Origin of the sequence: Mesorhizobium sp. M0136 (genome assembly GCF_040322515.1) — a bacterium.
GTDB lineage: Bacteria > Pseudomonadota > Alphaproteobacteria > Rhizobiales > Rhizobiaceae > Mesorhizobium.
Genome location: NZ_JAMYTP010000010.1, coordinates 166,049 through 220,644, shown reverse-complemented (window position 1 = coordinate 220,644; position 54,596 = coordinate 166,049). Strand labels below are relative to the sequence as shown.

Annotated in this window: 53 protein-coding genes and 2 pseudogenes (1 of these 55 cut by a window edge); 20 read left to right on the top strand and 35 right to left on the bottom strand. The window is 62.3% G+C overall.

The genetic code is table 11. The features are described 5' to 3' along the window. Positions 1-298 precede the first annotated feature (298 nt). The 4 genes from NKJ35_RS15030 to NKJ35_RS15015 are packed head-to-tail and all read left to right on the top strand — an operon-like array spanning position 299 to position 4,142. A complete protein-coding gene (locus NKJ35_RS15030) occupies positions 299-1,222 on the top strand; it encodes a carbohydrate ABC transporter permease (RefSeq protein ID WP_352647999.1) in 924 nt (307 codons plus the stop codon). 8 nt (positions 1,223-1,230) lie between these two features. Further along, on the top strand, positions 1,231-2,070 hold the full coding sequence (locus NKJ35_RS15025) for a carbohydrate ABC transporter permease (protein ID WP_254815738.1): 840 nt from the start codon (positions 1,231-1,233) through the stop codon (positions 2,068-2,070). Further along, positions 2,067-3,128 (top strand): Gfo/Idh/MocA family protein, encoded by a 1,062-nt coding sequence (locus NKJ35_RS15020; protein ID WP_352647997.1) that lies wholly within the window; start codon positions 2,067-2,069, stop codon positions 3,126-3,128. The genes NKJ35_RS15025 and NKJ35_RS15020 overlap by 4 nt, the downstream gene beginning before the upstream one ends. A 15-nt stretch (positions 3,129-3,143) precedes the next feature. Then, entirely contained in the window at positions 3,144-4,142 is a 999-nt protein-coding gene (locus tag NKJ35_RS15015) for an ABC transporter ATP-binding protein (protein WP_352647995.1), read from the top strand. Positions 4,143-4,183: 41 nt separating this feature from the next. On the opposite strand, the gene NKJ35_RS15010 is transcribed toward NKJ35_RS15015, so the two are convergent. From NKJ35_RS15010 to NKJ35_RS14990, 5 genes are all read right to left on the bottom strand, one after another. Beyond that, positions 4,184-5,029, bottom strand: a complete 846-nt coding sequence (locus tag NKJ35_RS15010) for a fumarylacetoacetate hydrolase family protein (RefSeq protein ID WP_352647993.1) — start codon at positions 5,027-5,029, stop codon at positions 4,184-4,186. 165 nt (positions 5,030-5,194) lie between these two features. After that, entirely contained in the window at positions 5,195-5,926 is a 732-nt protein-coding gene (locus NKJ35_RS15005) for an SDR family oxidoreductase (protein WP_352647991.1), read from the bottom strand. Between the two features lie 178 nt (positions 5,927-6,104). Continuing rightward, complete coding sequence (locus NKJ35_RS15000) at positions 6,105-8,477, bottom strand: aldehyde dehydrogenase family protein (protein ID WP_352647989.1); 2,373 nt, start codon at positions 8,475-8,477, stop codon at positions 6,105-6,107. 13 nt (positions 8,478-8,490) lie between these two features. Next, positions 8,491-9,540 (bottom strand): deoxyribose-phosphate aldolase, encoded by a 1,050-nt coding sequence (gene deoC, locus NKJ35_RS14995; RefSeq protein ID WP_352647987.1) that lies wholly within the window; start codon positions 9,538-9,540, stop codon positions 8,491-8,493. Between the two features lie 163 nt (positions 9,541-9,703). Further along, on the bottom strand, positions 9,704-10,531 hold the full coding sequence (locus NKJ35_RS14990) for a ferredoxin--NADP reductase (RefSeq protein ID WP_352647986.1): 828 nt from the start codon (positions 10,529-10,531) through the stop codon (positions 9,704-9,706). Between the two features lie 218 nt (positions 10,532-10,749). On the opposite strand from NKJ35_RS14990, the gene NKJ35_RS14985 reads away from it, so the two are divergent. Next, positions 10,750-12,834, top strand: coding sequence for a hydantoinase/oxoprolinase family protein (locus NKJ35_RS14985; RefSeq protein ID WP_352647985.1), 2,085 nt, complete (start codon positions 10,750-10,752; stop codon positions 12,832-12,834). Position 12,835: 1 nt separating this feature from the next. After that, entirely contained in the window at positions 12,836-14,578 is a 1,743-nt protein-coding gene (locus NKJ35_RS14980) for a hydantoinase B/oxoprolinase family protein (protein WP_352647984.1), read from the top strand. Between the two features lie 38 nt (positions 14,579-14,616). On the opposite strand, the gene NKJ35_RS14975 is transcribed toward NKJ35_RS14980, so the two are convergent. From NKJ35_RS14975 to NKJ35_RS14960, 4 genes and pseudogenes are all read right to left on the bottom strand, one after another. After that, on the bottom strand, positions 14,617-15,273 hold the full coding sequence (locus tag NKJ35_RS14975; protein ID WP_352647983.1) for a methionine ABC transporter permease: 657 nt from the start codon (positions 15,271-15,273) through the stop codon (positions 14,617-14,619). Beyond that, a pseudogene (locus NKJ35_RS14970) lies at positions 15,254-16,350 on the bottom strand (methionine ABC transporter ATP-binding protein). The gene NKJ35_RS14975 and the pseudogene NKJ35_RS14970 overlap by 20 nt, the downstream one beginning before the upstream one ends. Before the next feature lie 100 nt (positions 16,351-16,450). Beyond that, complete coding sequence (locus NKJ35_RS14965) at positions 16,451-17,299, bottom strand: MetQ/NlpA family lipoprotein (RefSeq protein WP_352647982.1); 849 nt, start codon at positions 17,297-17,299, stop codon at positions 16,451-16,453. Between the two features lie 308 nt (positions 17,300-17,607). Next, a complete protein-coding gene (locus tag NKJ35_RS14960; protein ID WP_352647980.1) occupies positions 17,608-17,907 on the bottom strand; it encodes a DUF1236 domain-containing protein in 300 nt (99 codons plus the stop codon). Between the two features lie 202 nt (positions 17,908-18,109). Here NKJ35_RS14960 and NKJ35_RS14955 point away from each other — a divergent pair, with 202 nt between their 5' ends. Then, the gene (locus NKJ35_RS14955) at positions 18,110-18,898 is read left to right on the top strand and encodes a DUF1236 domain-containing protein (RefSeq protein WP_352647978.1); all 789 of its coding nucleotides are present in this window, start codon (positions 18,110-18,112) and stop codon (positions 18,896-18,898) included. 118 nt (positions 18,899-19,016) lie between these two features. Here the strand turns inward: NKJ35_RS14955 and NKJ35_RS14950 are convergent, their stop codons facing one another. Continuing rightward, a complete protein-coding gene (locus tag NKJ35_RS14950) occupies positions 19,017-19,259 on the bottom strand; it encodes a polymerase (RefSeq protein WP_352647976.1) in 243 nt (80 codons plus the stop codon). A gap of 233 nt (positions 19,260-19,492) precedes the next feature. After that, positions 19,493-20,014 (bottom strand): DUF4142 domain-containing protein, encoded by a 522-nt coding sequence (locus tag NKJ35_RS14945; protein ID WP_352647974.1) that lies wholly within the window; start codon positions 20,012-20,014, stop codon positions 19,493-19,495. Positions 20,015-20,290: 276 nt separating this feature from the next. Here NKJ35_RS14945 and NKJ35_RS14940 point away from each other — a divergent pair, with 276 nt between their 5' ends. Beyond that, a complete protein-coding gene (locus NKJ35_RS14940; RefSeq protein WP_352647972.1) occupies positions 20,291-20,521 on the top strand; it encodes a hypothetical protein in 231 nt (76 codons plus the stop codon). Between the two features lie 77 nt (positions 20,522-20,598). Here NKJ35_RS14940 and NKJ35_RS14935 read toward each other — a convergent pair whose 3' ends face one another. Beyond that, positions 20,599-20,910, bottom strand: coding sequence for a hypothetical protein (locus NKJ35_RS14935; RefSeq protein ID WP_352647970.1), 312 nt, complete (start codon positions 20,908-20,910; stop codon positions 20,599-20,601). A gap of 308 nt (positions 20,911-21,218) precedes the next feature. Here NKJ35_RS14935 and NKJ35_RS14930 point away from each other — a divergent pair, with 308 nt between their 5' ends. Further along, the gene (locus tag NKJ35_RS14930) at positions 21,219-21,383 is read left to right on the top strand and encodes a DUF3309 family protein (RefSeq protein WP_023677107.1); all 165 of its coding nucleotides are present in this window, start codon (positions 21,219-21,221) and stop codon (positions 21,381-21,383) included. A 291-nt stretch (positions 21,384-21,674) separates the two neighbouring features. On the opposite strand, the gene NKJ35_RS14925 is transcribed toward NKJ35_RS14930, so the two are convergent. Then, a complete protein-coding gene (locus NKJ35_RS14925; protein ID WP_254815757.1) occupies positions 21,675-21,872 on the bottom strand; it encodes a hypothetical protein in 198 nt (65 codons plus the stop codon). A 498-nt stretch (positions 21,873-22,370) separates the two neighbouring features. Here NKJ35_RS14925 and NKJ35_RS14920 point away from each other — a divergent pair, with 498 nt between their 5' ends. Both NKJ35_RS14920 and NKJ35_RS14915 read left to right on the top strand, forming a co-directional pair. After that, on the top strand, positions 22,371-23,120 hold the full coding sequence (locus NKJ35_RS14920; RefSeq protein WP_502904640.1) for a Crp/Fnr family transcriptional regulator: 750 nt from the start codon (positions 22,371-22,373) through the stop codon (positions 23,118-23,120). A gap of 167 nt (positions 23,121-23,287) precedes the next feature. Next, on the top strand, positions 23,288-23,815 hold the full coding sequence (locus NKJ35_RS14915) for a YciE/YciF ferroxidase family protein (protein ID WP_254815759.1): 528 nt from the start codon (positions 23,288-23,290) through the stop codon (positions 23,813-23,815). Positions 23,816-23,960: 145 nt separating this feature from the next. On the opposite strand, the gene NKJ35_RS14910 is transcribed toward NKJ35_RS14915, so the two are convergent. After that, on the bottom strand, positions 23,961-24,959 hold the full coding sequence (locus NKJ35_RS14910) for an ATP-dependent DNA ligase (RefSeq protein WP_352647967.1): 999 nt from the start codon (positions 24,957-24,959) through the stop codon (positions 23,961-23,963). Between the two features lie 27 nt (positions 24,960-24,986). Then, the gene (locus NKJ35_RS14905; protein ID WP_352647965.1) at positions 24,987-25,154 is read right to left on the bottom strand and encodes a hypothetical protein; all 168 of its coding nucleotides are present in this window, start codon (positions 25,152-25,154) and stop codon (positions 24,987-24,989) included. Between the two features lie 226 nt (positions 25,155-25,380). Between NKJ35_RS14905 and NKJ35_RS14900 the strand changes: the two genes are divergently transcribed. Both NKJ35_RS14900 and NKJ35_RS14895 read left to right on the top strand, forming a co-directional pair. Next, a complete protein-coding gene (locus NKJ35_RS14900) occupies positions 25,381-26,085 on the top strand; it encodes an MgtC/SapB family protein (RefSeq protein WP_352647963.1) in 705 nt (234 codons plus the stop codon). Between the two features lie 103 nt (positions 26,086-26,188). After that, entirely contained in the window at positions 26,189-27,451 is a 1,263-nt protein-coding gene (locus tag NKJ35_RS14895; protein ID WP_352647961.1) for a DUF763 domain-containing protein, read from the top strand. Positions 27,452-27,461: 10 nt separating this feature from the next. Here NKJ35_RS14895 and NKJ35_RS14890 read toward each other — a convergent pair. From NKJ35_RS14890 to NKJ35_RS14860, 7 genes and pseudogenes are all read right to left on the bottom strand, one after another. Beyond that, positions 27,462-27,904: pseudogene (locus NKJ35_RS14890) on the bottom strand (PPC domain-containing DNA-binding protein). A 24-nt stretch (positions 27,905-27,928) separates the two neighbouring features. After that, on the bottom strand, positions 27,929-28,081 hold the full coding sequence (locus NKJ35_RS14885) for a peptide ABC transporter permease (protein ID WP_352647959.1): 153 nt from the start codon (positions 28,079-28,081) through the stop codon (positions 27,929-27,931). Positions 28,082-28,188: 107 nt separating this feature from the next. Beyond that, entirely contained in the window at positions 28,189-29,904 is a 1,716-nt protein-coding gene (locus NKJ35_RS14880) for an HAD family hydrolase (RefSeq protein WP_352647957.1), read from the bottom strand. Between the two features lie 4 nt (positions 29,905-29,908). Further along, complete coding sequence (locus tag NKJ35_RS14875; protein WP_352647956.1) at positions 29,909-30,880, bottom strand: SDR family oxidoreductase; 972 nt, start codon at positions 30,878-30,880, stop codon at positions 29,909-29,911. A 187-nt stretch (positions 30,881-31,067) separates the two neighbouring features. Continuing rightward, positions 31,068-31,370 carry a hypothetical protein gene (locus NKJ35_RS14870; RefSeq protein ID WP_352647955.1) on the bottom strand — a complete coding sequence of 101 codons (303 nt, stop codon included), beginning with the start codon at positions 31,368-31,370 and terminating at the stop codon, positions 31,068-31,070. A 469-nt stretch (positions 31,371-31,839) separates the two neighbouring features. Next, positions 31,840-33,240, bottom strand: a complete 1,401-nt coding sequence (locus tag NKJ35_RS14865; protein ID WP_352647953.1) for a phospholipase D family protein — start codon at positions 33,238-33,240, stop codon at positions 31,840-31,842. Positions 33,241-33,303: 63 nt separating this feature from the next. Continuing rightward, positions 33,304-34,119 (bottom strand): endonuclease/exonuclease/phosphatase family protein, encoded by an 816-nt coding sequence (locus NKJ35_RS14860; protein WP_302893445.1) that lies wholly within the window; start codon positions 34,117-34,119, stop codon positions 33,304-33,306. A 181-nt stretch (positions 34,120-34,300) separates the two neighbouring features. Between NKJ35_RS14860 and NKJ35_RS14855 the strand changes: the two genes are divergently transcribed. Further along, positions 34,301-34,711: a DUF427 domain-containing protein gene (locus NKJ35_RS14855; RefSeq protein ID WP_352507047.1), complete on the top strand. Its 411-nt coding sequence runs from the start codon at positions 34,301-34,303 to the stop codon at positions 34,709-34,711. Between the two features lie 31 nt (positions 34,712-34,742). Here the strand turns inward: NKJ35_RS14855 and NKJ35_RS14850 are convergent, their stop codons facing one another. The 4 genes from NKJ35_RS14850 to ku form a co-directional block, all read right to left on the bottom strand. Beyond that, positions 34,743-35,159: an HD domain-containing protein gene (locus tag NKJ35_RS14850; RefSeq protein ID WP_352647951.1), complete on the bottom strand. Its 417-nt coding sequence runs from the start codon at positions 35,157-35,159 to the stop codon at positions 34,743-34,745. Between the two features lie 130 nt (positions 35,160-35,289). Then, the gene (locus tag NKJ35_RS14845; RefSeq protein ID WP_352647950.1) at positions 35,290-35,661 is read right to left on the bottom strand and encodes an avidin/streptavidin family protein; all 372 of its coding nucleotides are present in this window, start codon (positions 35,659-35,661) and stop codon (positions 35,290-35,292) included. 75 nt (positions 35,662-35,736) lie between these two features. Then, positions 35,737-37,137 carry a PAS domain-containing HWE histidine kinase family protein gene (locus tag NKJ35_RS14840; RefSeq protein WP_352647949.1) on the bottom strand — a complete coding sequence of 467 codons (1,401 nt, stop codon included), beginning with the start codon at positions 37,135-37,137 and terminating at the stop codon, positions 35,737-35,739. A gap of 93 nt (positions 37,138-37,230) precedes the next feature. Continuing rightward, entirely contained in the window at positions 37,231-38,064 is an 834-nt protein-coding gene (gene ku, locus NKJ35_RS14835) for a non-homologous end joining protein Ku (protein ID WP_352647948.1), read from the bottom strand. A gap of 125 nt (positions 38,065-38,189) precedes the next feature. Between ku and NKJ35_RS14830 the strand changes: the two genes are divergently transcribed. After that, positions 38,190-38,654, top strand: coding sequence for an NUDIX hydrolase (locus NKJ35_RS14830; RefSeq protein WP_352647946.1), 465 nt, complete (start codon positions 38,190-38,192; stop codon positions 38,652-38,654). 42 nt (positions 38,655-38,696) lie between these two features. Here NKJ35_RS14830 and NKJ35_RS14825 read toward each other — a convergent pair whose 3' ends face one another. Continuing rightward, on the bottom strand, positions 38,697-39,314 hold the full coding sequence (locus tag NKJ35_RS14825; protein ID WP_352647944.1) for an alpha-ketoglutarate-dependent dioxygenase AlkB: 618 nt from the start codon (positions 39,312-39,314) through the stop codon (positions 38,697-38,699). 128 nt (positions 39,315-39,442) lie between these two features. Here NKJ35_RS14825 and NKJ35_RS14820 point away from each other — a divergent pair, with 128 nt between their 5' ends. Together NKJ35_RS14820 and NKJ35_RS14815 are read left to right on the top strand one after the other, a co-directional pair. Further along, complete coding sequence (locus NKJ35_RS14820) at positions 39,443-39,658, top strand: KTSC domain-containing protein (protein ID WP_352476940.1); 216 nt, start codon at positions 39,443-39,445, stop codon at positions 39,656-39,658. Between the two features lie 130 nt (positions 39,659-39,788). Beyond that, the gene (locus NKJ35_RS14815; RefSeq protein ID WP_352647943.1) at positions 39,789-40,871 is read left to right on the top strand and encodes a sensor histidine kinase; all 1,083 of its coding nucleotides are present in this window, start codon (positions 39,789-39,791) and stop codon (positions 40,869-40,871) included. 34 nt (positions 40,872-40,905) lie between these two features. Here NKJ35_RS14815 and NKJ35_RS14810 read toward each other — a convergent pair whose 3' ends face one another. Together NKJ35_RS14810 and NKJ35_RS14805 are read right to left on the bottom strand one after the other, a co-directional pair. Continuing rightward, positions 40,906-42,087, bottom strand: a complete 1,182-nt coding sequence (locus NKJ35_RS14810) for an acetate/propionate family kinase (RefSeq protein ID WP_352477097.1) — start codon at positions 42,085-42,087, stop codon at positions 40,906-40,908. After that, entirely contained in the window at positions 42,087-44,498 is a 2,412-nt protein-coding gene (locus tag NKJ35_RS14805; RefSeq protein ID WP_352647941.1) for a phosphoketolase family protein, read from the bottom strand. Before NKJ35_RS14805 ends, NKJ35_RS14810 begins: the two co-directional genes overlap by 1 nt. A gap of 303 nt (positions 44,499-44,801) precedes the next feature. Between NKJ35_RS14805 and NKJ35_RS14800 the strand changes: the two genes are divergently transcribed. Both NKJ35_RS14800 and NKJ35_RS14795 read left to right on the top strand, forming a co-directional pair. Further along, positions 44,802-46,802 (top strand): protein-L-isoaspartate(D-aspartate) O-methyltransferase, encoded by a 2,001-nt coding sequence (locus NKJ35_RS14800; RefSeq protein ID WP_352647938.1) that lies wholly within the window; start codon positions 44,802-44,804, stop codon positions 46,800-46,802. A gap of 49 nt (positions 46,803-46,851) precedes the next feature. Next, positions 46,852-47,097, top strand: a complete 246-nt coding sequence (locus tag NKJ35_RS14795; RefSeq protein ID WP_352647936.1) for a hypothetical protein — start codon at positions 46,852-46,854, stop codon at positions 47,095-47,097. Positions 47,098-47,214: 117 nt separating this feature from the next. Here NKJ35_RS14795 and NKJ35_RS14790 read toward each other — a convergent pair whose 3' ends face one another. Genes NKJ35_RS14790 through NKJ35_RS14775 form a run of 4 tightly spaced genes read right to left on the bottom strand, consistent with a single transcriptional unit; the run spans position 47,215 to position 52,341 of the window. Next, entirely contained in the window at positions 47,215-47,469 is a 255-nt protein-coding gene (locus NKJ35_RS14790; protein ID WP_352647934.1) for a hypothetical protein, read from the bottom strand. A gap of 42 nt (positions 47,470-47,511) precedes the next feature. After that, positions 47,512-49,050 carry a SpoVR family protein gene (locus tag NKJ35_RS14785; protein WP_352647933.1) on the bottom strand — a complete coding sequence of 513 codons (1,539 nt, stop codon included), beginning with the start codon at positions 49,048-49,050 and terminating at the stop codon, positions 47,512-47,514. Beyond that, positions 49,050-50,372, bottom strand: coding sequence for a YeaH/YhbH family protein (locus NKJ35_RS14780; RefSeq protein ID WP_352647931.1), 1,323 nt, complete (start codon positions 50,370-50,372; stop codon positions 49,050-49,052). The genes NKJ35_RS14785 and NKJ35_RS14780 overlap by 1 nt, the downstream gene beginning before the upstream one ends. Before the next feature lie 19 nt (positions 50,373-50,391). Continuing rightward, positions 50,392-52,341 carry a PrkA family serine protein kinase gene (locus NKJ35_RS14775; RefSeq protein ID WP_254815786.1) on the bottom strand — a complete coding sequence of 650 codons (1,950 nt, stop codon included), beginning with the start codon at positions 52,339-52,341 and terminating at the stop codon, positions 50,392-50,394. A gap of 270 nt (positions 52,342-52,611) precedes the next feature. On the opposite strand from NKJ35_RS14775, the gene NKJ35_RS14770 reads away from it, so the two are divergent. Further along, on the top strand, positions 52,612-52,773 hold the full coding sequence (locus NKJ35_RS14770) for a hypothetical protein (RefSeq protein WP_254815787.1): 162 nt from the start codon (positions 52,612-52,614) through the stop codon (positions 52,771-52,773). 16 nt (positions 52,774-52,789) lie between these two features. Here NKJ35_RS14770 and ocd read toward each other — a convergent pair whose 3' ends face one another. Together ocd and rocF are read right to left on the bottom strand one after the other, a co-directional pair. Further along, positions 52,790-53,857 carry an ornithine cyclodeaminase gene (ocd, locus tag NKJ35_RS14765; RefSeq protein WP_352647929.1) on the bottom strand — a complete coding sequence of 356 codons (1,068 nt, stop codon included), beginning with the start codon at positions 53,855-53,857 and terminating at the stop codon, positions 52,790-52,792. A 3-nt stretch (positions 53,858-53,860) separates the two neighbouring features. Continuing rightward, positions 53,861-54,596, bottom strand: the 3' portion of a protein-coding gene (rocF, locus tag NKJ35_RS14760; protein WP_352647927.1) for an arginase. It continues 185 nt past the right edge of the window; the window shows 736 of its 921 coding nt (coding positions 186-921); the start codon falls outside the window, past its right edge; it ends in the stop codon at positions 53,861-53,863.

Here is a 54,596-nt window from a genome sequence, read left to right as displayed (position 1 = left end):
AGTCCCCATCAGCCATCGCATCAAGAAATGCGCCTGGAACGACGACTATCTCATCAATGCCATCACTCATATGCGATAGCCCTGCCCTCGAGGGGGAGATTCGCCGAAGGCGACGGAGAGGGTCGGTCGAGGCAGGCTGCGGTTGATCGTTGCTGAAAAGCGCGATCGAACGACGGTGGCGCGCTGCCTCGGCCGACCCCACCCGCCTCGCTGTGCGAGGCACCCTCCCCTCGAGGGGGAGGGAGGCGCCGCGCCCTTTGACGGCAATTGCAAGACCTGATCCGCGGGGACCGAACGCATGGCCGCAGCACCGAAAAGACCGTTCCGTTGGCATATCGGCGTTTTCCTGGCGCCGGCGTTGCTGGTCTATACGGCGATCATGATCCTGCCTCTGGCCGGCACGCTGCAGCTTTCCTTGTTCCGCAACATCAATCAGTCGCAGGTCTTCGTCGGACTGGAAAATTTCCGCATGCTGTTCGGTGACCCCAACTGGTCGGTCAACTTCTGGAACGCGCTCAGGAACAATGTCTGGTTCTTCATCATCCATATGCTGGTGCAGAACCCGATCGGCGTCCTTTTGGCCGCACTTCTGTCCAGCCCCAGGCTGCGGTTTTCCGCCTTCTACCGCACGGCGATCTTCGTGCCGACGATCCTGTCCTTCGTCATTGTCGGCTTCGCCTGGAAGCTGATCCTGTCGCCGCTATGGGGCGTGGCGCCGCATATGATGGACCTTGTCGGCCTGAAAAGCCTGTTCACGCCCTGGCTCGGCAAGGCGCAATATGCGCTGACCGCGCTCAGCCTGATCTCGGTGTGGCAATTCGTCGGCATCCCGATGATGCTGATCTATGCGGCACTGCTGTCCATTCCCGAAGAGGTGATCGAAGCGGCCGAATGCGACGGCATCACCGGGATGGCGCAGTTCTGGAAGATCAAGCTGCCGCTCATCCTGCCGTCGATCGGCATCATCTCGATCCTGACCTTCGTCGGCAATTTCAACGCTTTCGACCTGGTCTACACCGCGCAAGGCGCGCTGGCCGGGCCGAACTATTCTACGGATATTCTCGGCACCTTCCTCTACCGCGCCTTCTTCGGTTTCCAGCTGCAGGTCGGCGATCCCAACATGGGCGCGGCGATCGCCACGATGATGTTCCTGATCATCCTCGGCGGCGTCTGCGTCTACCTGTTCCTCGTGCAGACGCGCCTGCGTCGCTACCAGTTCTGAGGCGCGACATGAGCACGGCAACCCGCTCGCTGCCCCGCACCATTGGCGCCCACGCGATCCTGTTGACCTACACCGCCATCGCGCTGTTTCCGGTCATCCTCGTCATCATGAATTCGTTCAAGTCGCGCGCAGGGATTTTCGGCGCGCCGCTGACGCCGCCGACGCCAGGGACCTTCGACCTGATCGGCTACGCCACGGTGATCGGCCAGGGCGACTTCATCCACTATTTCCAGAACAGCCTTGTCGTCACCGTCGCCTCGCTGTTCTTCGTGCTTCTGTTCGGCGCCATGGCTGCGTTCGCGCTGTCGGAATACCGCTTCCGCGGCAATTCGCTGATGGGGCTCTATCTGGCGCTCGGCATCATGATCCCGATCCGCCTCGGCACCGTCGCCATCCTGCAGCTGATGGTGGCGAGCGGGCTGGTCAACACGCTGACGGCGCTGATCCTGGTCTACACGGCGCAGGGCCTGCCGCTTGCCGTCTTCATCCTGTCGGAATTCATGAAGCAGGTCTCGGACGATCTGAAGAATGCGGGCAGGATCGACGGCCTGTCCGAATACACCATCTTTTTCCGGCTGGTGCTGCCGCTGGTGCGCCCATCGATGGCGACGGTCGCGGTCTTCACCATGATCCCGATCTGGAACGATCTGTGGTTCCCGCTGATCCTGGCGCCGTCGGAGGAGACCAAGACAGTGACGCTCGGCGCCCAGCTGTTCCTCGGCCAGTTCGTCACCAACTGGAACGCCATTCTGGCGGCACTGTCGCTGGCGATCATGCCGGTGCTGATTCTCTACGTCATCTTCTCGCGGCAGCTGATCCGCGGCATCACTTCGGGAGCGGTCAAGTGAGTTCGCAACAACCTCTTCGCGTCGTCGTCGCTGGTCTCGGCAATATGGGCCGCAGCCATGCGCTGGCCTATCACACCAATCCGGGCTTCGAGATCGCGGCACTGGTCAACCGTTCGGATGTGCCGCTGCCCGAAGGACTTTCGACCTACGGCATCCGGCGTTCCTTCGATCAGGCGCTGCTCGACGAAAGACCCGATGTCGCCTGCATCGCCACCTATTCCGACAGCCATGCCGACTATGCGGTGAGGGCGTTCGAGGCCGGCTGCCATGTCTTCGTCGAAAAGCCGTTGGCAACCACTGTCGCCGATGCAGAGCGCGTGGTCGCGGCAGCCAAGGCCAACGGCAAAAAACTGGTGATCGGCTACATCCTGCGCCACCATCCGTCCTGGATCCGGCTGATCACCGAGGCGCGTAAGCTCGGCGGCCCTTACGTGTTCCGAATGAACCTCAACCAGCAATCCTCCGGCCATAGCTGGGAGACGCACAAGCAGTTGATGCAGACGACGTCGCCGATCGTCGACTGCGGCGTGCATTATCTCGACGTGATGCTGCAGATCACCGACGCCAGGCCGGTCGAGGTGCGCGGTATGGGGCTGAGGCTGACCGACGAGATTGCGCCCACGATGTATAATTACGGCCACCTGCAGGTGCTGTTCGACGATGGTTCGGTCGGCTGGTATGAGGCCGGCTGGGGGCCGATGATCTCGGAGACGGCCTTCTTCGTGAAGGACGTGATCTCGCCCAATGGCTGCGTGTCGATCGTCATGAAGGAGGGCGTCAGGTCCGACGACATCGACACCCACACCAAGACCTCGACCATCCGCCTGCACAGTGCGGCGACCGGCGCGGACGGCAAGTTCGCCAAACCGGACGAGATGCTGTCGATGGAGGGCGAGCCTGGCCATCAGGATCTTTGCGACCTGGAACAGGCGTTTGTGCTGAAGGCGGTTCGCGAGGATCTCGACTTGACCCGTCACATGGACGACGCGGTGAAGTCGCTCGCCGTCTGCCTTGCCGCCGACGAGAGCGTGCGCAGCGGCCTCGCCGTGAAACTCTAGAACAGGGACGAAGCCGTGGGCTCGCTGAACATCGAGAATGTCAAAAAGGCCTTCGGGCCGGTAGAGGTGCTGAAGGGCATCAACCTCGAGGTGACGGATGGCGAGTTCGTCGTCTTCGTCGGTCCATCCGGCTGTGGAAAGTCGACGCTGCTCAGGGTCATTGCCGGGCTGGAGGACTCGACCTCGGGCCGCGTGGTGATCGACGGGGCGGACGTCTCCGCCACGCCGCCCGCCAAACGCGGCATCGCCATGGTGTTCCAAACCTATGCGCTCTATCCGCATCTGACGGTGAAGAACAACATGGGCCTCGGCCTCAAGCAGGCGGGCACACCGGCGGCCGAGATCGACCGCCGCATCGGCATCGCCTCGTCGATGCTGTCGCTGGAGCCCTACCTCGAGAGGCGGCCGGCCGAGCTTTCCGGTGGTCAGCGCCAGCGCGTCGCCATCGGCCGCGCCGTGGTGCGCGAGCCCAAGCTTTTTCTGTTCGACGAGCCGCTGTCCAACCTCGATGCCGCGCTGCGCGTCAACACCAGGCTGGAGATTGCGCAATTGCATCGCCGGCTGAAGGCCACGATGATCTATGTCACCCACGACCAGGTCGAGGCGATGACACTGGCCGACAAGATCGTCGTGCTGAACGCGGGAAAGATCGAGCAGATCGGCGGACCGATGGAGCTTTACAATTCGCCGGCAAATGAATTCGTCGCCGGCTTCATCGGCTCACCGAAGATGAACTTCGTCGACGGGGCCAGGCTTGGCGAGACGGCCAAGACCATCGGTGTCCGTCCCGAGCACCTGACCGTCGATGCGAAATCCGGTGCCTGGAAAGGCACGGTTGTCCATGCCGAGCATCTTGGCGCCGACACCAATCTCTATCTCGACTGCGAGAAGGCTGGCCTGATCACCGTGCGCATTTTTGGCGTCTATAACGCCGAGCCTGGCGCCACGCTGTACGCGACGCCGGATCCGGCGAAGACGTACCGGTTTGGGACCGATGGGAGGGTGCTGAAGTAGCCCTCTTTTCCTTCTCCCACAAGGAGAGAAGGGAGGGTGCGCTACACGTCAGCCCTGAACGTCTGCTTCTGGATGCCCAGCCCTTCGATGCCGAGCTCGACGACGTCGCCGGGCTTCAGGAACACCGGCGGCTTCATGCCGAGGCCGACGCCGGGCGGCGTGCCGGTCGAGATGATGTCGCCGGGGTGCAGCGACATGAACTGGCTGAGATAGGACACGAGATAAGCGACGCCGAAGACCATGGTCTTGGTCGAGCCGTTTTGCATCGTCTTGCCGTTGACCGTCAGCCACATCGGAATGTTCTGCGGGTCCTTGACCTCGTCCTTGGTCACCAGCCACGGACCGATCGGCCCGAACGTGTCGCAGCTCTTGCCCTTGGTCCACTGGCCCTGGCGCTCAGCCTGGAAGGCGCGCTCGGAGACGTCATGCGCGACGCAATAGCCGGCGACATAATCCAGCGCCTCGGCCTCGGTGACATACTTCGCTTTTCTGCCGATGACCACGCCGAGCTCGACCTCCCAGTCGGTCTTGACCGAGCCGCGCGGGATCAGCACGTCGTCATTCGGCCCGACAATAGCCGAGCTTGCCTTCATGAAGATGATCGGTTCCGGCGGCACGGTAGCGCCGGTTTCGGCGGCGTGGTCGGAATAGTTGAGACCGATGCAGATGAATTTGCCGGTGCCGGCGACGCAGGCGCCGATCCGCGGCTTGCCGGAAACCGCCGGCAGCGATTTCGGATCGAGCTTCGACAATGTCTCGAGCGATGCCGGGTCAAGCGCCTTGCCGGCAATGTCGGTGACATAGGCGGAGAGGTCGCGGATCGTTCCATCGGCATCGAGCAGGCCGGGGCGTTCGTTCCCCGCCTCGCCATAGCGCAGCAGTTTCATGCAGTTTTCTCCCAGTTGCGACCAGAGGCCGTTTGCAAACTCGCTCCGCTGCGGCGAATGGCGTGGGTTTCGAGAACCGGAGCGGAGCGTACTTAAGTACGTGAGCACCGGAAGCGCAGAAAGCCGCGTCAGGCGCCCGGCGGAGTAGGGTTTTCAAATGGCCTCTTAGATCGACCAGCCACCGTCGATATTATAAGCCTGCCCCGACGTATAGGTAGCGCCGGCCAGATAGACGGCGAGATCGGCGATTTCCTCGGGCGTGCCGAGGCGGCCCATCGGCTGGCGGGCGATGAAGGCGGCGCGAGCTGCTTCGTAGTCGCCCTGCGCATGCATGCGATCCTGCAGTGACGGGCTTTCGACCGTGCCCGGACAGATCGCATTGCAGCGTATGCCCTTGCCGACATAGTCGGCGGCGACCGATTTGGTCAGGCCGATGACGGCTGCCTTGGTCAGCCCGTAAACGAAGCGGTTCGGCACGCCCTTGGTCGAACTGGCCAGCGACGCCATGTTGATGATCGAGCCGTCGCCGCGCTCCAGCATGCCGGGCAGCACGGCGCGGATGGTGCGGATCATCGAGCGGACATTGAGATCATAGGCGAAGTCGAGATCGCCGTCCTTCATCTCGAGGATCGAGCCGGAATGGACGAAGCCGGCGCAATTGAACAGCACGTCGACGGCGCCGATCTCGGCAAAAGCGGCATTCACCGCCTCGTCGTTCAGCACGTCGAGCTTGCGGGTCTTGATACCGGGCGTCTTGCCGAGATCGGCGAGCACCACCTCGTTGATGTCGGTGGCATGGACGACGGCGCCGGCCTTGGCGAACGCCAGCGCACTTGCCCGGCCGATGCCTTGCGCCGCCGCCGTGACGACAACGACCTTGCCAGTCAGATCCGCCATGCTTTTCTCCTCGCCCGTCTGTGATCGTTCGGCTTTTTACCGGCACAAGGCCGGGGCGCAATGTGCCAGGCGGGCACTACCATCCCGCCTGTTTCGATATTCGCCTGCCGGCCAAATGTTTTTTCTCGGTAAAGAACATCTGTTGGCCCGTCAAGCCCGGACGTCCCCTCCGGGACACTCAGTCGCCGTAGGGCACCCAGACGTTCTTGACCTCGATCGCACGGCGCAGCAAGGCATCGCCGGCTGCTTCGCTCGATGCCCAGTCGAGGCTGTGGCCGTTGCCGGTCCAGACACGCTTGAGATTGCCGATGGACTCGGCCTCCGCCTTGGCACAGGTCTCGGCATCGGCGAACATCCAGAGCCCGTCGACATCGTCGTGCTTGGCCAGCACGCCGGCCAGCTCGGCGCTACGGCCGGTGACGATGTTGATGGCGCCCGCCGGAACGTCGGAATATCCGATGACCTGGTAGAGGTCGGTGGCAAGCAGCGGGTATTTTTCGGACGGCACGGCGACCACGGTGTTTCCCATGGCGAGCGCCGGTGCCATCAGCGAGATCAGGCCAAGCAGAGGCGCATTGTCCGGTGCGATGATGCCGACGACGCCGACTGGCTCGTGCAGCGCCAGCGTGACGGCGCGGGCCGGCGGCTGGTGGACGCGGGCCTCGAATTTGTCGGCCAGGCCGGCGTAGAGGAACAGGCGCTCGATCGACAGCTCGACCTCTTCGCGCGCCGCCTTGGCGGTCGCGCCGGTGAGCTGGGTCAAACGGGCGGCAAACTCGTCGGCGCGGCCGGAAAGATTTTCGGCCACGTAGTAGAGTACCTGGCTGCGGTTGTAGGCGGTCGCCTCCGGCCAGGCCTTGCAGGCGCGCGCGGCCGCGACGGCGTCGCGGATATCCTTGCGGTTGCCGAGACCGACCTCGCCGGCAAGCTTGCCCTTGGCGCTGGCGATGGCCAAGGAATAATTGCCGTCCGGCCGGACCTGCTTGCCGCCGATGAACAGCTTTGCCGTGCGGTCGATGGCGCCACCTTCCGCCTGCTCGACAGGTTGGGCAGAAGACGTTGCCGGTTTGATGATCGGGCCAAGCGGCAGTTTTGCCGAGAGATATTCGAACATGCCCTCGCGCCCGCCTTCGCGGCCAAAGCCGCTCTCGCGATAGCCGCCGAAACCGCAGGAGGCGTCGAACATATTGGTGCCGTTGACCCAGACGACGCCGGCCTTCAATTGCGGCGCGACGTGCAGGGCAAGATTGATGTTCTCGCTCCACACCGAAGCGGCCAGGCCATAGCGTGTGTTGTTGGCGAGCTCGATCGCTTCCTCGGTGTTGCGGAAGGTCATAGTGGCGAGCACCGGCCCGAACACCTCTTCCTGGGCCAGAATGTTAGCCGGCGAAACACCGGTCGCCAGAGTTGGCAGATGATAATAGCCCGCGGCGGGCAGTGCCGAGTCCGGCTGCCAGCAGATCGCACCCTGCTTGGCGCCCTCGGTGATCAGGCCCTTGACGCGATCGAGCTGAGTCAAATCGACCAGCGGGCCGATATCGGTGTTCTTGTCGAGCGGACTGCCGACGCGCAGCCGGCTCATCCGCGTCTTGACCTTGGCGATGAAGGCGTCGGCGATGCCTTCCTGCACCAGAAGACGCGAGCCGGCACAGCACACCTGGCCCTGGTTGAACCAGATACCGTCGACCAGACCCTCGACGGCGCTGTCGAGGTCGGCATCCTCGAAAACGACGAATGCCGACTTGCCGCCAAGCTCCAGCGAAAGTTTCTTGCCCGAGCCGGCAGTGGCCTTGCGGATGATCTTGCCGACCTCGGACGAACCGGTGAAGGCAATTTTCTGGACGCCGGGATGGTTGACGATGGCCGCGCCCGCCTCCGGGCCGCCCTGGACGATGTTGACGACGCCCTTCGGCACGCCGGCGCGTGCGCAGATCTCGGCAAAGAGGATCGCGGTGAGCGGCGTGAATTCCGCGGGTTTGAGCACCACGGTGCAGCCCGCGGCGAGCGCCGGCGCGATCTTCCAGGCGAGCATCAAGAGCGGGAAGTTCCACGGGATGATCTGGCCGACGACGCCGACGCCCTTGTGGCCGGGAAAATCCCGGTCCAGCGCCTGCGCCCAGCCGGCATGATGGATAAAATGGCGGATCGCCAGCGGCACGTCGATGTCGCGGCTTTCGCGGATCGGCTTGCCATTGTCGATCGATTCCAGCACCGCGAACAGCCGTTGGTGGCGCTGCATGGCGCGGCCGATGGCATAGAGCACTTTGGCTCGGCTGTAGCCGGTGCTGGCGCTCCATTTCGGGAGCGCTTTTGTGGCGGCCGACACCGCCGCGTCGATATCGGCGGCACCAGCGTTCGACACCTTGGCCAGCAGCTTTCCCGAGGACGGATCGCTGGTGTCGAAGGTTTTGCCTCCGCTGGCTCCCTTCCAGTCGCCGCCGATGAACAGCGCCTTGCCGAAATCCCGCGCGGCCAGCCAGGCATCGGCCTCGTTGCGGGCTTCCGGCGCCAGCCCGTAATCCATGGCGTGATAGCGTTCGAGAATATTCATGAAGCGCTCCGAATCACGCCATCGCGTGGCGATGATTGGCCGAGTAGTGGCCGGTCAGATGATGCTCGAGCTGGCGCTCGATATCGGTCAAAAGGCTCGATGCACCGAAGCGGAACAGCTCCGGCTCCAGCCACGGCCGGCCCAGTTCTTCCTTCATCAGCACCAGCCAATCGAGCGAGGCTTTTGCCGTGGAAATGCCACCGGCCGGCTTGAAGCCGATGAGATAGCCGGTTTCCTCGAAATAGGCGCGGATCGCGCGCACCATGGCAAGGCCGACCGGCAGCGTCGCGTTGACACTTTCCTTGCCGGTCGAGGTTTTGATGAAATCTGCACCCGCCATCATCGCCACCATCGAGGCGAGCATGACGTTGCGCAGCGTGGCGAGGTCGCCGGTACCGAGGATCACCTTCAGATGCGCCTCGCCGCAAGCGGCGCGCATCGAGACGATCTCGTTATAGAGCTCCTGCCATTTCGCCCCGAATACCAAACCGCGCGGGATGACGACGTCGATCTCGTCGGCGCCGTCGCGGACCGATGCTTCGATCTCTTGCAGGCGCGTCGAAAGCGGTGCAAGTCCATGCGGGAAGGCGGTCGAAACGGCGGCGACATGGACGCCGCTGCCGCGCAGCGCTTCGACGGCGGTGGCGACGAAGGGTTGATAGACGCAGACCGCCGCCGGGCGGATCTTTTCACCAGTAATGCCGAGCCCTTCGACGATGTCGCGACGGAACGGGTTGACCGCCTTGGCACAGAGCCGGCGCACGCGCTCTTCCGTGTCATTCGAGTTCAGCGTCGTCAGGTCCATGCAGGCGACGGCGCGCAGCAGCCAGGCCGCCTGGTTATCGGCCTTGATCGAGCGTCTTTTGGTCAGGCTGGCGACGCGGCGTTCCAGCGCCGAGCGGTTGACGCTGCGCATCGATTCCATGAAGCCGAGATCGAGCCTCATGCCGGGATTGCGGGCAATGCCATGGGCTTGCGGCATCGGCGCATTGGCGGCGGCGCGCGCCGGCAGCGGCGTGATCTTGGACGTGCCGAGATCGGTTTCGCGGATTGTGCTGCTCATCTCCTGCCCCTTGTTCAGCGAGTTATGCCGAAGATAGACCGTGAAGCAGCGCTTCACGAGTCCTTCAAGCGGTCATAGCGGAAAAAGACGGTCGAGGCAGCCGACTTTTGACCGTATGGTCAAAATCAGGGTCGCAAACCAGTAAACTCTGAACTGCCGCGTCTCAGCCGACGAAGGCGCGCTCGACGACGAAGCTTGCCGGATGATGCAGCGAGCCTTCCTGGAAGCCGTGGCTTTCAGCCAGCTCCTTGACGTCCTTGAGCATATGCATCGAGCCGCAGATCATGATGCGGTCGGTCTCGGGATTGAGCCTGTCGATGCCGAGATCGGTGTAGAATTTGCCCGAGCCGATCAGCGCGGTGATACGGCCCATGCGCTCGGAGGTCTCGCGCGTCGTCGAATTATACAGCGTGACGCGGCCGCCGGTCAGCTCGCCGATCAGCGGATCGTTCTCCAGTGCGGCCACCAGTTCCTGGCCGTAGGTCAGCTCGGCATTGTCGCGGCAGGTATGGGTCAGGATAACCTGCTCGAACTTCTCATAGGTATCGGGATCGCGCAGCAGGCTGGCGAAGGGAGCAATGCCGGTGCCGGTCGAGATCATGAACAGGCGCTTGGCCGGGGTCAGCGCGTCGACCACCAGCGTACCCGTCGACTTCTGCCGCATGATGACGGTATCGCCGATCTGGATCTTCTGCAGCTCCGAGGTAAGCGGCCCGTCCGGCACCTTGATCGAGAAGAATTCCAGCTCGTCGTCCCAGGACGGGCTGGCGATCGAATAGGCGCGGAACACTGGCTTCTCGGCATTGGGCAGGCCGATCATGACGAACTCGCCGGAGCGGAAGCGCAGCGACTGCGGCCGGGTGATGCGGAACGAAAACAGCCGGTCGGTATAGTGCTTCACCGAGACCACGGTTTCGGCATAGACATTGGCCGGTATCGGAAACTGCAGCGGCCGCGCGCCGGCGGTGTTGAACGCGGATGTGGTGTTCATCAAACCTAACCTTCTGGGCCAGCTCAGCGCCCGCGCCAAATCTTCACCTGCGCGCCCGAACCTGTCAGGTTCCAGCGTGCCGTTTGCACACTCCTAAGCGGTAAGCTCTTGTGTCCGGAATTTATTAGTATACAAACGATATTTGCGTCAAGACGCCGCCGTAAAACAGCTTTCCAAACTGAGGCATGTAAGCAGTTCGGGCATTTCGGGTTTCGACAATGGAACAGAATTTTTCGACGCAAGCGCTGGATTCGACTGGCAGCGTCGTCGCCGGCATCGATGTCGGCGGAACTTTTACCGACCTCCTTCTGATCGATGGCCGTGACGGTGGCCGGGTGCACATCGCCAAGACCCCGACGACAGTCGACAACCAGGCGTTCGGCGTCGTTTCGGCACTTGGCGCCACCGGATTTCCGGTCGACGGCATCGACCTCATCGTGCACGGCACGACGACGACCACCAACGCGGTCCTGGAGCGCCGGCTGGCCAAGACCGGCATGATCACCACGCGCGGCTTTCGCGACGTCATCGAGCTTGGCCGGCGGACACGGCCGCAGGCCTATGGCATGACGGGCACCTTCGTCCCGATCATTCCGCGCAATCTGCGGCTCGAAGTGTCGGAGCGGGTCGAGGCCTCGGGCGCGGTGCGCATCCCGCTCGACGAGGCCGAAATGCGGACAGCGGTTTCACAACTGATCGCAGCCGGCTGCGAATCCCTGGTCATCCATTTCCTGCATTCCTATGCCAACCCGGCGCATGAGCGGCGCGCCGCCGAGATAGCGGCCGAGCTTTGGCCGAACGGCTACATCACGACAGGCCACGCCCTGCTTTCGGAAGCGCGCGAATTCGAACGCGGCGTGACCGCTTCGGTCAACGCTTCGGTGCAACCGATCCTCGAACGCTATGTCGAGCGGCTGCGCAAGGAGCTGGCGTCAAAAGGCTACGCCCGCGACTTCCTGATCATGAACGGCAATGGCGGCATGATCTCGGCCCGCTTTGTCACACGTGAGTCGGCCAAGACCGTCATGTCCGGCCCCGCTTCCGGCGTCATTGCTGCCGCCTATACCGGCAAACGCGCCGGCTTCGAAAACCTGGTCACCTACGACATGGGCGGCACCTCGACCGACGTGGCGCTGATTCGCAACGCCGAGCCGGCAGTGTCGAACGAGATCGAGATCGAATATGCGATGCCGATCCACGTGCCGATGGTGGCGGTCCATACGGTCGGCGCCGGCGGCGGCTCGATCGCCCGCGTCGATGCGGCCGGCCTGATCCAGATCGGCCCGGAAAGCGCCGGCGCCAATCCCGGGCCAATCTGCTACGGACGCGGCGGCTCGGAGCCGACCATCACCGACGCCAATCTGGTGCTCGGCAGGCTGGCGCCGAAGAAGCTGCTCGCGGTGGAAAACCCGGTCACCGTCGAGCAGGTCACCGGCATATTCGAGGACAGGATCGGCCGCGCCACAGGCCTGTCCGGCGTCGAGGCGGCGGGTGCGGTGCTGCGGCTCGGCAACGTGAAGATGGCCGGCGCCATCCGCATGGTCTCGGTGTCGCGCGGCCACGACCCGCGCGATTTCGCGCTGTTCGCCTTCGGCGGCGCCGGTCCGCTGCATGCGACGGCATTGGCGCGCGAACTAGGCCTGCCGAAAGTGCTGGTGCCGGCGCGGCCAGGCATCACCAATGCGCTCGGCTGCGTCGTCGCCGATCTGCGCCATGATTTCGTCAACACGGTCAACCAGCCGGTGGCCAGTCTCGATGAAACCCAACTCCACGAGACATTGGAACGGCACCGAAACGAAGGCGAGGAGCTGATCGGCAAGGAAGCGGTGAAGCCGGAAGCAATCCGTGTCACGCATTCCGCCGACATGCAGTTCGTCGGCCAGACGCATATCATCAACGTGCCGCTGCCGTCGTCTGCGGTGACACGCCAGGTACTGCAGCAACTGTTCGAGAGTGCCTATTTCGCCCGCTTCAAGGTCGAGCTACCGGAAATCCGCGCCAATCTGGTCAACCTCAACACGTCGGTCACCGGGGTGCGGCCGACGATCGATCTGTCCCGGCTGATCGACCCGGCTGGGCGCGCCAAAACGCTCGAAGGGGCGCGGCGCGAGATCCGGCCGGTCTGGTACGGCGGGCGCTGGTACGATACGCCGGTCTACAGCAGGGAAAAGCTGCCGCTCGACGCAGTCATCATGGGGCCGGCGATCCTCGAACAGATGGACGCCACTACCGTGCTAGAGCCCGGCGACCGGGCGCGGTCGGATGCCGACGGCAACATCATCATCGATATCGGCGAGGCCTGAGATGGCGCAGCTTGACACTATTACGCTTTCGGTCCTCCAGGCGGCCCTGCAGCAGGTCTGCGACGAAATGGACCTGACGTTTTCGCGCGCCGCGTTCTCGCCTGTTATCGCCGAGGCCAATGACCGTTCGGATGGCATCTATTCGGCGCTCGATGGTTCGCTGATCGCGCAAGGCAGCCAGGGCCTGCCGGTGTTCGTCGGCGTCATGCAGTATTCGACCAAAACGGTGATCGAGATGATCGCCGACGGACGCTGCCTGCCACCCGAGCCGGGCGATATCTACATCGTCAACGATCCCTATCTCGGCGGCACCCATCTGATGGATGTGCGCTTCGCCATGCCGGTCTACCGGGACGGGAAGATCTTCTGCTGGCTGTCGAACACCGGCCATTGGCCCGACATTGGCGGTTCGGTGCCGGGCGGCTTCTCCGCCTCGGCAACGGCGGTCGAGCAGGAAGGCTTGCGGTTGCCGCCGGTGAAACTGTTCAAGAAGGGCGTGCTCGACCCGGAGATCTACGCCATCATCTGCTCCAACATCCGTGTCGCCGACCAGCGCATCGGCGATATCCGCGCGCAGGCGGCGGCACTGCTGATCGGCCAGGACAGGCTCAACGGAATCTTGGATCGTTACGGTGACGAAACAGTTGTCGAAGCGATCGCCGAATTGCGGCGCCGCGCCGCTGAACAGATGCGCGTCAACATATCGGCCATTCCCGACGGGATCTATCGCTCGCAGGCCTTCGTCGATTCAGACGGCGTGGTAAACGAGCCGCTGATCATCGCGCTGGCAATCGAGAAAAAAGGCGACACGCTCAGCTTCGACTTCTCGGGCTCATCAAAACCCTGCGCCGGGCCGATGAACAGCGTTCTGGCGACGACCTTGTCCTCGGTCTATCTCGCCATGCGCCATATTTTCCCGGATGTGCCGATCAGCGCCGGCGCCTTCGAACCGCTGATTGTCAAGCGGCCGGAAGGCACCTTCCTCGACGCCAAATATCCGCGCCCTGTGTCGGGCTGCGCCGCCGAGGTTTCGCAGCGCATCGCCGAGGCGGTGTTCGCGGCGATGGTGCAGGCTGTGCCGGACAGGGTGACGGCGGCTCCGGCCGGCTCCAGCGGCAATTTCGCGCTCGGCGGCAACGATCCGGTCCGTGGCCGCGACTATGTCATGTACCAGATCTCGGGCGGCGGCTATGGCGGCAATGCCGGTCACGACGGCCTGACCAATGGCTGCTCGACCATAGGCATCTCCAAGTCGCCGCCGGTCGAAATCATGGAGCAGGCCTTCCCGGTGCTCTACCGCCACTATGCGCTGCACGAAGGCTCCGGTGGCGCCGGCAAGCATCGCGGCGGTTTCGGGCTCGCCTATGAGGTCGAAATCCTGCGCGGCGAGGCCCGCGCCTCCTTCGTCATGGACCATGGCCGGTTCGGCCCGCAAGGCGCGCTCGGCGGCAAGGATGGCGCGGTCAACACGGTGACCGTGTTCCGCGACGGCAAGGAACATGTGCCGCCGCACCTGTCCAAGGAGCAGGACATCGCGTTGAAAGCCGGCGACCGCGTGCGCGTCGGCACGCCGGGCGGCGGCGGCTATGGCGATCCGTTGCAGCGGGACGCCGATCTTGTGGCGAGGGATGTCGCGCTGGGCTATTACACGCCCGCAGAAGCCGCCGAAAGGTTCGGGGTCGCTCTCTCGGCGGATGGATTGGGGATCGACCGGGCAGCCACGGAAAAGAGGCGCGCCGGCTGATGGCGCGACCCCGGATTTCCCTCATTTGCGGCCAACGATCAGGTGCGGTGATCCAGCCTCGCGACCAGCCGGTCGCCGGCCCACTGGATGCCGCTGACCAGGACGATCAGGACGATGACCACGGCGATCATGACTGACGTTTCGAAGCGCTGGTAACCGTAGCGGATGGCGAGGTCGCCGAGCCCGCCGGCGCCGATGGCGCCGGCCATCGCCGAGGCGCCGATCAGCGTCACCAGCGTCACCGTGAAGCCGGCGACGATGCCGGGCAGCGCTTCGGGCACCAGCACCCCGCGAATGATCGTCCAGCGGTTGCCGCCCATGGCGCGCGCCGCTTCGATCAGCCCGTGGTCGACCTCACGCAGCGACACTTCGGCGATCCGGGCATAGTAGGGCGTCGCCGCGATCGACAGCGGAACGATCGCTGCCCAGGTGCCGATCGAGGTGCCGACGATCAGCCGCGTCACCGGGATCAGCGCAACCAGCAGGATGATGAAAGGCACAGAGCGGAAGCCGTTGATGACAGCGCCAAGCGCGCGGTTCACCCACAGGTTTTCGGCGATGCCGCCGCGGTCGGTGGCGACCAGCGCCAGGCCGAGCGGCAGCCCGAAAACCAGCGAGACGAGGCCGGAGGCGGCCGTCATCAGGATCGTTTCCCAGATCGAACGGACGAGAAGCTCAAACAGAACCGGCGACATGGCCAAGCACCTCCACCCGCGCTTGGCGGGCTTTCAAGAACGCGATCACCTCTGCCAGGTGAGCTTCATTGCTGCCGGCGACCGCCACGAACAGTGTCCCGACAGGCTGCTGCTGGACGTGATCGATGCCGCCATGCACGAGGCGGAACGAGCCGGGAACTGCCAGGCAAGATCGGACAAAAGCGGGCTTCGCGCGGCCTCACCGGCCACGTCGAGCCTGAGGATCGCCTCCACGCCGGCGTTCTGCGTTAGCCGGCTTGCGATCTCCGCCGGCAATTGCGGCCGGATGCCGCCGAGCAGGCTCTGCGTGATCGCCGACTTGGGGTCCGCAAAAACCGACCAGACCGGGCCTTGCTCGACGATCCGCCCAGCGTCGATCACCGCGACACGATCGGCGATCGAACGGATCACCTCCATCTCGTGCGTGATGAGCAGGATGGTCAGGCCGAGCTGCCGGTTGATGTCTCTGAGCAAGGCAAGGATGGAGCGCGTCGTCTCCGGGTCCAACGCCGAGGTCGCTTCATCCGACAGCAGCAGCGCCGGGCGCCCCGCAAGCGCCCGGGCAATGCCGACGCGCTGCTTCTGCCCGCCCGACAGCGACGCAGGATAGGCTTTCGCCTTCTCCGACAGGCCGACAAGCTCGAGCAGCTCGGCGGCGCGCGCCAGGCGCTCGGCCCTGGGCCGGCCTTCGATCTTGAGCGGCAGCGCTACATTGTCTTCGACCGTCTTGGCGGACAGCAGGTTGAAATGCTGGAAGATCATGCCGATGCGCCGGCGCAGCGGCTGCAATTCGCGCTCGCCGAGCCGGCTGATGTCGCGGCCTTCGATGAAGACCTGTCCTGAATCCGGCCGCTCCAGGCCGTTCAGGCAGCGTATCAGCGTCGACTTACCGGCGCCGCTGCGGCCGATGATGCCGAGGATCTCGCCCTGGCGCACGCTGAGCGACACGCCGTCCAGCGCCGCTGTCGCGCCGAAGCGGCGCTTCAGCTCGATGAGGCGCACGACATCGTTCGGTCCCGCGGAGCGGCCGCCGACGGGATGCGTGACTTCGGTGACCGAGGCGAAATGCTGGTTCATAAAAGTTCCTGTATTGGTGTCCCGCAAACGCGATCGCGGTCCGCGTTGAAGCGCGGACCGCTTTATCATGCCGGCCTTCAGCGCCCAGTCGAGCTCCGCATCAATAGGCGCTGATGCCGGTTCCCTTGTAGACCCGGTCGAATTCGGCCTTCACCTTTTCGTTCTGATAGGAGGCGACCAATGTCCTTACCCAGGGCTGGTTTTCATTGCCGGCCTTGACCGCGATGAAATTGCGATAGGGATTGTCGGCCACCGCCTCCTGGGCGATGCGGTTCTCCGGTGTGAGGCCGCTTTTAAGCGCCCAATCCGTGTTGACTACGGCCCCGTCGAGGTCTTCCACCGAGCGCCCGACGATGCCTGCGTCCAGCTCCTTGATGACCAAGTGCTTCGGGTTTTCGGCGATGTCGGTGGTCGTCGCCAGAATGCCGGTGCCTTCCCTGAGCTTGATCAGATGTTCGCTCTGCAGGACGCGCAGTGCGCGGCCCTCATTGGACGGGTCGTTCGGCACGCCAATGACCGCGCCTTTGGGCAGGTCGGCAATATTCGCGTACTTCTTGGAATAAAGGCCGATCGGCCAGACCCCGGTATAGCCGACCGGGACGATGTGATAGCCCTGCGTCTTGATCTGGTTGTCGAGATAGGGCTTGTGCTGGAAGGCATTGGCGTCGATTTCGCCACGCTCGAGCGCTTCATTCGGCTGGGTATAGTCGTTGAACACCACGGTCTCGATCGTCAGGCCCCTCTCCGCCGCCTGGGCGGTGACGACGCGCCAGACGTCCTCGTCCTCGCCGCTCATGATGCCGACCTTGACCGCCGTCTTGTCCTCGGCGAACGACGGCGCAGCAAGGCTGACAATCGCAACCGCTGATGCAAGAAGTACAGCGAGGCCGGCGCGCCGGCTTATAGTTGCCGAGAAGAATGGAAGCAAAGTGTTGGTGTTCCCAGGCATGGTCAATCTCATCGGTTTTGCAATCGTTGCGGCTAGGCGGAATGCGAAGCCTTGCGGGCATCATCGGAAATGCTGATCTCCAGATCAAAGAACAGTATTTCACGCCAGATGAGGAGCCGGGAATATTCTCTCAAAGTTTCTGGCCTGGCGAGCACAGGACCCTGCCGCCTGGCGTGCTGACTCGGCTATGTGGCCCGCCGTGCGTCGGAACGGCGGGCCTTTCTGCGTCGGAATGCCCAACAAGGGCAGCGTTTGGGATGTCGACAATGCTGGACGCGCCGCATGTCCCTTCAAAGCGACGCGCTTGTTCACTCGATGACCTTCACGATCCTGCGCGTGCCAGGATCGACCAGGACGGTCCGATTGTCGACGACGACGTAGCGGTATTTGACGCTGGGAACTTCATGAAGCTCGACGGTATCGGGCAGTGTCGAGCCGACATTGAGCTCCACGCCAGGAAGCTGGACGGACGCCAGAGGCTGCTTTTTCACATACTCGCGTACGATCGTCTCCTGCTGCGGTTCGATGACCACGTCCTGGGCCGCAGCGGCGCCAACACCCGCAAACAGCAAGAACCCAGCCGCGGCCGCGGAAAGATGCATTCTCATGATCGTCTCCTTTCGTCGTGAGCCACCTCTGCGCTGCGCCGCGTCATGCCGTTCGCAGCGGGGTCGCTAGGTCGGTAACGTCACCGGGTAAAGCTTGTTCCGCCGCTCGGATCGCTTGCCGTTTCGCTCGGTTAATTTGGAACAAAGTTTTTTAGCCGCAGTTTTACGCGGTGAAGGGACGCATTTTCCAAGGAGATTTCTCATGAAAGGCGTTCTGATTACCAGCATGCTAGCAATCAGCGTCAGCTGCGGAGCGGCACTTGCCCAGACGCAGCAGTCGACCGACGACCAGTCCGGCGCCAATTGCGCAGCCGGCACTGCCAACTGTCCAAATGGCGCCAAGATGGGCGAGCAGGCTCAGGGCAAGGCCGGCGCTACGACTGAACAACAGGCGCAGGGCAACAAAAAGCTGAAGACCGACGAGCAAGCCCAGGGCAAGGCTGGCGCTACGACTGACCAGCAGGCTCAGGGCAAGCCGAAGATGAAGACCGACGAGCAAGCTCAGGGCAAGGCTGGCGCCACGACTGACCAGCAGGCCACGGGCAACACCAAAATGAAAACCGACGAGCAGGCCCAGGGCAAAACCGGAACCACCACTACCGAGCAGGCCCAAGGCAACACGAAAATGAAGACCGAGGAGCAGGCTCAGGGCAAGACTGGGACCACGACCAGCGAGCAGACTCAGGGCAACGCCTCTACGCAGACGCAGGACCAGAGTTCGACCGCTTCCATCAGCAATGTGACCGTTGAACAGAAGACAGAGATTACCCAGGTCATCAAGGAAACGAATGTCCAACCGGTTTCCAATGTCGATTTCGACATCTCTGTCGGCGTCGAGGTTCCGCGAAAGAAGGTCCGGCTGCATCGTCTGCCGGCGCGCATCGTCAAGATTGTTCCGGCTTACGAATCCTATGAATATTTCGTGCTGGCCGATGGCCGAATCGTCATCGTCGATCCGAATACCTACAAGATCGTGCTTATCCTGACCTAGTTGTAGCCGGACGGTTTGCAAGACCGTTTGATTTGCACCGGTAAGCCCGCGGCGCGACTTGCGCGGCGGGCCTTACCGCATCCCGCTCCACAGCGTTGCAGCGTCTGCAAATCGCCAATCAAGGTCCGTCCTCGGGGCGAGGAGCCAGCATGGTCTGATCGATGGTGTCGGGCAAGCATGGACTTGGAGCGCACCTTGTTCGGAATGACGCGGTGGCCATGGCATCAATATTCGGGACCAGCACCATTCTCGCGTAGTGCCGCGGCCACAGCGGTTCTCCAAACCAGATGAAGATGCCGCCAACCATCAGCGCCAGCAACAAGAGCGCCGTTGCGTTTGCAAATATCTCGCCGTAGCGCATGGTAACCTGTCCCGGCCGGAAGTCGATTCAGCCTGTGACAGCGGCAATCGGAACGGTGCCGAAACCCAGCTCTACTGCCCTCGGCGCCTCGCGAATGCCGCCTCCCATTGGATCCTCCCGGGAACAGGCCAAGTGAATAACGGCACTCTCGGTACTTTGTTCCCGGCCCGACGACAGCCGCTTCCTTCATGCCGGGGTGTTTCCGTTGGCGAAACCGCTGGCGGTCGTCGCCCTCATTGATGCGCGGCAGCAAGATCCTTCACGTGACGTTCGTGCATTTGCAGCACTGGCAGCGTCTTTTTGGCAAATTCCTTCATCGCCGGATCGTCGCCGGAATTTGCGTAAGCGGAAAACAGCGCCACCGCTTCCTTATGCGCCTGGGTCTGCATGTCGATGTATTTCGATTGGAAGCTGTCCCCGCTGGCCTCCTTGAGTTGGTCGAGCAGCGCCTGGTGCTTGGTGTCCAGCGGCGGGCCGGCCGGCGCGGTGGCCGAAGTCGTCTGACCCTTGCTGAGCGCCGCCTTGAACTCCTCGTCGGCCTTGGTGTGGTCCGTGACCATTTGCGCCGCGAAGGCTTTTACGTCGTCGGCCTTCGCCTGCGTCTGCGCAAGTCGGCTCGATTCGATTTCGAATGTATTGGCGATGGGCACCGTCTTGACGAACGTCGCAGTGTCAACCTTGCTCATGGTGTCGGTCGTTAGAGGCGTCAGCGTCGCCGATTGGGCAAAAGCAACCAAAGGCGCGCCGGCCATCATCGCTGCCGCAGTGATGGATAGAAGTGTTTTCATGGGAGCTCTCCGAGGCTGATGTCATCCCTCGATGGCTCAACGCGGAAGCTGCGGCGAGGTTGCCTGGTCGTGGCGCCAGAGCCGCCGCGACGCCAGACAATGGTTTGGAAACGCAAAACAAAGAACGCCGGCTGCGTCCCGCAAATCGCAACGCACGCGGCGAGATCGTACGGAATCGTACAAGCTCTTTCGCTTTGCCGCAGTCTTGCTATCGTCGGTCGGGAGAGATGGGTGGAGGCTTCCGTGGGGCAGATCAAGTCGCCGCTAGGAATCGGTATTGATACCGACGCTGCCGTTCATACCGTCATGGCCGACTACCATTCCGGCGACATTCTCTCGACCACCGTCGTCATAGCCGATTTGCGCAGACGCTTTCCCTGGTTCCGGCAAACCGACGAGGAGCTGGTTGGCTTTATCGTTCGCGCGCTGGACGGTCGGGAGATCGCCGTCAGCTTCGACCACCGCGGCCGATAGGCGCTAATTTGCGGCAAAAACCAACAGGCCGCGGAGCCTATGCTCCGCGGCCTGGTCAGGCTGTGATCACCGGGCGCTTACTTGCCGCAGTGGTTGTCGTTCACTGTCGGAGCCATCGTGCCAGGAGCCTTGCCGGTCGCATCGGGCAGAGCCCCCTGCGGGCCTGGCGGGCAATTCCGGTCGGCATTCGAATTCGTCGTTGAGAAATCGCGAATGCTGTTGGTGATGGTCGAATCCGTGCCGGTGTCCGGGCCGCCATTATTCGGGACTACGATCGTCCGCCCGCTGCCGTCGGTAGCGTCTCCGGAGGGATCGCCGACGTTCTGGGCCATCGCTGACGTGGCCAGACCGATCGTAAGCGCGGAAGCTGCGAGAATTTTCGTGAGCATGATGCTTCTCCTTTTACGAGGGTCGTCGCGTTGCGACTACGAAAACAACCGTTCGGGCGGGCGAAGGTTCCGACAAATTCCCCATGAATTTCAGCATGTTCTCAGGTGTTCAAGGCGGCCGCCATGCCATTCTCTGCAGGCATGCATCTGTGGACTTTTCTGACGGCACGGCCCGGCATTTTGCTTGCCGCATGAGTGTACGCCTTACCGTCCCGCCGGAACAGGAATGCTCCTTGCGAGTTCATACCTTTGTACAATGCGACGCGCTGATGCGAATGGCGGCAGCGCAAACAAGGAGAGCAGACATCATGGGCCTTGGAACCATTCTCATCATCATCTTGGTCCTTGCCTTGCTTGGCGGCTTCAGCGGCTTGGGCGGCGGACCGTTCTATGGCACCGGCTATTACGGTGGTGGCGGCCTCGGCCTGGTGCTGCTTATCGTCATTATCCTGGTCCTGCTTGGGCGCATTTGAGGCATGTCGCGCAAAAGCATGCCCTCGGGCTTGACCCGAGGGTGTGCAGCGGTTTTGTGATAACGACATGCATAAAACAGGAACCTAAAGTGCATCGCATGAGGCCGGTCAAGCGCGACACGCGTTAGTGTCACGCTCGCGACAAAAACGCCTGCCGCTTGGTAATAAGCGCCGGGCGTTTTGTCGTGAAAAGACAAGATTCCAAGTATCCTTGGCAAACCGGGACCCTGGCCAGGAACGGCGACTCGGTGCCGAATCTTTCGGCGCCGAGGACGCCACCATAGCAGCAGCTTAGTGTTGGCGATCGGCGGCCAGCGCTTCTTTCAGATCGGCGCTGAGCACACCCTCGTTGAACAGCGACATGATACGGGCTGCCAACCGCTCGCGGACAGGACTGTCGTCCGCAACACCCAACTCGCGGCAGCAGTCGTCGAGCGCTTTTCTCAGCACGCTCAGTTCGGCTGGAGTTGCTGCACCTTGCATCGACATGCCATCCTCCCTTGAAAAGGGCGAAAGCGCGAAGCGTCTTTCAAGCGTCCACTCGCCATGCCTGTGTGGACGACTCCAATTCAATTAGCGCCGCTCTCGTCCAAACTCAATGTACAGAAATTACCAAGCAGACAGTTTGGGAACGACTGTCTCGCACCTGCATTGTTGCTGCGATCCAACCCACCCTCATTTGGATCACTGGGCGTAGCCCACGACGCCCGAATGGAGCCCGTTGCATCCCTCGCGACGGGCTCTTTCGAGTTCGGCGATCTCAATTGTCGTTTTCGTACCAAGCCGTCTTTGGTACGTTTCCAACACTAACTTTCAGTCGGATGTTTTCGTAGGCAAGCGGCAGGAGAACTGCCGTGCATCGATTCATTTTTTTATTTAGTAGGCTCCATACCTTTCAGTGCTTATATAAGCGCGATCGTTCGCAGGTTATACCGGGCGCGGACGGCTGGGAGATAAAAAAGCTCTTGCCCTGTTTTGGGCCCAGCTATGTCTGATCCAGCAACTTCCAATAAGAATCCATATTCCAATAAAAATCCATACAAAAACAAGCTGTTGCGCCGAATGAGCGCCGGCGATTTCGCATCTCTCGAGCCGCACATCGAGCGCTGTTCGCTGGAGTTACGGCAATCGCTCGAAGTGTCCGGATCGCCGATCGAGGCCATCTATTTCCTCGAGGAGGGTATCGGTTCCGTGGTTGCGAAAATGCCGAACGGCAGCGATGCGGAAGTTGGCCTTGTCGGCTTGGAAGGTATGACCGGCTCGGCCCTGATAATGGGCGACGACCGTACGGTCCATGATTGCTATGTGCAGCTGGCGGGAGAAGCCGCCAAGATCGACGCCGAGCCGTTCAAAGCGGCGCTGACACAAAGCCCGACGCTGCGGCTGTTCTTGCTGCGCTACGTGCAATATCTGCATGTACAGACTGGCTTTACCGCGCTGGTCAACGCGCGATCGAAACTTGAAGACCGGCTGGCGCGCTGGCTGCTCATGTGTGACGATCGGGTGGACGGCGGCCGGCTGACGATCACTCACGAATTCCTGTCGATCATGCTTGGCGTAAGGCGCCCGGGTGTCACGGTCGCGCTGCAGCTGCTTGAGGGGCGAGGGCTCATCCGGTCCCGCCGCGGCGAAATTATCATCCGCGACCGCGATGGTCTCGTCGCACTGGCAGATGGCGGCTACGGCTTGGCCGAGGCCGAATACACCCGCCTGTTCGAGCATATCGGCGAGCGCTGACGGCGCTTTCCTCGCCGATTGCTGCCGCAGGTCGAGGCCCTTGCGACACCACACGCGGGTCGGAAAAATTTTCAAAGCTCCCGTCGCGTCAGGGAACTTGTTTCCCGTCGGAGGGTTATCGGACGCCTCCACTTTGCGAGGCGGCACCAACCATTCGGGAGAGGATCATGGCGACCACGAAAAAGGCCGCGAAGGCGGCAAGCAAGGGCCTTGAGGATCTGTTCCTCGACGGGCTTAAAGACCTCTACTACGCCGAGAAGAAGATACTGAAAGCGCTGCCCAAAATGGCCAAGGGCGCGGAGTCGGAAGAAGTGACCGCCGCTTTCGAGAAACACCGCATGGAAACCGAAGGACATGTCGACCGCCTCGAGGAGGTGTTCGAGAAATTCGGCAAGCCGGCCCGCGGCAAAACCTGTCCGGCGATTGACGGCATCATCGAAGAGGGCTCGGAAATGCTCGAGGAGTATAATGGTGCTCCCGCGCTCGACGCCGGGCTTGTCGGTGCGGCGCAAGCTGTCGAACATTACGAGATCGCTCGCTACGGCACTTTGATCGCGTGGGCGGAAGAACTTGGCAAGAGCGACGTTGTCGAGCTGCTCAGGGCAACTCTCAAGGAAGAGGTCGCGACCGACGAAGCGCTTTCCAAGCTCGGCGAAAGCGGTGTCAACGAACGCGCAATGCAAGAAGCCGCTTGATTTCAAAACCGCAACCGAGCCTCGGAAATGTTGCCAAGGCTCGGTTGGCCGCGGCGAACCGGTGAATTCTGCATTGGTCCGTCATGAACGGTCATGAACGGTAGAGCGGGCAGCTGGAGTCTTGAAGCGGTGCCTCGGAGCGGACTTACTCGATCTGCTCGAACGTGCATTGCCGGGGCTCCTTGTCCGGCCGCCAGCGCAACAGCTTGGTTCCGTGCCGGAATCGGTCGCCTGTCACATGGTCGAACCGAACCTCGACCACCAGTTCAGGCTTTATCGGTTCCCATTGTCCGCTCCGCTCCGTGCTCCAGCGGCTTGGTCCGCCCGGCGCCTTGCCGGTGAAACCCGGTTTGGCCCGCAGTTTTTCCAGCCGTCTGGTCAATGCTGCCCTGTCGTCCTTGCCGATGGTCGAGGTGAACCCGACATGGTCCAGCCTGCCTTCGTTATTGTAGAGGCCAAGCAGCAGGGATCCGACTTCGTTGCTGCCGGCGAGATAGCGAAAGCCGCCGACCACGCAATCCGCAGTGCGCAGTCGCTTGACCTTGACCATGGCGCGCTCGCCGGGCCGGTATGGCCCGGCGATCAGTTTTGCAACAACACCGTCGGTGGAGCCGTGGCCGGCGCCCTGCAGCCAGCGCTCGGCGGTGGCGGCGTCGTGCGTATATTTGGACAGGTGCAGTTCGGGCCGTGCCGCCGACGCGACAAAGGCCTCAATCGCCTGCCGCCTGGTGGTGAGAGGTTCTTCGATGATGATCCTGCCGCCGGGTTCGGCCAGCATATCGAACAGGACCAGCATGGCAGGCGTCTCGAGGCTCAACTTGCGGATCCTGCTTTCGGCGGGATGAAGGCGCATTTGCAGGGCCTCGAACGAGGACGATCCGTCGACCTCGATGACGATCTCGCCGTCGGCAACAAACCGTCGCGAGCTCACATCGCGCAGCACCGCGACCAATTCGGGAAAATAGCGGCCAAGCGGCTTGCCGGATTTTGCCCGCAGGTCGACGGCATCGTCGCCCTTGAACGCGAGGCAGCGAAACCCGTCCCATTTCGGCTCGTATTGCCAAAGCCCGTCGTCGCCAGGAATTGCATCGGCGGCTTTGGCTTCCATCGGACGAAGGTCGAGCGGCAACGGAAATGCGGTCATGGCTGGCCCGCGCCGCTACGGCATTCGCTACCGCCGTCGGCCATTCCTCTGTGCCCCGCTTTGCCGCCTCGGCGCCTTGCGGACGGCTTGGTCGGCTGAAGGCGACAGCGGATCGACCTCGCCAGACCCACCGATCTCCTTGGTGATGCGATAGGCCAGATAAGCGACGGCTCCAGCAAGCAGCAAGCGGACCATGACTGCGAATCCTTCGTTGGCGTGAACCCACCAACCCGCAGGCCAAAGGTTTTGTTCCGCCGCTGCCCATCGCCGGGGTGAATCGTCGGCGGCGCAACCAAAATCCAGGCGCATCGTTTGTTGCTTATCGACGAAAAGAATTTGCGATGAAGACGCTCTTGCCCTTATTCGCTTTGACCATGGCGCTATTCCTGGCCAGTGGCGGCTGGCCCGACGGGTGACCGCGATGCTCCTCGTTGTTCCGGTTTGGCAGGACATCGCGGCACGACTACTTCTGACCGCGCTCGCCGGCCTGTTGATAGGCCTCAACCGGGAGGCGCGCGGGCACGCGGCGGGGCTACGCACCACCGTGCTGGTCGGGTTGGCGGCCGCCATCGCAATGGTCCAGGCCAGCATTCTGCTGGGAACCGTTGGCAAGCACCCGGATTCGTTTGCATCGATGGACGTCTTGCGCTTTCCGCTGGGTGTGCTGACCGGGGTCGGCTTTATCGGTGGTGGCGCCATTCTTCGCCGTGGCAGTCTTGTCAGCGGCGTCACCACGGCGGCCACATTGTGGGTGATGACGGCGATCGGATTGGCTTTCGGTGGTGGCCAATACGGCTTGGGCGCGGCCGGCACGGCACTGACGCTGGCCACCTTGCTCGTCCTGAAATGGGTGGATCTTCGAATTTCGCGCGAACACCACGCCCAGTTGGCAGTGACCTGGAAGGCCGCAGCCCGACAGGAACTCGATACGATGGTTGGGCCGCTTGGTTACCGGGCACGCCTCGTCGCGATAGAGAGGCGCCCGGATATCAAAGACCCTGTTTTCTCGTTCGAGATCAGTTGGAGGCGGCCGGACACTGGCGCACCGCCAATAGATCTGCTGGAATCGGTGGGCGAGCATTGCGAGATCCAGAAGTTTGATCTCCTCAGCGAACCTGCCCGGTAGCTGGCGGCTTGCAACGATCGCGGCCTGAATCAGGCCATAGCTTCTCCACACCCCTTTCGATACCTATCTGTCGAGGCAGGACTCAAGGAGCAAGCAAAAGACCGTGGCACAGCGATCGGGAAGTGCTGATCTCCCACTTCACGGCGGGCGCGTACCGAAATGGCTCGGCGACCGCATGACGCGGCTTGGCGCGGTCATGTGCGAGGCGATCATCCACCATTACGGCCGCGATGAATTGCTGCGCCGGCTGGCACATCCGTTCTGGTTCCAGTCTTTTGGCGCCGTGATGGGGATGGACTGGCATTCCTCCGGCATCACCACCAGCGTCGTCGGAGCGTTGAAGCGCGGTCTGTCGCCGCTTTCCGGCGAACTCGGCATCCACGTTTGCGGCGGCCGCGGCGCGCATTCGCGCAAGACCCCGCATGAGCTCGCCCTGATCGGCGAGCGTATCGGCCTCGACGGGCAAGGCCTCGCGACTGCCAGCCGGCTTGTCGCCAAGGTGGACAGCGCCGCGGTCCAGGACGGTTTCGATCTCTATCTGCACGGCTTTATCGTCACCGACGATGGCAAGTGGGTGGTGGTGCAGCAAGGCATGAACGGCGACAGCAAGGTGGCGCGCCGCTATCACTGGCTGTCCGAGGGCCTGAAGAGCTTTGTCGACCAGCCGCATGCTGCCATCGAGGGCGCCAATCAGGGCGAGATCGTCAACCTGACTGACCGCCGCGCCGAAGCGTCGCGCCAGGGACAACTGGACCTTCTGCACGGCCTTGGACCGGATCGCATCGTAAGGGAACTTGCCGCTTTGGAGCGGGGTTCGGCGCCAGCGCCGGAGCCGGCACAAAAGCTGCTGCCGCATCTGGTGATGCCGGCGCACCACGATGTACGCGAAAGCGATGTCGTCATGCGCCGCCTGCACGGCAACATCGCCGCGGCGGCCGAGCGCGGTCCGACGGATTTCGCCGAGCTTCTCCTGGTTCCCAATGTCGGCGCGCGCACGGTGCGGGCGCTGGCGTTGGTCGCCGAAGTCGTGCATGGCGCGCCGTGCCGTTTTTCCGATCCAGGACGCTTCTCGCTGGCGCATGGCGGCAAGGACAGGCACCCGTTCCCTGTGCCGCTGAAGGTCTATGACGAGACGATCGGCGTGCTGAAGTCGGCTGTCCAGAAGGCCAGGCTCGGCCGTGACGAAGAGATCGGCGCCTTGCGGCGGCTGGACGACCAGTCGCGGCAGGTCGAGCGCTATGTCACCGGCCCAAGCCTGAAGGAAATCGTCGCCGGGGAGTTCGAGCAATCGCATCTGCTCGGCGGCCGCAGCGTCTTCGGTTGGGAGGGTGTACCCGAAACGGCCGCAGTCAAATCAACGAAGTGATCGGCTCGGATCAAGGCTCCAGGTCGATCAGGGCGACGCCGAGTTCGGGACGACGCCTGCGGCGCAGATGGCCAGGCGTCTCCACCAATGTGACCTCGAGCGTCGGCCGCACGATTCCGTCCAGCAGATGACCGCCCCTCGTGGTGCCGTCACTCAATCCAAGGACTGCGTGGACGTGCAGGCTGGGCCTGCCGTCGTCGCCGATGGCAACATCGCCGATCGCGCTCAGCACTTCGCACTGTTCCTGGATGGGGATTTTCCGGTAGGTCCTTTCTCCAGGGTCGAACCAGCCGACGGTTGCCCTTCGAAAGCGCCGAGCGCAGTCAGCGACGCGCCGCCGACGCCACGCTCGACCGCAAACGACGTCAGCTGCGCAAACGCCTCTTCGCCGGGATCAAGCACAACCACAAACGTTCTCTGCCCGGCGCTCTCGGCAACAAGTTGTGATTTCATGATTTCGCTCCAGCCGTCAGGAATTCAAACCCACCACACCAGCAATGCCAGAAAGACGAGACCCACCAGGCCGGCGATGAAAATGATCCGGCGCGCCCGCGTCCGCAGGATGATCTCGCCCTGCCGCGCCTGCTCCGCCGAAAAGACAGGACCATTCTCGTCCGGGTCGCTGCTCATCCATCGTCTCTTTCCGGGGCAATTATTCGGCGTCGATTGGATCTGGCGCCCGATAGAACACAATTTCGTTTGGCGGATGAGGTTCCACGGCTGGGCGCCGCTTGCATCTATTCCTCTGGCGCGGTGGCGGGCGCGGTATAGCGGCGGCGCACTGCGTCCAGGATGTGGTTGCGGCTCTCCTGCGCCGAAAGTGTGCCGTCTTTCTCCGCCTCCGCGGTCTCGCGCGCCAGTTCCTTGTCCCTGATCTGGTGGCGAAACCATTCGGAATAGTCGCCGGCGCGCAGATGATGTTCCCAGGTCCTGTCGTCGATGCCCTCGGCGATCTGGGCGAAAATCATCAGATTATGGGCGCGGAGATTCATTGCATTGTCGGGGCCGCGGAAATAGAAGCTGCCCTTCTCGTCGAGCTGGCCCTCGGCATATTTGCGGCTGTGGCGCTTGAGCGACTGCCGCGGCTCGATTGGCTCGACCATGGCGGGTTTCTTGTGCGCCTGCGGCCGCCAGAACAGCACGCGCTGGTCTTTTGGAGAGCTCAGATCCTTGTCCTTTGGCGGTTCGGTGCCGGTCTCGCGGCAGAACGTCTTGATGACCTTTTTTGCCTTGGGGCCGAGTGCGATGACGGCGGTGACCAGCCGCAATGCATCGGTTGAGATCGCGTCCGGATGAACCGTGATCAGGATCGTGCCGGGCAATTCCATCGCCAGGACCATTGGGGTATCGTCGCGCCGCTTCGGCAGGAGGTGATGCGCCTCGTCGATGATCAGCCAGTGCGGTCGTGCCGTACGGAAACGAAGACTGCCAAGGCCCGGCAGCAGGTCGGCAAAGAAGTCTGGCCGCTCATTGACGCGCAGCGCCAGGCCATTGACGACAAGATTGTTGTCGGGCTTCTCCAGGAGATCGAGCAATTGCGTTTTCGTCGGCGCGTTCGAGCCGTCGCCCAGCCGGACCGCGCCTTCGAGGCCATCGTAGTCGCCTTCCGGATCGAAGATGCAGAACTGGAACTTTCTCTCGACGAAGCGCTCCGTCAGTGCAGTCGCCAGGGTCGATTTGCCGATGCCGGAGCTCCCGGCGATCAGCACCGTATCGGTTGGCGACAGATACACCTCCTTGCCGTCCTCCGAGCCAAGCACAATGCCGTCGCGGCTCGGCACAAGCTCGCGATCGCGCTCGACCACCTTGGCGATCAGTTCCTCGACGCCTTTTCCGCGCGCGCCGCGTGTCACGAGATCCGCCGTTTCCTTGACTGCCGGCAGTGCGTTGTCGACGGCGACGCTGAAGCCGCAGGCGCGCAGGAAGGCGTGGTCGTTTTCGGCATCGCCGACACCGACGACGTTGTGCGGCGACAATCTGAGGTCCTGAAGCGCGGCTGTCAGGCCGGTCGCCTTGTTGATGCCGCTGGGCAGGATCATCACCGCGCCCTTGTTGAAGATGATTTCCAGCTCCAGCCCCAATTTCTTGATGACCTCGAGCGCGGTAGCCTGATGCGGTTCCCAGGTTGCGACGATCGAGCGTCCGACCGAAAGCGGTTTGACACCGCGTTTCCTGAGTTTGGCGATGAGCTCGGGGGCGGGCGGCGGAGATATCGTCCGCTCCTCCTCGCTGGCCGGCGTGTAGATCAACGCGCCGTTTTCGGCGACGACCTTGTCGAAGATCGCGACTTCGGGAAAGACGCGTTTGAGGTCGGGCAGCTCGCGCCCGGTGACGAGAATGAGTTTGCGGCCGCTCTTCTTGAAGCGTTCAAGCGCCGCAAGCGTCTTCTCGGCAACGATCCCTTCATGCGCCAGCGTGCCGTCATAGTCAGTGGCCAGGGCAATGAAATACATGCCGTCAGTAGCCGCCCACGATCGGCAATATCTCGCCGGTGATATAGCTCGAGCAGTGTGGCGAGGCGAGGAACACGTAGGCCGGCGCGATCTCCTCCGGCTGGGCGGGCCGTTTCATCGGCGTATCGGCGCCAAATTTCGAAACATCGCCGGCTTCCTTGTCCGAGGGGTTGAGCGGCGTCCAAACCGGCCCCGGCGCCACGGCGTTGACCCTTATGCCCTTGTCGACAAGGTTGCCCGAGAGCGCGCGGGTGAAGGCATGAATGCCGCCCTTGGTCATGGAGTAGTCGACCAGTTGCTTCGAGCCCTCGATGCCGGTCACTGAACCGGTATTGATGATTGCCGAACCGGGCTTCATGTGCGGTACCGCCTCCTGCGCCATGTGGAAATAGCCGTAGAGGTTGGTCTTCAGCGTCGTGTCGAAATGCTCCTCGGTCAGCTCGCTGAAATCGCTGGAGTGGATCTGGAAAGCGGCGTTGTTGACCAGCACGTCGATGCGCCCAAACTCCTGCACGATCTCAGCCACCGCGTTGTGGCAGTGGTCGCGTTCGCTGACATCGGCCTTGATCAGAATGCAGCGCCGGCCTTCGGCTTCGACGGCCCTTTTGGTCTCTTCGGCGTCCTTGTCCTCCGAGAGATAGACGATCGCCACATCGGCGCCTTCACGCGCATAGAGCACGGCCACCGCACGGCCGATGCCTGAATCGCCGCCGGTAATGACGGCCACTTTGCCGTCGAGCTTTTTCGATCCGATATAAAATGGCGCATCATAAAGCGGCGCCGGCTCGATCGCCCATTCATGCCCCGGCTTCGGCTGGTGCTGCTCGGGGAAGGGCGGTTCGGGATATTTGCGGGCGCCGGCCTGCATGGCGCCTTTTTGCTTGCCATTGGACCTGGACTTGTCCTTCTCGTCCATACGGCGCTGGATATGCCGCTGCTTGGCGGCCTCGCCGGCGATTTCCGATTTCATCTGCATGGTCATCTCCCTGGCTTGAAACCCAACAACGCATGTCCGGCGAAAAGGTTTATGCCATGGCGTCATTCCTTCAGTCCGGAGCGGATCGTGCGAAGTCTGAGCCACGGCAACCCGCTGTACGAACCCGCTGAAAATGCCCAGGAGATTGCGGCGTCCTCAGTGGCGCATTTGTTCGGCCCGCCCTGAATCACAGATTGTTCTGCAGTGTCGCCCGACCGCTGGCTCCAGCCGTCCTATTCATGTCGCTGCCCTTGCCATTGAGTTGCCTGGCCTCGTCCTCGGCTGCGTCTTCGAGCTTGGCGACGAGCAGATCCTTGAGGTCGCCAACCTCTTCCTCGATGTCTTCGATGGGTACCCCGGCGTTGGCCGCCTCTTGCTTGCATTCCCTGGCGAGGATTTCCGCCTCCTTTTCAAGCCTGATCGGAGGCGGCGGCACATGAACGTTTTCGTGAATCCAGTCCTGCAAGAATTCTATCGCATTAGCACTCATGGTGCTCACCTGTAGCGGCAAACTGTAGTGTCATTAACGTACGTGCTGCAAAATGGATGCTTGGCAACGCCGAATTTCAAACAGCGATACTTAACGATAGCGTGATCGCCAAAGAGCTAGAGCTTTGCAGTAAAGGGAAATCATTTGGCGTCGCAGAATGCCGCTAACCAGACATTTGGGGCGGGGGTGTAATTTGCAGGTATCCCTAAGACGCGTTGCGCCGTCGCGCCGGTGTTGCGCGGTTCGGGTCGCCTGACGGCCGAACATCGTCACCTGCGGCAGATCGTGTCGGCCGCTCAGCGACACGGTCGGCGCGCATTTTGCGTTTATGCGCCATCCAGAACGGCAAGAGCTCAGCAAGAAAACTGTATAGCGTGGTCTTCATCGGCATGCTCCGGACAACGGTTACAACTCGTGATCCCCGAGTTCCGTTCCGACAAAGAATTCCGTTCCGACGAATCCGTCACTTCTACAATTGCGATTCGATCGGCAGGCACCCAACCAGTGCTGCAATGATGCGCCGATAGAGACTGGCCTCCGGTTCATGCGAATATTGCCGCATCTCGCCATCCGCCAAGCCGAGCCACCGCAAGGCTCCTTTGTCCAGGATCAGCTGGTAGCTCGTCTGCGGTGACTTTTCGCGCTCGAACAGCCGGCGCAACTCCATTACCAGATTGATATCGTGGAAAAGCACGCCCATTTCCGCATTCAACGACACCGAACGCGGATCGAAATTGAAGGAACCGACAAACCCCAGCGTGTCGTCGACCGTAAAGGCCTTGGTATGCAGGCTGGCTCCCTTTGAGCCGAAAACGGAGATGTTGGCCTGGCGGTCGAAGGGCTGCAATTCGAAAAGCTGGATACCTTTTTTAAGCAGCTTGCGGCGGTATTTGGCATAGGCGCCGTGCACGGCGGCGACGTCCGTCGCGGCGAGCGAGTTGGTCAGGATTGCAACCTCGGCGCCACGGTCCACCAGCTTCGACAGGATGGCCAACCCGGTGCGGCTGGGGATGAAATAGGGCGAGACAATTTCGAGGCGCTGCCTGGTCGCCGCGATAGCGGGAAGCAGCTCCTTTGTCAGCCAGTTCCTGCGCCTCTTGCCGCGCACCTTTTCCGGCGGATCGGAAATGACGCGAACGCCTTTCGTCCAGCAGACGTCGCTGTGCGCTACAATGAACTCCGTGATGGTGCGCCAGGCACGGAGGCTGTTCAAAAGCTGGCCGTCCGCGGTCGCATCGAGATTGTCTAGGAAATCGGCGCGCGAGCCCGCTGCAGCCGGGTTGAGCAGTTCGATCGGCTTTGCCGCCTCGCAACTCCAGAACGCCTCGAAGATCTGCATCGTCTGCCCTACGGCGGGACCGAGAAGCAACAGGTCGAGATCGCGAAAATTCGTCTCCGCAGCGTCGAAATAGGCATCGCCGATGTTCCTTCCGCCGACGATGGCCAGGCTCCCGTCGGCGATCCAGGCCTTGTTGTGCATGCGGCGGGTCATCGCAAACAGCCGGGCGACCATCTCCAGCGAGCGAAAGATGCTGCCGTTCCTCATGCCGCTGGGGTTGAACAGCCTCAGCTCGATGTTCTTGTAGCTGTTGAGCGCCAGGTAAGCGGCGTCGCTGTTGCGCGGATTTATATCGTCCAGCAGCAGGCGGACGCGGACACCGCGCTCCGCCGCCTTGACGACCTCCTGCATCAGCAGCCGGCCGCTATGGTCGTCGTGCCAGAGATAGTACATCAGGTCGAGGCTGCTTGTGGCACTGCGCGCAGCAAGGATTCGCGCGGCAAACGCGTCATAATTGTCGGCGATCAGCAGCAACCCGCTATTGCCGGCCGCGATCTTGTCCCGGGCAAACCGCGAAATGGCTGTATCCATCAAGTGCACCGGCAAACATCAGCGAAGCAAACGGTCTGAAATCTGACTAACAACCCTTCAGCTTCATTCTGGTTGCAGTCGCGGCTGCCGTATCGCGTCCAGGTTCAGCCGGGCCTTGATCGGCAGATGATCGGAAGCGCGCTGCGCCAGCGGCGTCTTGTGCACCTCGATGCTGGAAATCAGGTGGGGCGGCCTGGCCAGAATGCGGTCGAGCGCAAACAGTGGAAAGCGCGACGGAAAGCTCGGCAGAACCGCATCGATCGGACCGAAATGCGGCAGCAGGGCCAGCAGCGAAGACCTGTTGCGGACGCGCCATTCGTTGAGGTCGCCAAGCAGGATTGTTGGCCGCAGAACCGGGTGTGTGGCTTCGACCAGCGCGTTGGCCTGCTGCGACCGCGACCGCCGCAGCAGGCCAAAATGTGCGGCTATGATCCTGAGCGAGACGCCCTTCAGCTCCAGATCCGCGATGACCGCACCGCGCGGCTCAAGGCCGGGCAGCCGGATCTGGTTCACGCTTTCGACCACGCCGCGGCGCGCCAGGATCAGATTTCCGTGCCAGCCATGGCTGCGGCGGTTTTCCGGGACATGTGTGGGGACGAGGTCGCTATCCCGCTCGAGCGCTGCGAGATCGAGCAAACCCTGCCTGCTTCCGGTTCTTTCGTCGGCCTCCTGCAAAGCAATGATATCGGCGTCGAGTTCCTTGACCACGGCCGCGACCCGCTCCGGATCGAACCTGCCGTCGGTGCCGACGCATTTATGCACATTGTAGGAGGCAACCGTGGTGCACGAAATTTCATTGCCGGGCGCCGTAAACCGCGGCACTTCCCTTCGCAGCGCAGCGCCAAGCGACCTTGGAAGGGTAGGCGATCGATCCAGCATGTGATCCATTTGCTGTTGAGTCGGCGAGTGGCGGCCATTGCGATTATGGCGCGTGCGGAGGTCTGAAACAACGACGACCTTGTAAAACCGTTCCACCGCCGGCGTCGGCGCGCCCGCGGTCTGGAACCCTGACGGGCAACAACACGTTTCGGGAGGGCAGCGCAGTCTACGGAGAAGTCGAATGCAGCCCTTAGCCGCAAATTCCGCCCCCCGCTCAGGCCCGCTCAGGATTGTCCCGTTCGATGGAACCGTAACCGTTCGGTTCTCCGACGCCATTATTGCGTCGAGCGCGCGGGCAAAGCTGCTCTACGAAGACGGTCATGATCCTGTCTTCTACATACCCTTCGAGGACATCTATTTCGACCTTCTGGAGAAGACAAACACAACGAGCCACAGCCCGCTGAAGGGCACGGCAAGTTATTGGCGTGTTCATGCGGTCGGCTCGTCGGCAGAAGACTTCATGTGGGCCTACGAGACGCCCGACACCCCGGCACTGGCGATCGCCCGCCACGGCGCGTTCGATCCCGGCCGGGCGCGGATTGAGGCCGATCCCGCGGAGGACAAGCGGCATACGCCGCACGTCACCGAATAGACCCACATCGGCGACAGCCGGCAGCTTTCCGTCAGCTCGCGAACTCTTCTCTGAGAATGCGCAGGCCGGCTTCGTATTTCTCTGTCGAGGCACCGATCTGCCGTGCCTGCCATAGATTGTCGGCGAGATCGGCGCGTTTGACCGGCAACGCCAGCGGGTTGGCCGCAGCCCTGCGAACGAACACGGAATCGTCCTCGTTCGGCCGCCGCGTCAGTGCGTCGACGGCCGATACGATGGACGGCCCGAACCCGGCCGCCTCAAGCCGGTCGCGATTCCAGCCGTCGCCTTTTTCGATGACGTCGTGAAGATAGGCGATGGCTTTCTGGTCGAGCGTTTCGACGGCATCGACGACCCGGCGGCAATGTTCGATATAAGGCCGCCCTGTCTTGTCCGTCTGCCCGGCATGAGCCTGTTCGGCGATTTTCGCTGCGCGATAAAGCACGCTCATTGGGTCGATCCCGTAACGAACAGCGCATGTCCTGGCGCACCAACGCGCCATTGTCAGTGCGAGTTCCTACGCGCCGCGGGACCCTGCTGCCTCGCTTGCGAGCTGAATGCCGCGGTGGCGGGCGCGATAATCAGGAGACGCGTTCAAAACTGTCGAGGCTGGTTCCAAAGGCACGCCAGGCGGGGAGTTTCCTGGCTCGGGCCGGCGCCCCTTCCTTTTCCGCCGACAAAGCGGCATCCGCAACGGTGTGCCATAGCATCTCCAGCTTCCCCTCCCTGAGGATGCCGGTATAGCTCACCGCTGCGGCTCCGACACGCCCTTCGGCCGCGCAGGTGAATCCGATGACATCTCCATGGCAGGCTCCGAACAGCGGCACCGTCGTGCCGAAGAAGGCGCTGTCCTCCAGCGCCGTCCTGAAGGTTCCGCTGGTCCGTCCGCCCTCTTCGCTGGTCAGTTCGACGACCGACCCGTACTGGTTCCGCCAGGTGCCCAGCCAACTCATCGCTACTCCTCCTGATTGCTGCCATAGCGATTGCGTTGCCACACGGCCTCCAAGCCGCGGCCGAGATAGCGGCTTTCAATCAGCCGCAATGCCAGCCATCGACATCTGAACGAAGCGCAGCGGCGCTTCCAGCGTCCAGGTGATGCCGTGCCTCTCAAATTCCAGGCGGCCGGTGCCGCTGAGCGCCTGCGGGGTGACGCGTTTGAGCACGACCGTTCCGAAACCGCGTCGCGTGTTTTCATCGACCAATGGTCCGTCCAGTTCCCGCCAGACAAGGCGGAAGCCGTCGCTGCCGTCGGCGGCTGGCGTCACGGTCCATTCGACCTCGACCCGCCCGTCAAGGCGCGACAGCGCTCCGTGCTTTACCGAATTGGTGGCCAGCTCGTGAAAGGCAATGCCGAGATATTGCACCGCATTCGGCTGCAGCATGATCATCGGTCCGCTCATCGACAGCCTGGCCTGTGTCGCGAAGGCTTTGGTCTGGGCATGGATCAATTCGCCGATAGTCGCGCCACGCCATTCGGCATCGACCAGCAGATCGTGTGATTCCGAAAGTGCCATGATGCGTTCCCGGACCTGGGAAAGGAAAGCCTCTGGCGTACCCGCCAGCTTGCTGGTCTCGCGGATCATCGAGACGATCACCGAATACTGGTTTTTAACGCGATGGTTGACTTCCCGCATGAGTGTGCGGATACGCCGTTCGCTGTCCTTGTGCGGGCTGATGTCGCGCGCGATCTTGGAAGCGCCGACGATACGCCCAATGCCGTCGCGTATCGGCGAGATGGTGAGCGAAACCGGAACCAGGGTGCCGTCCTTGCGCTGCCGGATAGTCTCATATGAAGGAATCCGTTCGCCGGCGCGAATGCGGCTGATGATCATGGCTTCCTCATCCAGGTGGTCGGGCGGGATGAGCATCGTCACCGGGCGACCGATCGCCTCCGCGGGCGTGTAGCCGAACAGGCGTTGTGCCGCGTCGTTCCAGCTGGTGATAATGCCGTTCAGGTCTTTCGACACGATGGCGTCCATCGAGGATTCGACGATGGCAGCGAGCCTTATGCTGGCGTCGTCAGCCAGCGCCTGGGTGCGCAGGTCGAGCAAGGTGTTAATGGCGCCGACGACCTCGCCGTTCGCATCGCGAAGCAGGACCGGATGCGCGCTGAACGGGATGAACTGGCCGTCCGGCCGCTCGGCGATCGCCCGGCCCCCAGGAACGTCCCGCTCCTCCAGCAAGGCAACGGCCATCGGACATTCGTCGTGCGCCATCGGCCGCCCGTCGAGGTGGCGAAGCTTCCATGATCCGCACCAGCGGTCCTGGCCGATAACCGGGCGATATCCCCAGAGATCGGCAGCGGCTTCATTGAAGAACGAGATGTAGCCTTGTCTGTCGGTGGTGTAGACAGCCACAGGCAACGCCTGCATCAGATCGGCGGAGGAAACTTGCGGGATTCCGCCAGTCTTTAGTTCAACGACGTCCACCAGTCCCCCGCTCCGCTTGGCTTGCCGACGGATTGCTACGTCATCTAAATGCGCGCGAGCGTTTTCGGTTCCGTTCGATCCGCTTTCGGACATTCAGGCTGATCTGCGTTTCGCGGCCATTCCCGGACCTTTGTTAGGAGCCTTGCCGCCTTCCTGCGCCAGGCTTCTGCGCAGAATATCGGCGAGGTTGACGACATTCGTCCTCGGCGCAGGTGCCGGCTTGGGCGGTTTCTTGCCCTTGCGCTTGGCTTCGATCATCGCAACCAGCGCCTGTTCATAAGTGTCTTCGAACTTCGACGGGTCGAATTTGGCGGGCTTCTTGTCGATCAGCAATTGCGCGATTTCCAGCATCTCGGGATCGACCTTGCGAGCCTTCAGTCCTTCGAACACCGCGTCGGTTGCGACCACTTCATTGTGGTTGCGTAATTCCGTCATCACCATGCCCTTGCCCAGCGGCTGGATCAGCACCTCTCGGCCTCGCTGGTACAGCACGACGCAGGAGCGGGCTGCCACTTTCTTCCTGGCCATGGCGTCCCGGATCACCGCGAAGGCCTCAGTGGAGGGCGCGTCGGCCGGGACCAGATAATAGGGCTTTTCGAGGTAGCGTGCGTCGATTTCGGCGGTGGGCACAAACTCGCCGATCTCGAGCGTGTGCTGCGATACCATCTTTAGTTTCTTGATTTCGTCCGGCTCTATGCGGATGAATTCGCCCTTCTCGACCTCATAGCCCTTTACCTGGTCGGCAGCCTCCACCGTATCGCCGGTCTCCTCGTCGATATAAGCGCTCTTGACCGGGAGACCGTCCTTGCGGTTCAGGATCCTGAAATGCACTTTCTCGGCCTCGCTGACGGCGCCGATGATCTTGACGCCACAGGAAACCGATCCGACTTTCATAAAGCCCTTCCAGGCAGCTCGCGGCGTCGCCATGTCAATCACTCATTTGCCGAACGGACGGAACGGCTGCGAGCCGAAATCGTTCCGCCGTGGCAGGCTGGTCCATACGCCGGCCCGGACGAGAACATTCGGTTCATTTTCGTCAGGGGAATAGCGGAATGGCCAAACGCAGCGCAGGGTTGCTCATTTATCGCCAAAGCCGAGGTTCACTTCAGGTGCTGCTGGTGCATCCCGGCGGCCCATTCTGGGCGAAGAAGGATGACGGCGCATGGTCGATCCCCAAGGGCCTGGTCGACGAGAACGAAGACGAACTGGCGGCGGCAAAACGCGAAGCCGAAGAGGAGCTCGGGGTCGCCATCGATGGAGTTTTCGAACACCTTGGCAGCTACCGGCAGCCGGGCGGCAAGCTCGTCGTCGCATGGTGCGTCGAAGCGGATTTCGACAGCGACGCCATAAGCAGCAACACCTTCGTCATGGAATGGCCGCCAAGGTCCGGCTCGATGAAGGAATTTGCCGAAGTCGACAGAGCGGGCTGGTTCTCCCTGCCTGAAGCCAACCTCAAGATACTGAAAGGCCAGCGCGCCATGCTGGCGGATTTGGCCGGTCGGCATGGCGACCCATGAAATCGTATCGGCTCAGTACTTCAGGGCGGCGCCTGGCTTGCCTTACAGCGCTATCCCAAGCGAATTTTGAGCGCGCAGCGTGCGTAATGTGATCGAATAGCGGTGCTCGGCGACCGGCGGAATGCTGTGCTCCCATTCGTTGCGCGCAGCACCCGTCATCAAATAGGCTGATCTTGGCTCGACGGTGACCGTCTTGCGATCCCATCGCGTGCCGTTTTTCCGGCGCAGGCGGAAGCTGCAGGCGGCCAGCAGCGAAACGCCGGCGACCACTTCGAAATGAGGCTTGTCGCGATGCCAGCCGATACCGGCGCCCGGCCGGTACTCGTTGATCAGCACCTGCACGAACGTTTCGGCCGGCAGGCGGGCAAAGGCTGCAACTTTGTCCCTGAGCGGCAGCAGAAAGCCAGGTATCGGCGGTGCTTCGACGACTTCGCGCCGGTCGTAGTCGTAACGCAGCCCGAAGCCGACCACCCGCCGGTTTGCCAGATGGCCGTGAAAGTCGAAGGGCTGAAAAGGCAGGCCGTCGAGCTGGCTTGCCAACGCTGCTTCCTCGTCCGGCGTGATCAGTTCGGGCCGGTAGCGGAATCCTTTCGGCAGGTCGTCGGTGGCGGCAAAGAGATCGCCCTGACGGGCTGCAGCCGATGTCTTGAGCGGTGGCATCAACTGTACTTGGTGAAGCCGGCCCGTAGCGGCAAGGCTGCTTCGGCAGCAAGGAACCTCGCTCTCCGTGCAGGGTTATTCACACGATGGCGTGGATTGGAGCACTGCCGAGCATTGGAGCTGTCGAGATGCCTTCAACTGCGATCAGAAACATCGACTACCAGCCGGCGACGAGGGTACTCTCGGTGTGGTTCGTCCCGAGCGGAAACCGCTATGATTACGAGGACGTTCCGCCGCAGGTCCACGCCGCGTTCCGCAAGGCTTCGTCGAAGGGCCGGTTCTTCAACGAACATATTCGCGACCGGTATAAATACCATCTGGTCGAGCAGAGCCATTCGAGCTGAGTCTTCCGACGCTTCTCAACCATGATCTCGGCTCTCCGCCATTCGTAGCCGCGCGGCAATGAGCGGACTTCGCAGTTGGTGAGCGACCTGATATTGATCATGGTTTCACCGGAAACATCGAAAGCCTGGAATGCCCGCCGAAGTCGAAAAAACCGAGCAGCTCCAGCAATTGCTCGATACCCCGCATCTGGCGGGCGTGCTGGATAGCGAACAATTCAAGAGATTTCTCGACCAGCTGCCGATCGCGATCGCAATTTCCGATCTCAGCGGCGACGAACGTGTCGTCTATGTCAATTCCGAGTTCCAGAAATTGTCAGGCGTATCCGTCGCCGAGCTCGAGCGCTGGAACTGGGCCGCACTGAGCGGAGAAGGCTTGAGCGAATACAAGGACCGGCCGCTGGCCCGGGCCATCGTCGAGGATATCGATCGTGCGGGAACATTCAGGATACAACGTGCTGCCGCAGCGCCAGCCATCGTCGATGTCTATTCGAACCTGATCGAGGACGAGCGCGGGCGACGGTCCTTTCGACTGGTCGCCCTTGTCGACGTTACCGCGCACAAGGCAAGCGACAGCGAGGCCATCGAACAACGCATTCGGGAAAAGGACATGCTGCTGCGCGAGTTGCAGCATCGGATGAAGAACAATCTCCAGATGATCACGGCTCTCATCAGATTGGAGGCCCGCAGTGCGGCGTCACCCGATCAGAAACGCTTCGAGCGCCTCGCCGGCCGCGTCGATGCGCTCGCAATTCTCTACCAGACGCTGTCGGTCGACGAACGGAAGGCCGAAGTGGACCTTGGCGTCTATCTCAGCCAGATCGCTTCCGCCGTGATGACGTCGCACGCCATGCAGGGCATCCGGCTGGACATGAAGGTCGATACCTATCCCGTGTCCATCAACGTGGCGATGCCAACGGGTCTGGTGGTCAATGAGCTTTTGACGAACGCGCTGAAACACGCCTTTCTGGGTCGCGAAGGCGGGACGATCACGCTGCGCAGCGTCGTCGACGGAGACGGTTTTCGCATCGTAGTCGCCGATGACGGCATCGGCCTGCCCGAAGGCGAGACCTGGCCGAAACCCGGCAAGCTCGGCGCGTTGATCGCTCAATCGCTGATTGAAAATGCCAAAGCCCGGTTCGAGGTGGATTGTGCCCCCGGCAAAGGAACGCGGGTGACCATCGTGTTCAACAGATCGGCCGCCGTCGCGACGTAGCCGGCCGAGCAAGCGCCATTCAAGGCCATCCGCATCAGCCAGGCCCGTCGATCACCTTGCGCGTGTGGCGGGCGATTACACCTTCTTCGTCGGTTGCGATGACGCGGACTTCGACCTTGCTGTCCGCCTGGCTTATGAGCGCTTCATGGGAGCTGTTGTCGGCTTCGTCGATCGCCACGCCGAGCCAGCCAAGCCTGCCGCAAATCGCTTTGCGGGCCGCGGCAGAGTGCTCGCCGATGCCGCCGGTGAAGACCAGGCATTCCAGCCCGCCCAGCGTATTGGCGAGGGCGGCAACTTCCCTGGCGGCGCGGAAGGCGAAAAGCTCCACCGCTTCGCGCGCCCGGCGGTCATCGCTGGCCTCCAGCGTGCGCATGTCGCCGGAAATGCCGGACACGCCGAGCAGGCCGGATTCCTCGTAGAGCATGTCTTGCAGCGCCTCTCCCGAAACGCCTCTTTCCAGCAGGAGGTACAAAAGCACGCCCGGATCGATGGCGCCGCAGCGTGTGCCCATGACCAGGCCGTCAAGCGCCGAAAAGCCCATCGTCGTATCGACGCTTCTCCCGTCGCGCATGGCGCACAGGCTCGCCCCGTTGCCGAGATGGGCGACGATGGTTCTTTTCGCCGCCAGATCGGGCGATATCTGCTTGAGCCGGCCCGCGACATATTCGTAGGAAAGCCCGTGAAAGCCGTAGCGGTGGATGCCGTCTGCCTCATAGCGGCGCGGCAGCGCAAAACGGCTGACCAGAGGCTCGATGGTCCTATGGAAGGCCGTGTCGAAGCATCCGACCTGCGGCAGGTCGGGCCGCAGCGCGGCAAGCGCCCGGATTGGTGCGAGGCTGCGCGGCTGGTGCAGTGGCGCAAGCGGCGTCAGCCTGTCGAGAGCCTCGATAACTGTCGGCGTCAGGCGGACAGGTTCGACGAACTCGCGTCCGCCATGGACGATGCGATGGCCGGCGGCGATCAGTTTCCTTCCGCCAAGTTCGTTCTCGATCCATTGCAGCATCTGGCCGAGGCCCATGTCGGGCGATGCGTCCGCGGCAAGTGGCCGATCGCACTGCAGCTCGCCATCGGCGGCTTTTGCGGTCAGCCTTGGCGCATCGCCCAGATCCAGCGAACCGCGCGACGCAAGATCCAGCTCGGCGGATGCTGCAAGGTCGTAAAGTCCGAACTTGATGCTCGACGAGCCGGCATTCAACGCAAGGATCGATCGTAGCATCAATCGCCGGCCCTTGTCGCGCCGTCCTGTGGCCAGGACCATTTCTGGATCTCGGGCATGTCCTCGCCATGTTCGCGGACATAGGCCTTGTGCTCAGCTAATTTCTCATGCAGCGCCGCGGCAAGCTCCTTCGCCCGCTCGGCCAGCCCCGGCACACGCGCGATCGCGGCGAGCGCCAGATGATAGCGGTCGAGCTGGTTAAGCACGACCATATCGAACGGCGTCGTCGTCGTGCCTTCCTCGCGAAAGCCATGCACATGCATGTTGTCGTGGTTGGCGCGCCGATAGGTCAGACGGTGAATGAGATAGGGGTAGCCGTGATAGGCGAAGATGACCGGCTTGGCCTTGGTGAACAGCGCGTCGAATCTGTCGTCGGCAAAGCCATGCGGATGTTCGGAATTCGACTGCAAAATCATCAGGTCGACGACATTGACGAGGCGGATCTTCAGGTCCGGAACGCCCGAGCGCAGGATGTCGGCTGCGGCAAGCGTCTCCAGCGTCGGCACGTCGCCGGCGCAAGCCAGGACCACATCCGGATCTTCGCCCTTGGCAACCGTCCCGGCCCATTCCCAGATGCCCGCGCCGGCCTTGCAGTGCGCTTCCGCGTCCTCGGCGGACAGCCATTGCGGCGCCAGCTGCTTGCCGGCGACGATGACGTTGATGCGGTTGTAGGTTTTCAGGCAATGGTCGGTGATCCACAGCAGCGTGTTTGCATCCGGCGGGAAATAGAGCCTTACCGTGTCGGCCTTCTTGTTGGCGACGAAATCGGCAAAGCCCGGATCCTGATGGCTGAAGCCGTTGTGATCTTGCCGCCAGACATGCGAGGTCAGCAGGTAGTTTAGCGAGGCGATCGGCTTGCGCCAGGCAAGTTCGCCGGAGGTCTTCAGCCATTTGGCGTGCTGGTTGACCATGGAATCGACGATGTGGACGAACGCCTCGTAGCACGAGAACAGGCCGTGGCGGCCGGTCAGCAGATAGCCCTCCAGCCAGCCTTGGCAAAGGTGCTCGCTGAGCACTTCCATGACGCGGCCGCCGCGGGAAAGATGAACGTCGTAAGGCTCGATCCGCTCCATCCAGACCCGGTCCGTAACCTCGAACACGTCGTCGAGGCGGTTCGAGGACGTCTCGTCGGGTCCCATCAGCCGGAAATTCCTGGCCTCGGCGTTCAAGCGGATCACGTCGCGAAGATAGCTCCCCACGGTCCGCGTTGCCTCCCCAACAGTGCCGCCCGGACGCGGTACGTCGAGCGCCAGGCCTTTCCAGTCGGGAAGCACGAGGTCTTGCTTCAGCAGGCCGCCATTGGCGTAGGGGATTGCGCCCATGCGTCTTGGCCCTGTGGGCGCCAGCGCCGCGAGCTCCGCCAGGAGATGCCCGCCTTCATCGAACAGCGTCTTCGGTTCGTAGCTGCGCATCCAGTCTTCGAGGATCTGGCGGTGCGCCGCATCGCCGCGTGCGTTCGACACCGGGACCTGGTGCGAGCGCCAGAAATCCTCGACTCGTCTGCCGTCGACCTCTTTCGGCCCGGTCCAGCCCTTTGGGCTGCGCAGCACGATCATCGGCCACAGCGGCCGCTCTCCCTTCCAGCCCGCGGCTCGTGCAGGCTCCTGGATGGAGTGGATCCGGTCGAGCACGGTATCGAGCGTGCGGGCCATCTCCCGATGCATCGGGGCAGGCTCGTGGCCTTCCACGAAAAAGGTTTCGTAGCCATAGCCGAGGAACAGGCTGCGCAACGCCTCGTCTTCCATACGGCCGAGGATCGTGGGGCTGGCGATCTTGTAGCCGTTGAGATGCAGGATCGGCAGGACGGCACCGTCGGATGCCGGGTTCAGGAACTTGTTGGAATGCCAGGCCGCGGCGAGCGGGCCGGTCTCGGCTTCGCCGTCGCCGACGACGCAGGCAACCACAAGGTTCGGATTGTCGAAGGCGGCGCCGAAGGCATGGACCAGCGCATAGCCGAGCTCTCCGCCTTCGTGGATCGAGCCGGGTGTCTCCGGGGCAGCGTGGCTCGGCACACCACCGGGGAACGAGAACTGCCGGAACAGCTTTCGCAGGCCGTCTTCATCCCTGCCGATCTCGGGATAAATTTCGCTGTAGGTGCCCTCGAGCCAGGTGTTCGCGACCATTGCCGGGCCGCCGTGACCCGGCCCGCAGATGAAAAGAACATCGAGACCACGTTCACGGATGATCCGGTTCAGATGCACATAGATGAAATTGAGGCCGGGCGTCGTGCCCCAATGGCCGAGCAGCCGTGGCTTGATGTGCTCGGGCCGCAAGGGCTCGCGCAAGAGCGGATTGTCGAGCAGATAGATCTGACCAACCGAGATGTAGTTCGCGGCGCGCCAGTAGCGGTCCATCAGATCCATCTGGTCAAGGCCGGTTGTTTGCGCAGTCGTGCGGGCCTCGTCGTTCATGGAATGCCTCCGGAATACCCTCGTCCGTCGTTATCTGGAGTGGCGTCGCCTCGGAGAAAGGATTTGCCTCGAAATAAGTTTGGGCGGGCGCGGCCAGCTCCCGCTTGCCGATCCTGCAACCCGCCTCGCGCGACAAAAAGCGGGTCGGTCTTTTGGGGAACCTCGGGGCTTGCCAACGGTTAGGAAGCTGCACCGCATTGCATGAATCCAAGGGGACTGCCGAGGCCCCCGGGACATCGACTGGCCAAAGTGCCGTTGAGCAGCTTGGGCGATTGTGGCGGAGGCCCGTAGGAGGAGCAAAAAATGCTCGATCTCTCCCATGCCCGCAACCAAATGGTCGACATTCACCTAAGCCGCCGTGGCATTCGCGACCGCAATGTCCTTCAGGCGATGCGCGAGGTCCCGCGCGAGGCTTTCGTCGAGCCCGGTTTTGAAGAATTTGCCTATGAAGACGGGCCGCTGCCGATCGCCGAAGGTCAGACGATATCGCAGCCCTATATCGTTGCGTTGATGATCGAAATGGCCGGGGTCGGAGCCGGTGACCATGTTCTCGAGGTCGGCACCGGCTCGGGCTATGCGGCTGCCGTAATGAGCCGGATCGTCGAACGTGTCTACACCATCGAGCGCCACGCCGCGTTGGCTGAATCGGCAAGGCAGCGGTTTAAAAAGCTTGGCTACGACAATATCGAAGTCCGCACCGGCGACGGCACCAAGGGTTGGCCAGAAGCTGCACCCTTCGATGCGATCCTGGTTGCAGCCGCTGGACCCGGCGCACCGCTCGCTCTGCAAGAACAGCTCGACGTCGCCGGCCGGCTTATCATCCCGGTCGGCGATGAATTCGACGCGCAGCGCCTACTCAAGGTCACCCGGACCGGCGCAGCAACTTACACCGAGGAGGATTTCGGCGGCGTGCGGTTTGTTCCGCTGATCGGCGAGCAAGGCTGGGGCGAGCCAGGCAGCGACAGCCAGATAGCGGCCGATCTTCCGCACCGGCATCAGCGCAGGAGCAGCCTGCCGCAGATGATAGCGGCCGCCGCCGAACCGCTTCCGGATGTCGACGATCCGGCCTTCGGTGCGCTGTTCGACCGGTTTGCCGACCGCCGCGTCGTCTTGCTCGGCGAAGCCAGCCACGGCACGTCGGAGTTCTATCGTGCGCGCGCCGCGATCACTCGCAGGCTGATCGAGAAGCATGGCTTCACCATCGTCGCGGTCGAGGCCGACTGGCCCGATGCCGCGGCGATCGACCGTTACGTCCGCCACCGGCCACCACGGCCGGGCGCCGATCCGCCGTTCCAGCGCTTTCCCACCTGGATGTGGCGCAACACCGACGTCGCGGCGTTCGTCGACTGGATGCGAGAGCATAATGAGCGGATCAGGATATCCTCCCGGCGGGCCGGGTTCTATGGCCTCGACATTTACAATATGGGCGGGTCGATCGCGGCGGTCCTGCAATATCTCGACCGGGTCGATCCGCAGGCGGCAAGGATCGCACGCGAACGCTACGGCTGCCTGACTCCGTGGCAGAACGACCCGGCCACTTATGGCCGTGTCGCACTCACCTCCGGCTACCAGAAATGCGAGAAGGCCGTGCTCGAGCAATGCCGGGAACTGCTTGCCAGAGAGCTCGACTATGCGCAGCAGGACGGGTTCGATTTCCTCGACGCCACCCAGAACGCCCGCCTGGTCGCCTCCGCCGAGCGCTATTACCGCACCATGTATTATGGCGGCGCGCAATCCTGGAACCTGCGCGACACCCACATGTTCGAAACGCTGGAGCATCTGCTGCAGGCCCGCGGCCCGAACGCCAAGGCGGTGGTGTGGGCGCATAATTCCCATATTGGCGATGCCCGCTATACCGAGATGGGGATCGTCAGGGACGAATTGAACATCGGCCAGCTCTGTCGCCAGCGTCTTGGCGACGAGGTTGCCTTGATTGGGCTCAGTACGCATTCCGGGACGGTTGCCGCTGCCACCGACTGGGACGGCGACATGGAAGTGAAACCGGTTCGGCCTTCCCACAACGACAGCTATGAGCGGCTTTGCCACGACAGCGGCGTCTCGCCTTTCCTGCTCGATTTCGAGCGCGACGACACGCTGCGCCAACGGCTTCTGGAGCGCCGGCTGGAACGCTTTATCGGCGTCATCTATCGGCCCGAGACCGAGCTGCACAGCCACTATGCGGACGCCTCGCTCGCCCGCCAGTTCGATGCTTTCGTCTGGTTCGATGAGACCAATGCCGTGACGCCGCTTGGGCCGGAGCATGCGGGGACAGGCCTCCCCGAGACTTATCCTTTCGGGCTGTAGCGAATCTGGACCTTGGGGAAGCGGAAAATCGAAAGGAAGGAGGTCACCAATGGCCGGAAAGAAGACTCATGAGCAGCAATTGCGCATCATCGAAGAGCGCGAGAACACGAAAAACGCCGGCAAGGATTTCGACGCGGAAGCGGATTTGAAAAAGACCAGGCAAGAGCGCGAGGCGTTCCGGCGCGGTGCCGAGCTCAGATCGGACCCGAAGGATATTGCCGATCCCGACGATCGCAACATCATCCGCGGCGAGCACCAGGAAAGCGCCCACAAAAAGCATCGCGCCGACCGCTGAACGGCCGGATCGCTTGACGTTAAGACAATACGGCGCCGGGTCCGTTCCCTGATTTGACGGATGCAGCGTTCTTGGCCGCAAAATTGGCGGACGAGGGCGCCGTCTTGATCCCTGGGGCTATTCGGCAAAAAATGTCGCGGCGACAGCAATTGGGACGAGGCTCAGCATTGCCAGGCCCGCCCTGGCGACATGCGAAGCCTCCCAGACGTTGCGCAAATCTCTCCAGTCGCCGGTCTGCTTTCGAGAGAACATTGAAAAAAACGTCGCGGCGGATTTCGGCAGGACAGTGTCTTGCACCCAGAAATTATTGACGGGGTGTGTGACCAACCAATAGGTCGCGTGCTCCGCCAGCAACGAGACAAGCGCCGCCAAGGTCCACCAGAATCGGGCGCTTGGATAGGGCAGGCTGTTCGGTCATTCCCCGATCTGGCTGGTCGAGCGTTCGTGGAGCCTGGCGCCGGTCTGCGCGTCGACCGCGACCATGCTGACCTCGTAGCCCCAGAGCTTGCGGATGTGGCGCAGCGTGGCGTCGCGGCTGCCGCCTTCCAGCACGATGCCGTCCTTGACCTTGTGCTGCAGGCGCAGATGCCGGTCGCCGAGCAGGTCCACATCCACCACCTGGATGTCCGGCCGGCTGGCGCCGATGTCGTAGCTGTGGGCGAGTGCGCTGCGGATACTCTCGTAGCCGCGCTCATTGTGTATCGAGGCGACTTCGTAATGGGGGTCGTTGGCAGCGTCGGCAAGCACAAAGAACCGCCATTTCCGTATCAGGGTAGGGCTCAGATATTGGCGGATGAAGGACTCGTCGCGATGGTTGGCCCAGGCGTCCAGCAAGGTCTGGCGCCAGTCGCCGTTGCCGGCGATATCGGGGAACCAGTCGCGGTCCTCGGCCGTCGGCGCGGTCGAGATGCGCTGGATGTCCTGCATCATGTCGAGACCCAGCGCGTAAGGGTTGATACCGGAAAAGCGCGGATCGTCGAACCCCGGCTGGAAGATCACGTTCGAATGGTTGCGCAGGATCTCCAGCATGGCACCTTCGCCGATCAGCCCGCGGTCGAACAAAAGGTTCATCAGCGTGTAATGCACGAAGGTGGCGCAGCCCTCGTTCATCACCTGCGTTTGGCGCTGTGGATAGAAATACTGCGCGATAACGCGGACGATCCGGATAACCTCACGCTGCCACGGTTCCAGGATCAGGCTGTTCTTCTCCAGGAAATAAAGCAGGTTCTCCTCGGGCAGCTTGAGCGATTTCTTGCGCTCCGCCATGGTGTCCGTCTCGCGGACCTTGGTGCCGTCCTTGGACGGCGGCAGCGTGCGCCACAGATCGTTGTAGGAGCGCTCCTCGTATTCCAGGCGCTCGCGAAGGCCCTCGCGCTGCTTTTCCGACGACAGCTTCGGCGGCCGGTGATATCTGAACACGCCCTGTTCCATCAGCGCGTGTGCGGCATCGAGGATCTCTTCCACCGGATCGACGCCATGCCGCTCCTCGCAGCGGGCAATGTAGCCCTTGGCAAAGTCCAGATAGCTGAGGATGGCGCCGGCGTCCGTCCACTGCCGGAAAAGATAATTGTTCTTGAAGAAATGGTTATGGCCGAGTGCTGCGTGCGCCGTCACCAGGGCCTGGAGGGCCATGGTGTTTTCCTCCATCAGATAGACGATGCAGGGATTCGAATTGATGACGAGTTCATAGGCGAGCCCTCGCCCGCCTTTGCGATAGAGCAGTTCCTGGTAGAGGTAGTGCTTGCCGAAGGACCAGTGCCGGTACATCAGCGGCATGCCGACCGAGGAATAAGCGTCGAGCATCTGTTCGGACGAGATGATCTCCATCTGTACCGGATAGGTGTCGAGGTGGAGCTCTTCGGTGGCGATCGCCTCGATGGTCTCGTAGGCGCGCGACAGCGTCCTGAAATCCCAGTCGGAACCGGAAAACAGCAGCCCGGATCTGCTCGCCATCAGCCCCCTCTTTCACCGCTCTTTTGATAGCCCGGCTGTCTGGCGAAGAGCTGGCGGAAAACCGGGTAGATGTCGGCCGCGGTGGCGATGCGGCTCATCTGGAAATTCGACCACCTCAGCTTGACCGCACTGTAGGCACGCCACAGCGACGTGCCGTTGTCGGTAGCGCCGAAGATATGGCTCTCGCGCTCGTCGAGGATCTCGACATAGGCGAAATACTGGCACAGCCGCATGATCTGTTCGTCGAGCAGGGCGATGCAGCGCTCGGAATCGGTGACGAAATTGTCACCGTCCGAGGCCTGGGCGACATAGATGTTCCATTCGCGGCTGGGATAGCGTTGCTCGACGATGCGGTGCATCTCCTCGAGCGCGGTGGAAACCACCGTACCGCCGCTCTGGGTGTTGTAGAAGAAGGTTTCCTCGTCGACCTCCTGCGCCTCGTGGGTGTGGCGGATGAAGACCACCTCGGTCCGGTCGTAGCGCCGCTTCAGGAACAGGTGCAGCAGCACGAAGAAGCGCTTGGCCAGATCCTTCTCGCGTTCGCCCATCGAACCGGACACGTCCATGAGGCAGAACATCACCGCGTTGGCGTTCGGCACCGGCTGTGCGTCGAAGCGGTTGAAGCGGATATCGACCGGGTCGACATAGGCGATCCGCTTGCGGCGACGCTCCAGTCGATCGAACTCTTCCTGCAGCGCCACGACGCGCTGGCGCGTCTCGACGTTTTGCGGCTTCGCCTCCAGCGACGCGATCTCCTGCGCGATCGCATCGAGGTCCTCCTGCTTGGGACGCCTGAGCGCTATGCGGCGGCCATGGCTGTTGCGCATCGTGCGCCCGACATTGATGTTGGTCGGCGAGCCGGTCGCGGCGAAGCCGGCCCGGCGCGGCTTGAAGGCGAGGATTTCCTTGAGGTTGAGCTTGACCATGTCAGGCAGTTCGAGGTCTTCGAAAAAGAGGTCGAGCACCTCTTCGCGCGACAGCACGAAACGGAAATCGTCCTCCGATTCGGTTCTCCCCGGTGCGGACCCCATGCCGCCGCCCTGGCCGGGCTTGGGCAGCCGGTCGCCTGGGGAGAAATGCTTGTTGCCGGGCAGGACGTGCTGGCGGCTGCCGCTGTTCCTGGCATCGTTGAAGCTCGGCTCGCCGGTGCCTCGCGCCGGCATCGAAACGGCATGCTCGGCGTCCACGTCGGCGATCTTGCCGGTGCGGATCTGATCGCGGATGGTGCGCTTCAACTCTTCGCGCGCCCGCCGCAGGAAACGCTGCCGATTGCCGAGGCTTTTGTCCTTCGGGTTCAGTCGGCGATCGATGAAGATCGGCATATGTTACCCCGGGCTGGCTTCAACCCGCCTTGTTCACCCGCATGTACCAGTCCACCAGCCGGCGGACCTGGCGTTCGGTGTAACCGCGCTGGATCATCCGCTGCACGAATTCGGTATGCCGCTTCTCTGTCACGCTGTCCTGCTTGGAGCCGAAGCTGATCACTGGCAGCAGATCCTCGACCTGCCCGAACATCCGCTTCTCGATGACTTCGCGCAGCTTTTCATAGCTTGTCCATGACGGGTTGCGGCCATGGTTTCTGGCCCGCGCGCGCAGCGTGAACTTCACCACTTCATTGCGGAAGTCTTTGGGATTGGCGATGCCGGCCGGCTTTTCGACCTGCGACAGTTCATTGTCCAAAACCTCGCGATTGAGGATCTGGCCGGTATCGGTATCCTTGTAGTCCTGATCCTCGATCCAGGCATCGGCATAGGCGATGTAGCGGTCGAACAGGTTCTGGCCGTATTCGCTGTAGGATTCCAGATAGGCCTTCTGGATCTCGTGGCCGATGAACTCGGCATACCGGGTGGCCAGCTCCGACTTTATGAAATCGAGATAGTCCGCCTCTGTTTCCTTCGGGAACTGCTCGCGCTTGATCGCCTCTTCCAGGATGTACATCAGATGCACCGGATCGGCGGCCACCTCTTCGGTGTCGTAGTTGAAGGTCTGCGACAGGATCTTGAAGGCGAAGCGGGTGCTGACGCCGGTCATGCCTTCATCGACACCGGCGGCGTTTCGGTACTCCTGGACCGACTTCGCCTTGGGATCGGTTTCCTTGAGGTTCTCGCCGTCATAGACGCGCATCTTGGTGTAGAGCGGCGAATTGTCGTGTTCGGCCAGGCGGGTCGAGACGGTGAACCGGCTGAGGATGTCGAGCACTTCCGGAGCGCAGGGGCTGTTAGCCAATTCGCTTTCGCGCAACAGCTTCTCGTAGATCTGCCGCTCTTCGGTGACGCGCAGGCAATACGGCACCTTGACCACCAGGATGCGGTCGAGGAACGCCTCGTTGTTCTTGTTGTTCTTGAACTGCAGCCATTCCGATTCGTTGGAATGGGCAACGATGATGCCCTGATAGGGGAAAGCGCCGAAATTCTCGGTGCCGTTGTAGCTGCCTTCCTGGGTGGCGGTCAGCAGCGGATGCAGCACCTTGATCGGCGCCTTGAACATCTCGACGAATTCGAGCAGTCCTTGCGTCGTCCGGTTCAGTCCGCCGCTATAGGAATAGGCGTCCGGATCGGACTGGCTGAAGTTTTCCAGCTGCCTGATGTCGACCTTGCCGACCAGGGCCGAAACGTCCTGGTTGTTCTCGTCGCCCGGCTCGGTCTTGGCGATGCCGATCTGGCGAAGCCTGGACGGCATCAGCTTGACGACGCTGAATTTGGAGATGTCGCCGGACAATTCGTCGAGACGCTTGGCCGCCCAGGGCGAGATCAGGCCGGTCAGCCGCCGCCGGGCGATGCCGTATTTGTCCTCCAAAAGGTCGCCCATGCGGTCGGGATCGAACAGCCCGAGCGGCGATTCGAAGACCGGGCTGACCTGGCCGCCGACCTTCAGCGTATAGATCGGACGCTGCTCCATCAGCCTTTTCAACTGCTCCGCAAGCGAGGACTTGCCGCCGCCGACCGGGCCGAGGAGATAGAGGATCTGCTTGCGTTCCTCGAGCCCTTGCGAGGCATAGCGGAAATAACCGGCGATACGCTCGATCGTATCCTCCATGCCGTAAAAGTCGGCGAAGGTCGGATAGATCTTGATCGTCCGGTTCGAAAAAATACGGCCGAGCCGCTCGTCCTTGCTGGTATCGACAAAGGTCGGCTCGCCGATCGCCTCGACCATCCGCTCGGGCGCTGAGGCGTACATCGACTTGTCCTCGCGGCAGGCAAGCAGATATTGCTGGAGGCTTATCTCCTCCTGCGCCGCATTCTTGTAAACCTCGGAAAACAGATCGAAGACGTCGGATTGATTCTCACGCATGGTATTCCTAGCCCCGGAGCCGATGTGGCTGCATGTTTGTCTCTTGAACAACCAAATGTTGGAAAGCCCTTGTGGTTCCCTTCACTTCGCAGAGAGTGCATGTGACCGAACGATAAGAGTCTAGATAAGGGCATCCTGAGTGCAGACAAGGCGTGGAACGTCCTGCTCGCGGCACAAAATCCTGAATCGCACCACGTCCTGCGGGCGACATCCAACAAGACGGAGGAACGGTTCGGGTCCTTTCCGGTTGTGAGGGAAAGGAGACGGTCGATGTCTGGGAATAGTTTGTGGTTGCTCGTTGTTGCAGGCGGTCCACTGCTGCTGGCAGTCCTGATCGCCTACGCCCTGCTCACGCAGCGCCGTCGCGGCCCGGCGGAGCGCAGGGAAAGCGAGCGTGCGACCGAGCGCCTGTATCAGGAAAAGAAGGACTGACCGACGGGATCGCAGCTCAGCTGCCGGCAACCGCCAGCCCGGTCGCTTTTTCGGCCCGCAGCAGCATGCCGAACAGGTCGCGCGGCTCATCGGGATCGGCCAGAAGGTCTAGTTCCTCGTAAAGGCCGGTCCGCTGCAGCTGATCACGGACGTAGCGCAGCGCGGAAAAATCCTCGATCGCAAAGCCGACGGAATCAAACAATGTGATCTGTCGGGCATCCGTCCGGCCTGCTGCCTTTCCTGTCATCACCTGCCACAATTCGGTGAGCGGATGATCCGCATCGAGCTGCTGGCTCTCGCCTTCGATGCGCGTCTGCGGCGGATATTCGACGAAGATGTCCGAGCGCAGCAGAATGTCGCGATGCAGCTCGGTCTTGCCCGGGCAGTCGCCGCCCACCGCGTTGATGTGCACGCCGGATCCAACCATGTTGTCGGTCAGGATTGTTGCCGACCGCTTGTCGGCGGTGACCGTGGTGATGATCTCTGCACCTTCGACGGCTTCCTGCGCCGACGCGCAGAGCTTGATGTCGAAACCCATGCCGGCAAGGTTCTTCATGCATTTCGCCGAGGCCGCCGGGTCGATATCGTAGAGACGCAGCCTGTCGACGCCAAGCAGCGCCTTGAAGGCAATGGCCTGGAATTCCGATTGCGCGCCATTGCCGATGATCGCCATGCACCTGGCGGCCTCTGGAGCGAGGTATTTCGCCGCGACCGCCGAGCTTGCGGCGGTTCTGAGCGCCGTCAGGATGGTCATTTCCGAAAGCAGCATCGGATAGCCGTTGCCGACATCGGCAAGCACGCCGAAAGCGGTCACGGTCTGGCGGCCGTCACGCGTATTCTTCGGATGCCCGTTGACGTATTTGAACCCGTAGAGCTGCCCGTCGCTGGTCGGCATCAGCTCGATGACGCCGTCAACGCTGTGCGAGGCGATGCGCGGCGTCTTGTCGAACAGCTCCCAGCGCCTGAAATCCTCTTCGATATAGGTGGCAAGCTCGACCAGGAAGCGCTCGATGCCGATGGCAAGCACCAGCTTCATCATGCGGTCGACGCTGACGAACGGGACGATGTTCAAATTGACGGTCATGGCTCAGAACCCCCTCGTCGGACGGTCCATGATCCGCCGGCCCATCAGGCTCGCGGTCAGGTCGACCAGAAGCGTGGCGGTGCGGCCGCGTTCGTCGAGAAAAGGGTTGAGCTCGACCAGGTCGAGACTGGTGACGAGGCCGCTGTCATGCAGCATTTCCATTGCCAGATGCGCCTCGCGGAAGGTGGCGCCACCTGGAACGGTGGTGCCGACCGCCGGGGCGATCGACGGGTCGAGAAAATCGACGTCGAGGCTGACGTGCAGCATGCCGTTGGCGGCGCTCACCCGCTCGAGAAAGGCGCGAAGCAGTTGCGCAATGCCGTGCTCGTCGATCGAACGCATGTCATGGACCGTCACGCCGGCTCTGCGCAACGCTTCCCTTTCCGCCAGGTCCACGCTGCGGATCCCCAGCGCGCATATGCGAGCCGGGTCCACCTGCGCTGCAAGGCGGGGGAAATAGCCCTCGAAGCCGGGCTGCCCGCTGGCATAGGCCAGCGGCACACCATGCAAATTGCCGCTGCTGGTCGTGTCGAGCGTATGAAAATCGGGGTGCGCATCGAGCCACAGCACGAAGAGCGGCCGGCCGGCATTCGCCGCCCGGCGGGCAATGCCGGCGAGCGTACCGGCCGAAATGCTGTGGTCGCCGCCGAGAAAGATCGGCATCGCATCGGCGCTCGCGGCATAGGCCGTTTCGCTGATTGCTGCCGTCCAGGCGGCAATTTCCGGCAGCGCCTTCACC

Bases quoted from the DNA above. Each gene is read 5' to 3' on its own strand.
- NKJ35_RS15030 (WP_352647999.1), top strand. From the start codon at position 299: ATGGCCGCAGCACCGAAAAGACCGTTCCGTTGGCATATCGGCGTTTTC.
- NKJ35_RS15025 (WP_254815738.1), top strand. From the start codon at position 1,231: ATGAGCACGGCAACCCGCTCGCTGCCCCGCACCATTGGCGCCCACGCG.
- NKJ35_RS15010 (WP_352647993.1), bottom strand. From the start codon at position 5,029: ATGAAACTGCTGCGCTATGGCGAGGCGGGGAACGAACGCCCCGGCCTG.
- NKJ35_RS15005 (WP_352647991.1), bottom strand. From the start codon at position 5,926: ATGGCGGATCTGACTGGCAAGGTCGTTGTCGTCACGGCGGCGGCGCAA.
- NKJ35_RS15000 (WP_352647989.1), bottom strand. From the start codon at position 8,477: ATGAATATTCTCGAACGCTATCACGCCATGGATTACGGGCTGGCGCCG.
- deoC (WP_352647987.1), bottom strand. From the start codon at position 9,540: ATGAGCAGCACAATCCGCGAAACCGATCTCGGCACGTCCAAGATCACG.
- NKJ35_RS14990 (WP_352647986.1), bottom strand. From the start codon at position 10,531: ATGAACACCACATCCGCGTTCAACACCGCCGGCGCGCGGCCGCTGCAG.
- NKJ35_RS14985 (WP_352647985.1), top strand. From the start codon at position 10,750: ATGGAACAGAATTTTTCGACGCAAGCGCTGGATTCGACTGGCAGCGTC.
- NKJ35_RS14980 (WP_352647984.1), top strand. From the start codon at position 12,836: ATGGCGCAGCTTGACACTATTACGCTTTCGGTCCTCCAGGCGGCCCTG.
- NKJ35_RS14975 (WP_352647983.1), bottom strand. From the start codon at position 15,273: ATGTCGCCGGTTCTGTTTGAGCTTCTCGTCCGTTCGATCTGGGAAACG.
- NKJ35_RS14965 (WP_352647982.1), bottom strand. From the start codon at position 17,299: ATGCCTGGGAACACCAACACTTTGCTTCCATTCTTCTCGGCAACTATA.
- NKJ35_RS14960 (WP_352647980.1), bottom strand. From the start codon at position 17,907: ATGAGAATGCATCTTTCCGCGGCCGCGGCTGGGTTCTTGCTGTTTGCG.
- NKJ35_RS14955 (WP_352647978.1), top strand. From the start codon at position 18,110: ATGAAAGGCGTTCTGATTACCAGCATGCTAGCAATCAGCGTCAGCTGC.
- NKJ35_RS14950 (WP_352647976.1), bottom strand. From the start codon at position 19,259: ATGCGCTACGGCGAGATATTTGCAAACGCAACGGCGCTCTTGTTGCTG.
- NKJ35_RS14945 (WP_352647974.1), bottom strand. From the start codon at position 20,014: ATGATGGCCGGCGCGCCTTTGGTTGCTTTTGCCCAATCGGCGACGCTG.
- NKJ35_RS14935 (WP_352647970.1), bottom strand. From the start codon at position 20,910: ATGCTCACGAAAATTCTCGCAGCTTCCGCGCTTACGATCGGTCTGGCC.
- NKJ35_RS14930 (WP_023677107.1), top strand. From the start codon at position 21,219: ATGGGCCTTGGAACCATTCTCATCATCATCTTGGTCCTTGCCTTGCTT.
- NKJ35_RS14925 (WP_254815757.1), bottom strand. From the start codon at position 21,872: ATGTCGATGCAAGGTGCAGCAACTCCAGCCGAACTGAGCGTGCTGAGA.
- NKJ35_RS14920 (WP_502904640.1), top strand. From the start codon at position 22,371: ATGTCTGATCCAGCAACTTCCAATAAGAATCCATATTCCAATAAAAAT.
- NKJ35_RS14915 (WP_254815759.1), top strand. From the start codon at position 23,288: ATGGCGACCACGAAAAAGGCCGCGAAGGCGGCAAGCAAGGGCCTTGAG.
- NKJ35_RS14910 (WP_352647967.1), bottom strand. From the start codon at position 24,959: ATGACCGCATTTCCGTTGCCGCTCGACCTTCGTCCGATGGAAGCCAAA.
- NKJ35_RS14905 (WP_352647965.1), bottom strand. From the start codon at position 25,154: ATGGTCCGCTTGCTGCTTGCTGGAGCCGTCGCTTATCTGGCCTATCGC.
- NKJ35_RS14900 (WP_352647963.1), top strand. From the start codon at position 25,381: ATGCTCCTCGTTGTTCCGGTTTGGCAGGACATCGCGGCACGACTACTT.
- NKJ35_RS14885 (WP_352647959.1), bottom strand. From the start codon at position 28,081: ATGAGCAGCGACCCGGACGAGAATGGTCCTGTCTTTTCGGCGGAGCAG.
- NKJ35_RS14880 (WP_352647957.1), bottom strand. From the start codon at position 29,904: ATGTATTTCATTGCCCTGGCCACTGACTATGACGGCACGCTGGCGCAT.
- NKJ35_RS14875 (WP_352647956.1), bottom strand. From the start codon at position 30,880: ATGCAGATGAAATCGGAAATCGCCGGCGAGGCCGCCAAGCAGCGGCAT.
- NKJ35_RS14870 (WP_352647955.1), bottom strand. From the start codon at position 31,370: ATGAGTGCTAATGCGATAGAATTCTTGCAGGACTGGATTCACGAAAAC.
- NKJ35_RS14865 (WP_352647953.1), bottom strand. From the start codon at position 33,240: ATGGATACAGCCATTTCGCGGTTTGCCCGGGACAAGATCGCGGCCGGC.
- NKJ35_RS14860 (WP_302893445.1), bottom strand. From the start codon at position 34,119: ATGCTGGATCGATCGCCTACCCTTCCAAGGTCGCTTGGCGCTGCGCTG.
- NKJ35_RS14855 (WP_352507047.1), top strand. From the start codon at position 34,301: ATGCAGCCCTTAGCCGCAAATTCCGCCCCCCGCTCAGGCCCGCTCAGG.
- NKJ35_RS14850 (WP_352647951.1), bottom strand. From the start codon at position 35,159: ATGAGCGTGCTTTATCGCGCAGCGAAAATCGCCGAACAGGCTCATGCC.
- NKJ35_RS14845 (WP_352647950.1), bottom strand. From the start codon at position 35,661: ATGAGTTGGCTGGGCACCTGGCGGAACCAGTACGGGTCGGTCGTCGAA.
- ku (WP_352647948.1), bottom strand. From the start codon at position 38,064: ATGGCGACGCCGCGAGCTGCCTGGAAGGGCTTTATGAAAGTCGGATCG.
- NKJ35_RS14830 (WP_352647946.1), top strand. From the start codon at position 38,190: ATGGCCAAACGCAGCGCAGGGTTGCTCATTTATCGCCAAAGCCGAGGT.
- NKJ35_RS14825 (WP_352647944.1), bottom strand. From the start codon at position 39,314: ATGCCACCGCTCAAGACATCGGCTGCAGCCCGTCAGGGCGATCTCTTT.
- NKJ35_RS14820 (WP_352476940.1), top strand. From the start codon at position 39,443: ATGCCTTCAACTGCGATCAGAAACATCGACTACCAGCCGGCGACGAGG.
- NKJ35_RS14815 (WP_352647943.1), top strand. From the start codon at position 39,789: ATGCCCGCCGAAGTCGAAAAAACCGAGCAGCTCCAGCAATTGCTCGAT.
- NKJ35_RS14810 (WP_352477097.1), bottom strand. From the start codon at position 42,087: ATGCTACGATCGATCCTTGCGTTGAATGCCGGCTCGTCGAGCATCAAG.
- NKJ35_RS14805 (WP_352647941.1), bottom strand. From the start codon at position 44,498: ATGAACGACGAGGCCCGCACGACTGCGCAAACAACCGGCCTTGACCAG.
- NKJ35_RS14800 (WP_352647938.1), top strand. From the start codon at position 44,802: ATGCTCGATCTCTCCCATGCCCGCAACCAAATGGTCGACATTCACCTA.
- NKJ35_RS14795 (WP_352647936.1), top strand. From the start codon at position 46,852: ATGGCCGGAAAGAAGACTCATGAGCAGCAATTGCGCATCATCGAAGAG.
- NKJ35_RS14785 (WP_352647933.1), bottom strand. From the start codon at position 49,050: ATGGCGAGCAGATCCGGGCTGCTGTTTTCCGGTTCCGACTGGGATTTC.
- NKJ35_RS14780 (WP_352647931.1), bottom strand. From the start codon at position 50,372: ATGCCGATCTTCATCGATCGCCGACTGAACCCGAAGGACAAAAGCCTC.
- NKJ35_RS14775 (WP_254815786.1), bottom strand. From the start codon at position 52,341: ATGCGTGAGAATCAATCCGACGTCTTCGATCTGTTTTCCGAGGTTTAC.
- NKJ35_RS14770 (WP_254815787.1), top strand. From the start codon at position 52,612: ATGTCTGGGAATAGTTTGTGGTTGCTCGTTGTTGCAGGCGGTCCACTG.
- ocd (WP_352647929.1), bottom strand. From the start codon at position 53,857: ATGACCGTCAATTTGAACATCGTCCCGTTCGTCAGCGTCGACCGCATG.